The 55775-nt window shown below is 72.3% G+C and carries 51 protein-coding genes and 1 pseudogene (1 of these 52 running past the window's edge); 25 read left to right on the forward strand and 27 right to left on the reverse strand.

From position 1 onward, the window contains the following. Positions 1–136 precede the first annotated feature (136 nt). The 5 genes and pseudogenes from ACWFR1_RS28870 to ACWFR1_RS28890 form a co-directional block, all read right to left on the reverse strand. On the reverse strand, positions 137–790 hold the full coding sequence (locus tag ACWFR1_RS28870) for a peptidoglycan-binding domain-containing protein (protein ID WP_453556299.1): 654 nt from the start codon (positions 788–790) through the stop codon (positions 137–139). Further along, a pseudogene (locus ACWFR1_RS28875) lies at positions 785–1114 on the reverse strand (peptidoglycan-binding domain-containing protein); the annotation flags it as partial. The pseudogene ACWFR1_RS28875 and the gene ACWFR1_RS28870, both read right to left, overlap by 6 nt. Next, a complete protein-coding gene (locus tag ACWFR1_RS28880) occupies positions 1108–2097 on the reverse strand; it encodes a penicillin-insensitive murein endopeptidase (RefSeq protein WP_453556150.1) in 990 nt (329 codons plus the stop codon). The pseudogene ACWFR1_RS28875 and the gene ACWFR1_RS28880, both read right to left, overlap by 7 nt. Positions 2098–2233: 136 nt before the next feature. After that, complete coding sequence (locus ACWFR1_RS28885) at positions 2234–3322, reverse strand: peptidoglycan recognition protein family protein (protein WP_453556153.1); 1089 nt, start codon at positions 3320–3322, stop codon at positions 2234–2236. 345 nt (positions 3323–3667) lie between these two features. Further along, positions 3668–4720, reverse strand: a complete 1053-nt coding sequence (locus ACWFR1_RS28890) for a M4 family metallopeptidase (RefSeq protein WP_453556156.1) — start codon at positions 4718–4720, stop codon at positions 3668–3670. Between the two features lie 606 nt (positions 4721–5326). Between ACWFR1_RS28890 and ACWFR1_RS28895 the strand changes: the two genes are divergently transcribed. Beyond that, positions 5327–6475: an isopenicillin N synthase family dioxygenase gene (locus ACWFR1_RS28895; RefSeq protein WP_453556159.1), complete on the forward strand. Its 1149-nt coding sequence runs from the start codon at positions 5327–5329 to the stop codon at positions 6473–6475. A gap of 95 nt (positions 6476–6570) precedes the next feature. Here the strand turns inward: ACWFR1_RS28895 and ACWFR1_RS28900 are convergent, their stop codons facing one another. Then, entirely contained in the window at positions 6571–7671 is a 1101-nt protein-coding gene (locus ACWFR1_RS28900) for a citrate synthase 2 (protein ID WP_317598079.1), read from the reverse strand. Positions 7672–7868: 197 nt separating this feature from the next. Here ACWFR1_RS28900 and pdxH point away from each other — a divergent pair, with 197 nt between their 5' ends. Beyond that, positions 7869–8681 (forward strand): pyridoxamine 5'-phosphate oxidase, encoded by an 813-nt coding sequence (gene pdxH / locus ACWFR1_RS28905; RefSeq protein WP_453556163.1) that lies wholly within the window; start codon positions 7869–7871, stop codon positions 8679–8681. Positions 8682–8949: 268 nt separating this feature from the next. On the opposite strand, the gene iscB is transcribed toward pdxH, so the two are convergent. Further along, positions 8950–10266: an RNA-guided endonuclease IscB gene (iscB, locus tag ACWFR1_RS28910; protein WP_453556166.1), complete on the reverse strand. Its 1317-nt coding sequence runs from the start codon at positions 10264–10266 to the stop codon at positions 8950–8952. Between the two features lie 586 nt (positions 10267–10852). On the opposite strand from iscB, the gene ACWFR1_RS28915 reads away from it, so the two are divergent. After that, positions 10853–12190 (forward strand): PAS domain-containing protein, encoded by a 1338-nt coding sequence (locus ACWFR1_RS28915; protein ID WP_453556169.1) that lies wholly within the window; start codon positions 10853–10855, stop codon positions 12188–12190. Between the two features lie 74 nt (positions 12191–12264). On the opposite strand, the gene ACWFR1_RS28920 is transcribed toward ACWFR1_RS28915, so the two are convergent. Further along, positions 12265–13020 carry an SIS domain-containing protein gene (locus tag ACWFR1_RS28920; protein ID WP_453556172.1) on the reverse strand — a complete coding sequence of 252 codons (756 nt, stop codon included), beginning with the start codon at positions 13018–13020 and terminating at the stop codon, positions 12265–12267. A 150-nt stretch (positions 13021–13170) separates the two neighbouring features. On the opposite strand from ACWFR1_RS28920, the gene ACWFR1_RS28925 reads away from it, so the two are divergent. Next, positions 13171–13860 (forward strand): metal-dependent transcriptional regulator, encoded by a 690-nt coding sequence (locus tag ACWFR1_RS28925; RefSeq protein WP_024760001.1) that lies wholly within the window; start codon positions 13171–13173, stop codon positions 13858–13860. Between the two features lie 62 nt (positions 13861–13922). Here the strand turns inward: ACWFR1_RS28925 and ACWFR1_RS28930 are convergent, their stop codons facing one another. Beyond that, positions 13923–14678 carry a hypothetical protein gene (locus tag ACWFR1_RS28930; RefSeq protein ID WP_453556176.1) on the reverse strand — a complete coding sequence of 252 codons (756 nt, stop codon included), beginning with the start codon at positions 14676–14678 and terminating at the stop codon, positions 13923–13925. A gap of 464 nt (positions 14679–15142) precedes the next feature. Between ACWFR1_RS28930 and ACWFR1_RS28935 the strand changes: the two genes are divergently transcribed. Beyond that, positions 15143–16078: an alpha/beta fold hydrolase gene (locus ACWFR1_RS28935; protein WP_453556179.1), complete on the forward strand. Its 936-nt coding sequence runs from the start codon at positions 15143–15145 to the stop codon at positions 16076–16078. A 44-nt stretch (positions 16079–16122) separates the two neighbouring features. Here the strand turns inward: ACWFR1_RS28935 and ACWFR1_RS28940 are convergent, their stop codons facing one another. Continuing rightward, complete coding sequence (locus ACWFR1_RS28940) at positions 16123–17193, reverse strand: phosphotransferase (protein ID WP_453556182.1); 1071 nt, start codon at positions 17191–17193, stop codon at positions 16123–16125. A 120-nt stretch (positions 17194–17313) separates the two neighbouring features. Between ACWFR1_RS28940 and ACWFR1_RS28945 the strand changes: the two genes are divergently transcribed. Continuing rightward, complete coding sequence (locus ACWFR1_RS28945; protein ID WP_453556185.1) at positions 17314–18174, forward strand: hypothetical protein; 861 nt, start codon at positions 17314–17316, stop codon at positions 18172–18174. A gap of 82 nt (positions 18175–18256) precedes the next feature. Here ACWFR1_RS28945 and ACWFR1_RS28950 read toward each other — a convergent pair whose 3' ends face one another. Further along, positions 18257–18490, reverse strand: coding sequence for a DUF397 domain-containing protein (locus tag ACWFR1_RS28950; protein WP_453556188.1), 234 nt, complete (start codon positions 18488–18490; stop codon positions 18257–18259). Continuing rightward, complete coding sequence (locus ACWFR1_RS28955; RefSeq protein WP_453556191.1) at positions 18487–19305, reverse strand: helix-turn-helix domain-containing protein; 819 nt, start codon at positions 19303–19305, stop codon at positions 18487–18489. The genes ACWFR1_RS28950 and ACWFR1_RS28955 overlap by 4 nt, the downstream gene beginning before the upstream one ends. Before the next feature lie 81 nt (positions 19306–19386). Here ACWFR1_RS28955 and ACWFR1_RS28960 point away from each other — a divergent pair, with 81 nt between their 5' ends. The 3 genes from ACWFR1_RS28960 (at position 19387) to ACWFR1_RS28970 (ending at position 21984) form a co-directional block, all read left to right on the forward strand. After that, positions 19387–19797, forward strand: a complete 411-nt coding sequence (locus ACWFR1_RS28960; protein ID WP_453556194.1) for a hypothetical protein — start codon at positions 19387–19389, stop codon at positions 19795–19797. A gap of 166 nt (positions 19798–19963) precedes the next feature. Continuing rightward, complete coding sequence (locus ACWFR1_RS28965; protein ID WP_453556197.1) at positions 19964–21139, forward strand: hypothetical protein; 1176 nt, start codon at positions 19964–19966, stop codon at positions 21137–21139. Between the two features lie 101 nt (positions 21140–21240). Further along, the gene (locus ACWFR1_RS28970; protein ID WP_453556200.1) at positions 21241–21984 is read left to right on the forward strand and encodes a VOC family protein; all 744 of its coding nucleotides are present in this window, start codon (positions 21241–21243) and stop codon (positions 21982–21984) included. A 234-nt stretch (positions 21985–22218) separates the two neighbouring features. Here the strand turns inward: ACWFR1_RS28970 and ACWFR1_RS28975 are convergent, their stop codons facing one another. After that, entirely contained in the window at positions 22219–22668 is a 450-nt protein-coding gene (locus tag ACWFR1_RS28975) for a hypothetical protein (RefSeq protein WP_453556203.1), read from the reverse strand. A 308-nt stretch (positions 22669–22976) separates the two neighbouring features. Here ACWFR1_RS28975 and ACWFR1_RS28980 point away from each other — a divergent pair, with 308 nt between their 5' ends. Continuing rightward, positions 22977–23369, forward strand: coding sequence for a nuclear transport factor 2 family protein (locus tag ACWFR1_RS28980; RefSeq protein ID WP_453556206.1), 393 nt, complete (start codon positions 22977–22979; stop codon positions 23367–23369). A gap of 306 nt (positions 23370–23675) precedes the next feature. On the opposite strand, the gene ACWFR1_RS28985 is transcribed toward ACWFR1_RS28980, so the two are convergent. The 5 genes from ACWFR1_RS28985 to ACWFR1_RS29005 form a co-directional block, all read right to left on the reverse strand. After that, complete coding sequence (locus tag ACWFR1_RS28985; protein ID WP_453556209.1) at positions 23676–23870, reverse strand: hypothetical protein; 195 nt, start codon at positions 23868–23870, stop codon at positions 23676–23678. Beyond that, positions 23870–24112, reverse strand: a complete 243-nt coding sequence (locus ACWFR1_RS28990; protein ID WP_453556212.1) for a hypothetical protein — start codon at positions 24110–24112, stop codon at positions 23870–23872. The genes ACWFR1_RS28985 and ACWFR1_RS28990 overlap by 1 nt, the downstream gene beginning before the upstream one ends. A gap of 500 nt (positions 24113–24612) precedes the next feature. Continuing rightward, the gene (locus ACWFR1_RS28995) at positions 24613–26247 is read right to left on the reverse strand and encodes a transporter (RefSeq protein ID WP_453556215.1); all 1635 of its coding nucleotides are present in this window, start codon (positions 26245–26247) and stop codon (positions 24613–24615) included. Beyond that, positions 26247–27137 (reverse strand): ABC transporter ATP-binding protein, encoded by an 891-nt coding sequence (locus ACWFR1_RS29000; protein WP_453556218.1) that lies wholly within the window; start codon positions 27135–27137, stop codon positions 26247–26249. Before ACWFR1_RS29000 ends, ACWFR1_RS28995 begins: the two co-directional genes overlap by 1 nt. A gap of 74 nt (positions 27138–27211) precedes the next feature. Then, on the reverse strand, positions 27212–27895 hold the full coding sequence (locus ACWFR1_RS29005; RefSeq protein ID WP_453556221.1) for a bifunctional DNA primase/polymerase: 684 nt from the start codon (positions 27893–27895) through the stop codon (positions 27212–27214). Positions 27896–28269: 374 nt separating this feature from the next. Between ACWFR1_RS29005 and ACWFR1_RS29010 the strand changes: the two genes are divergently transcribed. Both ACWFR1_RS29010 and ACWFR1_RS29015 read left to right on the forward strand, forming a co-directional pair. Beyond that, positions 28270–29652, forward strand: a complete 1383-nt coding sequence (locus tag ACWFR1_RS29010) for a transcriptional regulator (protein ID WP_453556224.1) — start codon at positions 28270–28272, stop codon at positions 29650–29652. 186 nt (positions 29653–29838) lie between these two features. Next, positions 29839–31275, forward strand: coding sequence for a hypothetical protein (locus tag ACWFR1_RS29015; protein ID WP_453556227.1), 1437 nt, complete (start codon positions 29839–29841; stop codon positions 31273–31275). Positions 31276–31284: 9 nt separating this feature from the next. On the opposite strand, the gene ACWFR1_RS29020 is transcribed toward ACWFR1_RS29015, so the two are convergent. Next, positions 31285–32562, reverse strand: a complete 1278-nt coding sequence (locus tag ACWFR1_RS29020; RefSeq protein ID WP_453556230.1) for an ABC transporter substrate-binding protein — start codon at positions 32560–32562, stop codon at positions 31285–31287. Between the two features lie 203 nt (positions 32563–32765). Between ACWFR1_RS29020 and ACWFR1_RS29025 the strand changes: the two genes are divergently transcribed. Continuing rightward, positions 32766–33209: an SCO4402 family protein gene (locus tag ACWFR1_RS29025; protein ID WP_453556232.1), complete on the forward strand. Its 444-nt coding sequence runs from the start codon at positions 32766–32768 to the stop codon at positions 33207–33209. A 60-nt stretch (positions 33210–33269) separates the two neighbouring features. Next, positions 33270–34121 carry a formyltetrahydrofolate deformylase gene (gene purU, locus ACWFR1_RS29030; protein WP_453556235.1) on the forward strand — a complete coding sequence of 284 codons (852 nt, stop codon included), beginning with the start codon at positions 33270–33272 and terminating at the stop codon, positions 34119–34121. Between the two features lie 75 nt (positions 34122–34196). Here purU and ACWFR1_RS29035 read toward each other — a convergent pair whose 3' ends face one another. Both ACWFR1_RS29035 and ACWFR1_RS29040 read right to left on the reverse strand, forming a co-directional pair. Beyond that, on the reverse strand, positions 34197–35564 hold the full coding sequence (locus ACWFR1_RS29035; RefSeq protein WP_453556238.1) for a maleylpyruvate isomerase N-terminal domain-containing protein: 1368 nt from the start codon (positions 35562–35564) through the stop codon (positions 34197–34199). Next, positions 35561–36142 (reverse strand): sigma-70 family RNA polymerase sigma factor, encoded by a 582-nt coding sequence (locus ACWFR1_RS29040; RefSeq protein ID WP_453556240.1) that lies wholly within the window; start codon positions 36140–36142, stop codon positions 35561–35563. Before ACWFR1_RS29040 ends, ACWFR1_RS29035 begins: the two co-directional genes overlap by 4 nt. Positions 36143–36325: 183 nt before the next feature. Between ACWFR1_RS29040 and ACWFR1_RS29045 the strand changes: the two genes are divergently transcribed. Next, positions 36326–36703 (forward strand): STAS domain-containing protein, encoded by a 378-nt coding sequence (locus tag ACWFR1_RS29045; protein WP_453556243.1) that lies wholly within the window; start codon positions 36326–36328, stop codon positions 36701–36703. Here ACWFR1_RS29045 and ACWFR1_RS29050 read toward each other — a convergent pair. Then, positions 36675–38237 carry a class I adenylate-forming enzyme family protein gene (locus tag ACWFR1_RS29050; RefSeq protein ID WP_453556246.1) on the reverse strand — a complete coding sequence of 521 codons (1563 nt, stop codon included), beginning with the start codon at positions 38235–38237 and terminating at the stop codon, positions 36675–36677. The genes ACWFR1_RS29045 and ACWFR1_RS29050 overlap by 29 nt on opposite strands. Before the next feature lie 164 nt (positions 38238–38401). On the opposite strand from ACWFR1_RS29050, the gene ACWFR1_RS29055 reads away from it, so the two are divergent. The 4 genes from ACWFR1_RS29055 to ACWFR1_RS29070 all read left to right on the forward strand — a co-directional run bounded on the left by ACWFR1_RS29055 (position 38402) and on the right by ACWFR1_RS29070 (position 42459). After that, positions 38402–39649, forward strand: a complete 1248-nt coding sequence (locus tag ACWFR1_RS29055; RefSeq protein ID WP_453556249.1) for an amidohydrolase family protein — start codon at positions 38402–38404, stop codon at positions 39647–39649. After that, positions 39649–40782: an acyl-CoA dehydrogenase family protein gene (locus tag ACWFR1_RS29060; protein ID WP_453556252.1), complete on the forward strand. Its 1134-nt coding sequence runs from the start codon at positions 39649–39651 to the stop codon at positions 40780–40782. The genes ACWFR1_RS29055 and ACWFR1_RS29060 overlap by 1 nt, the downstream gene beginning before the upstream one ends. Positions 40783–40790: 8 nt before the next feature. Further along, positions 40791–41663: an acyl-CoA dehydrogenase family protein gene (locus tag ACWFR1_RS29065; protein ID WP_453556254.1), complete on the forward strand. Its 873-nt coding sequence runs from the start codon at positions 40791–40793 to the stop codon at positions 41661–41663. Positions 41664–42015: 352 nt separating this feature from the next. Further along, positions 42016–42459 carry an ATP-binding protein gene (locus ACWFR1_RS29070; RefSeq protein ID WP_453556257.1) on the forward strand — a complete coding sequence of 148 codons (444 nt, stop codon included), beginning with the start codon at positions 42016–42018 and terminating at the stop codon, positions 42457–42459. A gap of 165 nt (positions 42460–42624) precedes the next feature. Here the strand turns inward: ACWFR1_RS29070 and ACWFR1_RS29075 are convergent, their stop codons facing one another. Continuing rightward, positions 42625–43551, reverse strand: coding sequence for a cyclase family protein (locus ACWFR1_RS29075; RefSeq protein ID WP_453556260.1), 927 nt, complete (start codon positions 43549–43551; stop codon positions 42625–42627). Positions 43552–43651: 100 nt separating this feature from the next. Between ACWFR1_RS29075 and ACWFR1_RS29080 the strand changes: the two genes are divergently transcribed. The 3 genes from ACWFR1_RS29080 to ACWFR1_RS29090 all read left to right on the forward strand — a co-directional run bounded on the left by ACWFR1_RS29080 (position 43652) and on the right by ACWFR1_RS29090 (position 47062). Further along, entirely contained in the window at positions 43652–44566 is a 915-nt protein-coding gene (locus tag ACWFR1_RS29080; protein ID WP_453556262.1) for an SDR family oxidoreductase, read from the forward strand. A gap of 65 nt (positions 44567–44631) precedes the next feature. Continuing rightward, positions 44632–45687 (forward strand): Zn-dependent alcohol dehydrogenase, encoded by a 1056-nt coding sequence (locus tag ACWFR1_RS29085; protein ID WP_453556264.1) that lies wholly within the window; start codon positions 44632–44634, stop codon positions 45685–45687. A 130-nt stretch (positions 45688–45817) separates the two neighbouring features. Then, complete coding sequence (locus tag ACWFR1_RS29090) at positions 45818–47062, forward strand: MFS transporter (RefSeq protein WP_453556301.1); 1245 nt, start codon at positions 45818–45820, stop codon at positions 47060–47062. On the opposite strand, the gene ACWFR1_RS29095 is transcribed toward ACWFR1_RS29090, so the two are convergent. Further along, positions 47014–48051, reverse strand: a complete 1038-nt coding sequence (locus ACWFR1_RS29095; protein WP_453556267.1) for a GlxA family transcriptional regulator — start codon at positions 48049–48051, stop codon at positions 47014–47016. The two genes, ACWFR1_RS29090 and ACWFR1_RS29095, sit on opposite strands and share 49 nt — an antisense overlap. A 57-nt stretch (positions 48052–48108) precedes the next feature. Here ACWFR1_RS29095 and ACWFR1_RS29100 point away from each other — a divergent pair, with 57 nt between their 5' ends. The 3 genes from ACWFR1_RS29100 to ACWFR1_RS29110 all read left to right on the forward strand — a co-directional run bounded on the left by ACWFR1_RS29100 (position 48109) and on the right by ACWFR1_RS29110 (position 51305). Continuing rightward, positions 48109–49362, forward strand: a complete 1254-nt coding sequence (locus ACWFR1_RS29100) for an MFS transporter (RefSeq protein ID WP_453556269.1) — start codon at positions 48109–48111, stop codon at positions 49360–49362. A gap of 111 nt (positions 49363–49473) precedes the next feature. Beyond that, the gene (locus ACWFR1_RS29105) at positions 49474–50781 is read left to right on the forward strand and encodes an MFS transporter (protein WP_453556272.1); all 1308 of its coding nucleotides are present in this window, start codon (positions 49474–49476) and stop codon (positions 50779–50781) included. 23 nt (positions 50782–50804) lie between these two features. Beyond that, positions 50805–51305 (forward strand): hypothetical protein, encoded by a 501-nt coding sequence (locus tag ACWFR1_RS29110; protein WP_453556275.1) that lies wholly within the window; start codon positions 50805–50807, stop codon positions 51303–51305. 9 nt (positions 51306–51314) lie between these two features. Here the strand turns inward: ACWFR1_RS29110 and ACWFR1_RS29115 are convergent, their stop codons facing one another. The 3 genes from ACWFR1_RS29115 to ACWFR1_RS29125 form a co-directional block, all read right to left on the reverse strand. After that, entirely contained in the window at positions 51315–51899 is a 585-nt protein-coding gene (locus tag ACWFR1_RS29115) for a flavin reductase family protein (RefSeq protein ID WP_453556303.1), read from the reverse strand. 131 nt (positions 51900–52030) lie between these two features. Continuing rightward, a complete protein-coding gene (locus tag ACWFR1_RS29120; protein ID WP_453556277.1) occupies positions 52031–55624 on the reverse strand; it encodes a hypothetical protein in 3594 nt (1197 codons plus the stop codon). Positions 55625–55697: 73 nt separating this feature from the next. Further along, positions 55698–55775 carry the end of an enoyl-CoA hydratase/isomerase family protein gene (locus tag ACWFR1_RS29125; protein WP_453556280.1) on the reverse strand. The gene runs 720 nt beyond the window's last position, so only the last 78 of its 798 coding nucleotides appear in the window; its start codon lies off the right edge, out of view; it ends in the stop codon at positions 55698–55700.

Raw genomic sequence — 55775 nt, forward strand, 5'->3', positions numbered from 1 at the left:
GCCTGCTGTAGGCCGTCCACACACCCGCCAGGCGTACTCGGCGGACGGTCACGCTACGTTCCCGGCCGCCAGCGGCGTGCTCGTCAGCGCGCGCCCTTTCGCTCCACGCCCACAGGCGGGGGTCAGCAGTCAGTGGTCAGCCCAGGAACGCGACGTCCCAGTGGTTGATCTCCAGGGCGTAGATGTTGCCGGACGCCGACTTGTACTGCGGGGCGCCGTCGGCGCGGTTGCCGATGAACGGGAACGTGGCCTTAACGTAGTTGGTCAGGCAGCTGCTCAACGCGAAGTCGATCTTGTAGCCGTTCCAGTGGCTGTACGTCCCGCTCACGTGGCCGGTCTCCGTACCGCCGGTGATGGTCAGCGAGCAGTGGCTCGCCCGCTGGAGCGCGATGGCGCCGTCGGCGGAGGCGCGGCGCAGGCCGTCGAAGGAGGTGCAGGTGCTGTTGTTGCGGTCCGAGCAGTTCCCGGACGACGTCCAGGTGATGCCGCCCGCGCTGCGGAACAGCTCGGACGCCTGGGCGTGGGTGAGCAGCGTGCCGCCGTCCCCGCCGCCGGAGCCGCCGCCGGATCCGGAGACCAGCGCCTGCCAGGTCGCCGGGCCGACGATGCCGTCGACCGGGCTGAGGTTCTTGGACTGCTGGAAGGCCCGCACCTTGGCGTCGGTGCCGGGGCCGAACGCTCCGTCGACGGTCAGGCCGCTGCCGTACCGGTTGAGCTGGACCTGGACCGCCTTGACGGCGGAGCCGCTGTCACCGTTGCGTACCGTGACGATGAGCTTGGACCAGGTCATCGCGCCGACGATGCCGTCGACCGGCGACAGGCCCTTGGCGCTCTGGAAGCTCTTGACCTTGCTCTCGGTCCCGGAGCCGAAGGCGCCGTCGGCGGTGGTCGCCTGACCGTGCGCGGTCAACAGGTGCTGCACGGTGGTCACCTGGGCGCCGGAGTCACCGATGCGGACCAGGGGCCAGTCGGCCGCCTGGGCGGCGGGGGCGGTCAGCAGACCGCCGAGGACCGCGGCCAGGAGGACGGCGAACACCGTTCCCGCGGTGCTCAGGATCCGCCGGGCGGCGACCGTCGCGGTCGGCGCGGTCGGCGCGGTCGAAGTGGTCAGCATGCGTAGCTCCCGTTGGGGTGGACCTGCTCGCAGTACCGGATGTGCAGGTGGTTGTCATGGTTCGGGTACTGGACGGTCAGGCCTTCGGCGATGAGCTGGGGGTCGTTGAAGTAGATGAACTTGACGTGCCCGGGGGCGGCGGCACGGAGGGCCTTGACCAGCTCGCGGGTCGCGTTCCGGTCGTAGGCGCCGGACTGCCAGGTGATGCGGGAGCCGGTGCACTGGGCGGAGTCGGTGCGCACGGGCCAGATGTCGGCGTCGAGGCCGACCTGGTGGCTGGCGTGGCCGCTGATGGTGCCGCCGTGCTCGAAGCTGATGTCACCGACCGGCACCTTGCCGTTGCCGGTGGCGGTGAAGGAGCGGGCGGCCGCCTCCAGTTGGGCGACGGCCGCGGCGGTTCCCCAGTTGGCGGACGCGTTGCCGTCGGGGTTCTGGTCGCAGAGGCTGCCGGCGTTGAAGTCGGCGTACTCGTAGTGCCAGAGGAGGTTGGTCCAGGTCAGCGGCCCGACGACGCCGTCGGCGCCGAGGCCGGCGTGGCTCTGGAAGGTGCGTACGGCACTGGCGGTGCCCGGCCCGAACGCGCCGTCGACCGTGAGGCCCGCGCCGCGCTTGGCGTTGAGCAGGGACTGGACGGCCTTCACGGCGTTGCCGCTGTTGCCCTCGCGGACGGTGACGAAGAGCGCGTTCCAGGTGTTCGGGCCGACGATGCCGTCGCTGCCGAGGTTCTTCGCGGTCTGGAACTCGCGGATCGCGGTGTCGGTGCCGGAGCCGAGGACGCCGTCGGCGGTGAGGTTCTTGCCGTGCGCGTTGAGGAGGTACTGGAGGGCGACGACGTCGGTGCCGCGGTTGCCCTTGCTCTGGGTGGGGACGAAGGCGCCGCCGAACGCCTGGGCGGGTGCGCCCAGGCCGAGTACCAGGGACACGATCGTGGCGAAGAGCAGCCCGAGCCGGGCGAGGTGGGTGCCGGTGAGGGATGGCGTCACTCGGTTGGTCTCCTTGCGGTGAAAGGCGGAAAGGGAAGGCGGAAAGGGAAGGCGGGAAGGGAAGGCGGAAAGGGAAGGCGGGAAGGGAAGGCGGGAAGACAGGCCGGGCCGGCGGGCCTTACGCGAGGAGCGGGCCCTACGCGAGGAGCCGGGCCCAGGTGCGGGCGTCGGCCACCCCGTCGGCCGGCAGCCCGCGGGCGTTCTGGAAGTTCGTCACGGCGGACGCGGTGCCGGGGCCGAACAGACCGTCCACGGTGGCGGGGAACGAGGCGGCGTTGAGCAGGGTCTGGACGCCCTTCACCGCCTCGCCCGCGTCGCCCTGCCGGACGGGCAGGACCAGCTGGTGCCAGGTCTGGTTGCCCGCGACGCCGTCGATGGTCGCGTGGGCGACGGTCTGGAGCTCCCGTACGGCGGCCTCCGTCGCCGGGCCGAAGGAGCCGTCGACGGTGAGGGCGGTGCTGTCGCGCCGGAGCAGCAGGTGCTGGAGCGCGCGGACCCGTACGCCGCTGTCACCCCGGCGGACGGTCGTCCATACGGGTGCGACCGGGTCGCCGCCGACCTTGGCGGCCACGTCGCGGCGCAGCTGCGGCAGCAGCGCGTACAGGCGGTCGCCCGGGCACGCGGTGGCGTTGAAGTCCCGGTGTCCGTAGATCTGGTAGGAGCGGAGACCGTACTGGCGGCAGATGTGCGCGCAGAGTTCGACGAGCGCCGCGTACTGGACGCTGCGGGGCTCGACGGTGGAGTAGGTGCCCTCGTTCTCGATGCCGATGGCGACCGTGTTCTGCTCGAAGGTGTGCGCCGACTCGACCTGCTGCGTGCCGGCCTGGAGGGCGGCCAGGCTGTTGTGGCGGCCTTCGAGGATGTGGGCGCCGCGGCTGATGGTGAAGTGCTGGCCGGTGTCGATCCAGCCGCGCTGGTCCATCTGGTCGTTCTGGATGGCGCGGGCCAGCGAGTACGCCTGGGCGGTGGAGTAGTCGGTGGTGTTCGGTGTGGCGGTGTGATGGACGATGATCTTGTGCGGCGGGGTGGCGAGAGTCTTGACAGGGCTGCTGGGCGGTCGCGCGGCCCAGGCCGCGCAGTCCGCGATCACCGGCCCCGCCACAGCCGCCCGTGCCGTCCCGGCTGCCGGCCCGAACGGCAGCAGGACTCCGGCGGTGACGGCGAACGCGCCGGTGAGGACCGAGCGGCGGCCCGGTCCGGTGGACGGCAATCCGAGGGATGTCATGGGGGCTCCTTCTCCTGGCGGCGAGTCACCGGTGATTCGGGGCGATGTCTGCCCCGGCTCAACAGCCCAGAACCTAGGACCGGTTGGCGGGCCTTCGGCCCGTCCCGGCGTCCCGGACGCGTCCCAGGTCGTCCTGCCGGGACGGAAGGAGGCGTCTCAGGGACGCGACGTCCTGCGCGCGACGTCCTCGGCGTGACGTCCTCCGCGCGACGTCCTCCGCGAGACGTCCTGCGCGCGACCGGTTTCCGCGCGGCCGGTTTCCGCGACCGGCGGTCGCGCACATACGGGAAAGGGGCTGCCCGGCTCATCGCCGGACAGCCCCGCACCGTGAGTTTCAGGGACCTTCTAGACGCCCGGGATCTCCCGCGCGCGGAAGGCGTCCCGTACCGCGTCCGCCGCGGCCTTGCCGTACATCCGCTCCGCCGTCGCGACCGTCGTCAGGGCCGCGTCCTGGAAGCTGGTGTCGGGCGCGAAGCCGAACTGCGCGTTGACGATGATCCGGTCGGCCGTGCGGACGCCGAGCGAGGTGCGGATGTCGAGGAGCGCCCGGGACCAGATCTCGCCGTCGGCGTGGACCTCGCCCTCGCGGTCCGCGTACGTCTTCGTGCCGTCGATCCGGCGGAGGCAGTGCGGGGCCTCGCTGTAGCCGGTGGCGTCCCAGTCGGCCACGCAGGCCGCGTCGGCCTTCAGCGGCCAGTTGTACTTGGTGGCGGCGTTGACGCCGACCGTGACGGCGAGGTAGTCGCCGAAGGCCTCGCCGATCGCGCCGGACTCGGCGTTCGTGCCGAAGCCGGGGACCTGGGCGTCGTGCACGGCGTGGCCGTACTCGTGGACGATGACGTCCGCGTCCTCGGCGTCGTCGACGCCGCCCTTGCCGAGGCGGATCTCGCCCTTCTTGTCGGTGAAGTAGGAGTTGTCGGCGCCCCACTGGTTGAGCCGGACCGGCTGCACGCGGTCGTTCGCGCCGGGCAGCTCGGTGCCGAAGCCGAGGCCCTGGAGGTACTCCTGCGCCTCGTTGATCCAGAAGTACGCCATGACCTGCTCGAACTGGTCCTGGGAGCGGTCGTACGAGGCGGCGTCGGCGACGGCGGCGGGCTTGCCGGTCTCGGAGCGGACGCTCGCCCACTTGCCGTTCAGGCCGCCGCTCGCGTCGAGGTTCCGCAGCGTGACGAGGGCGTAGGCGGAGGCGGGCACGTCGCTCGCCGCGTCCTTGTGGTCGGCGAGGGACTGGTCGCCGGAGGACTGCACGGGGTTCACCATGAAGACCCGGGCCTGCGGCAGTGCGGCCGCGGCGGCCCCCGGGGACGGGAACAGGACGGCGGCGGCCGAGCCGGCGACGGCGACCGCGGTGACCAGGCCGCGAGCGGTGCGGCGGGTGCGGCGGGGGCGGGGAGTCATGGACATCCTCCTGCGGTGGGATGCTGCGACGGGAAGCTTGGCATGCGCGTGACACGCGTGGCGGTGATCTTCGCGCACACCCACGGTTTTGACCAGAGCCAGGAGCTCGGGGGCCGGAGCCCGCACCGCACCCGACCCGGGACCCGCCCCACGACCCGACCCACGACCCGATCCACGACCCGCCCCGGCACCCGCCCCACGACCCGATCCACGACCCGACCCGGGACCCGCCCCACGACCCGACCCACGACCCGCCCCGGCACCCGACCCACGACCCGACCCGGGACCCGCCCCACGACCCGACCCACGACCCGACCCGGCACCCGACCCACGACTCGACCCGGGACGTGACGCGGGCCACACCGCGTCGCGGCCCGCCGCAGTACGCTGTTCGCATGCCTTCGCTCGTACGCCGTCGCCACGTGGACTTCGTCCGCGTCACGAGCATGAGCTGTCGCCGCTCCGCCTGACCCAGAGGCACCGGCGCCCACACCGCGCCCCCGCCGCCCGGGTCCCTCGCTCAGAGCCCAAGCCGACCGGCACCCGTGGCCCCCGCCCCACCCCTGGCGGCCGCCCCGGGCACCCGTAGACCCCGCGGACGCACACATGACTCCCAGCTCGTCCTCCCTCCAGCAGCCGACCCGTGGCGCGCAGACGCCCACCGCGCGGCCGACCCGCGGCGCGCGGTCGCACGAGCCGGTCCCCGGCTCGCGGATCCGGCCCTCCTACGCCTCACAGCTCCCGATCGTCGACCTCTCCGCCGCCGACCGCGGCCCCCAGGCCCGCCGCCTGCTCCACGCCCAGCTGCACTCCGCCGCCCACGACGTCGGCTTCTTCCAGCTCGTAGGGCACGGCGTGACCGAGGCCGAGACGCGCGCCCTCACCTCCGCCACGCGCGCCTTCTTCGCGCTGCCCGAGGCCGACCGGCTCGCCCTCGACAACATCAACTCACCGCACTTCCGCGGCTACACCCGCGTCGGCGACGAGCGCACGCAGGGCGCCCGCGACTGGCGCGACCAGCTCGACATCGGCGCCGAGCGCCCCGCGCGCACGCTCGCGCCCTGGGAAGCCCCGTACTGGTGGCTCGAAGGCCCCAACCAGTGGCCGGCCGCGCTCCCCGAGCTGCGGACCGCCGCCCTGCACTGGATCGACCGCCTCAGCGGCGTCGCCGAGCGACTGCTCCACGAACTCCTGACGTCCATCGGCGCGCCCGCGGACTTCTACGACGACATCTTCGGCCCGCGCGCCCACCCGCACCTCAAGCTGGTGCGCTACCCGGGCAGCAGCGGCGAGGGCGACGACCAGGGCGTCGGCGCGCACAAGGACTACGGCTTCCTCACACTGCTGCTCCAGGACCAGGTCGGCGGACTCCAGGTCCAGCGCGAGGACGGGGAGTTCCACGACGTGCCGCCGCTGCCGGGCGCCTTCGTCGTCAACCTCGGCGAGCTGCTCGAAGTGGCCACGAACGGCTACCTGCTCGCGACGAACCACCGCGTGGTCTCGCCGTCCGGGGCGACGGAGCGCTACTCCGTCCCGTTCTTCTACAACCCGCGCCTGGACGCCCGGATCGCGCCGCTGACCTTCCCGTACGCCTCCAGGGCCCCGGGCGTCACGGCCGACCCGGCGAACCCGCTGTTCGCCGAGTACGGCCGGAACGAACTGAAGGGCAAGCTCCGGGCCCACCCGCTGGTGGCGGCCCGCCACCACGCGGACCTGCTGCTGCACCCGGAGGCGTACCCGGCCATGGCGTCCTGAGCGCCTGCCCGGCGGGTCGGAGCACCGGCGGGCGGGTCACGGCCGGGAGCCGCCCCTGATCCGCCCGCCGGGCCGCCGGACAGGCCCTACGAGCCCTAGCCCGCGATGTCGGCGTAACCCTCGATCTCGCGCGGGTCCCGCTGGCCGGGACCCGTGTAGCGGGCCGACGGGCGCACGAGCCGGCCGGTGCGCTTCTGCTCCAGGATGTGCGCCGACCAGCCGGCCGTACGGGCGCAGCTGAACATCGACGTGAACATGTGCGCCGGGACCTCGGCGAAGTCGAGGACGATGGCCGCCCAGAACTCCACGTTCGTCGCCAGGATCCGGTCCGGGCGGCGGTTGTGCAGCTCGTCGAGGGCGGCCTTCTCCAGGGCGGCGGCCACCTCGTAGCGCGGCGCGTCCAGCTCCTTGGCGGTACGGCGCAGGACGCGGGCGCGCGGGTCCTCGGCGCGGTAGACGCGGTGGCCGAAGCCCATGAGCCGCTCGCCCTTGTCGAGGGCCTGCTTCACGTACGCGGTGGCGTCGCCGGTCCGCTCGATCTCCTCGATCATGCCGAGGACGCGGGAGGGCGCGCCGCCGTGCAGCGGACCGGACATGGCACCCACGGCGCCGGAGAGCGCGGCGGCGACGTCCGCGCCGGTGGAGGCGATGACGCGCGCGGTGAACGTCGACGCGTTCATGCCGTGCTCGGCGGCGGAGGTCCAGTACGCGTCGACGGCCTTGACGTGCTTCGGGTCCGGCTCGCCGCGCCAGCGGATCATGAACCGCTCGACGACGGACTGCGCCTTGTCGATCTCGCTCTGCGGGACCATCGGCATGCCCTGGCCGCGCGCGGACTGGGCGACGTACGAGAGGGCCATGACGGCCGCGCGGGCGAGGTCGTCGCGGGCCTCCTCGACGGAGATGTCGAGGAGCGGCTTGAGGCCCCACACGGGCGCGAGCATCGCGAGCGCGGACTGGACGTCGACCCGGATGTCACCGGAGTGCACGGGGATCGGGAACGGCTCGGCCGCCGGCAGGCCCGGGTTGAAGGCGCCGTCGACGAGCAGGCCCCAGACGTTGCCGAACGAGACGTGGCCGACGAGGTCCTCGATGTCGACGCCTCGGTAGCGGAGGGCGCCGCCCTCCTTGTCGGGTTCGGCGATCTCCGTCTCGAACGCGACGACTCCCTCGAGCCCGGGTACGAAGTCGGACATCAGGCGGCTCCTCTATCGATGATCGATCAACCGTGCGGTGGTCGATGGTGGGGAATCAACAGTCATCCAGCGGAAGAGTCTGTACGGTTCCGATGATGCGGGGAAGCGTGACATCCGGCACACTGCGCCGATCCGGCGAGAGAGGATTAAGGCCGGGCGGTGCCGGGCAGACTGAAGTGCTGCGGCAGGATGACCCCGTGACCGATCCCGTGACGAACGCCGATCCTGATCCCGATCCTGTGTCGAGTGCCGATCCCGATCCCGCGAGCGACGATGTGACCGACCCGGTGGCCGGCGCCCTGGATCCCGCGGACATGCGCGAGCAGTACCGCACGACGGAGCTGTCCGTGTCCGACCTCGCGCCCGAGCCGATCGCGCAGTTCTCCCGCTGGTTCAAGGAGACCGCGGAGAACCCGGCGATCCACGAGCCGAACGCGATGATCGTCGCCACCGCGACCCCCGACGGCCGCCCGTCCTCCCGGACGGTCCTGCTGAAGCACTACGACGCGGCCGGCTTCGTCTTCTTCACCAATTACGGCTCCCGCAAGGGCGAGGAGCTCGCGGCCAACCCGTACGTCTCGCTGCTCTTCCCGTGGCACCCGCTGGCCCGCCAGGTCATCGTCACGGGCCGCGCGGTCCGCACCGGCCGCGACGAGACCGTCGCCTACTTCCGCACCCGCCCGCACGGCTCCCAGCTCGGCGCCTGGGCGAGCCACCAGTCCTCGGTGATCGCCTCCCGCGAGGAGCTGCTCGCCCGCTACGAGGAGCTGGAGACCCGCTACCCCGAGGGCGAACAGGTCCCGGTCCCGCCGGAATGGGGCGGCATCCGGGTCGTCCCGGACACGGTGGAATTCTGGCAGGGCCACGAGAACCGCCTCCACGACCGCCTGCGCTACGTCCGGGAGCCGGAGACCGGCGTGACGAGGACCGGCGTGACGAGGGCCGGCGTGACCGAGAACGCCGAGCCCGAGAACGGCGTGACCTGGCGCGTGGAACGACTGGCGCCCTGACCGGGGGGCAGTCCCCGGAAAACGCAGACGACCGTGAGTCTGGTCCCGTCCGCCTAGGTTCGGACGGGAGCCGGCCGGACATACCGGCGACTCACGGTCGGGTGACTGCGTTGTTCTTCGGCAGTTCGGCCTGCCGAGGTGCACAGAGTGCGACGTGCAGGCCTTAGCCCGCAGCCACCTCGCTGGTCCGGTAAGAAATCACTTCCGGATCACCTCCTTTCGGGCGTGGCTCACACGTTACGAACTCCGCTCAGCGGGCTCAACCGATTTATTCGACGAGTTCGGCTTCACTGCGCCAGGCGTAGGCGAACCCGTCGGCCCGCTGGAGCAGACGCAGGTTCTCGTGGGACGCGTTGAACCGCCCGAGGGGTGTGGCGACGCTGTGCCGACCGGTACTCCGGACCGAGACCCGACCGGTCCGGACTCCGGTCCAACGGCCCTTCAGGACGGTGGCCTGTACGAGATCGCCGCTCGCGAAACCCTGGTGCCGCTTCCGGCGTGGGCGCACCAGCCGAGGAAAGCCGAAGCGGTCCGGGGTGGTGCGGGCGTAGGACCCGCGACCCGTGGACGTGAAGACGTGCACGGGGGTGGGTATGCGGACGATGGTGTCTCCGGCGTCGGAATCCAGAGGTCCCACGCAGAGCGCGTCGAGCGTGTGGGACTTCGCCAGTCCCCGGGTCATGCGATTCGCCGAGGTCAGGGACGCGGGCCAGCAGCGCACCGGCAGGCCCGTCTCCGTGAGCAGCTGGAGGAGCTGCGCCTTCGTCGCGTTCATGGCGGCCGAGTCGGCGAGGGGTGATCGCCGTCGCCTCAGGACGGCGGCCAGGCGCTCGGGCTGATGGGCCAGGAACTCCTCGACGGGACGGGCCGCCTTGGCCTGGTTGCAGGGCACGCACGCGAGGAGGAGGTTGGCGGGGCGGTCGGTGCCACCGCGGGCGCGGGCCCGGATGTGGTCGACGTCGAGCGGGACGCCGGACGCTCCGCAGTAGGCGCAGCTCATTCCCGACCGGACGCGTGGCCGTGCGTGGCCGCCGAGTGCCCCCTTTCCCTCCGCCGCGCTGAGGGCCGGGATGTCGAAGGAGTTCTCCTCGATGTGGATCCCGACGACGGGGGCGTACCGGCGAAGACGGGTGACGACCGAGCGGATCGAGTCGACCCGGTGTCGCAGCGACGGTGCGAGCCAGTCCGGTCGACGGACCCGGTTGGCGAACCGGGGAGGCCGGTAGCGGAGCCGCGTCGACCGTCGTCTGCGCCGGTACCCGGCGCGGCGCACCATCGCCTGATGGATCTGGGGCCCACGGTGCCGCAGCTCGATCGCCACCAGTCCGCGGCGGACCGTGACGGTGCTGCCGTCCGCGGAGGTCTGGGTCCGCGTCTCGGTGAGCGCGAGGCCCGTACCGCGAGAACCGGGGTCGATCCGCAACTCGACGCCTGAGACCTCGGCGTCGACTCGTCTGCGGTCCTTCAGCCGGATGGTGAACGGCGTGTGGCGTGCCACCGCGGCTCGCCCACGAGTCAACAGGGCGCGTGCGCGTGCCGGGTGACACGGCATGAGGGGCAGCCCGTCCCGCGAGAGGACGAACACCCGATGGCTGTGTTTTCCGGTCCCTGCCTGCGGGGCGTCACCGCCCCTGTTCTCTGCCTGTCCGGCGTGACGCCGACGAGCCCGGGTGCCGCGCCCATCGGTCTCCCCTCGCCCATGTCCCCGACCGGTGCCCCGCGCGGGCGCGAGGTGTCCGCGAGCCGTTTCGTCCCTGCTCCCAGGGGTGTCTGCGCTCGCGGATTCCAGAGCAGGCTGCTGAGGAAGCACAGCCTGGTGGGTCTTCCGGCCTGCCGGGAACGTAGCCATCGAAGGCACCCGCTTCCGATCCGACGATCACGATGACTGGGGCTGGTCACTCCGAACCCCCGCAAGGGGATTCCGGCTTGCGCCGAGGAGCGAGTGACCTCACGAGTCCGTTCCCGAAGCCTAGGGAGGATCACCGGACGGCCCGCCCCCGCGAAGCAGGGGTGTGATCTGAGTCACACGTATATGGAGTGGGTGGGGTGGAGGGGGTGAATCATGCCCAGTCGGCCCGCTGCCGCCTCCCGCAGGCGCAATGTTTTCGGGCGAAGACGATGTGCTCTGCGTCACGTTCCAGTTGAATGGGCGCAGCATGGGGGGTACCGGGATGAGTGCTTTCACGGGGGCCGCGAGTGACACCGCCTCCGTTCCGGGGGCCGGGGCCGATCTGTTGGCCGCGTTGCTCGACGGGATGGACGCGGCGCTCTGCGCCCTGGACGCCGACGGGACGATCACACACTGGAACCGCGAGGCCGAGCGGATCCTCGGCTGGTCCGCCGAGGAGGCCGTCGGGCGGCGCGGGTTCGGGGGGTGGGCGGCGCGCGGTGCGGACGCCGAGGAGACCCTCGGGCGGCTGATGGGGGCCATGAAGGGCCCCGGCCGGCAGGTCCACGAGCTGGCGTTGCTGCGCAAGGACGGCGGGCGGGTGCTCGTGCGGAGCCAGGCCGCCGGGGTGCGGGGCGCCGACGGCAGCCCCGCGGGCGTCTACTGCGCCTTCAGCGAGGTCCACGTACAGCTCGATCTGGAGCGTTCGGTCGCCCTGAGCGAGGCCCTCTTCGAGGACGCCTCCTGGGGCGTCGTCCTCGTCGACGCCGACCTGCGCCCCGCCGTCGTCAACGGCCACGCGGCCCGCGCCTTCGGGACGGGGCGTACGGCCCTGCTCGGGCGGCCCCTCGGCGACGTCGTCGTGCACGGCGCCGAGGAGCTGGAGGGCGCGCTCCAGCACGTCCTGGCGGAGGGTACGCCGCCGTCGCCCGCCGAGGTGTGGGTGACGCTGCGGACGTCGGAGGGCGAGCGGCGCCGGTGCTGGCGCAGCGGTTTCCTGCGGTTGTCCTCGCCGATGGCGGAGGAGCCGGTGCCGCTGGGTGTGGCCTGGCTGTTCCAGGACGTGACGGAGGAGCGGCTCGCGCGGCGCGAGGCGGACCGGCTGCGGTTCCGGTGGAGCCAGCTGCACCGGGCGGGTGCGGCGGCCGCCGAGTGCGAGGACCCGGAGGAGGCGGCGACGGTCCTGCTGGACTTCGCGCTCGCGGGCTTCGCGGACCACGCGTTGGTGGACCGGGTGGTCGGGGAGCGCCGTCTCACCCGCGCCCTGGCCACGCCGCCCGGGGCCCCGGGCCCGTCGTCGCCGGTCGTGGGCGGCGGCATCCCGCTTCGGTACGGGCCGAGGCATCCGGCGTTCCAGGCGTGGGACCGGGCGGGCTCGGTGCGGGCGAGCGCGGGCCGGACCGCCGAGGTGTGGGCGGAGGCGCACCAGTGGCCGGGGGACGCGGCGCACGCCCTGTGCGTGGTCCTGCGGACCCGGGGCCGGACGCTGGGCGTCCTGACGTTCCTGCGGGCCGCCTGCCGCCCGGGCTTCGAGCGGGAGGACGTGGCGTACGCGGAGACGGTGGCGTCCAGGATCGCGGCGGAGCTGGGAACGGGGCCCGACACGCCACCGGAGGTGTGACCGCACCCGCCAGGCGGCCCCGTCACGGGCCCCGTCACGCGGCCCCGTCACGGGCCCCGTCACGCGGCCCCCGCTCAGTGGCGGAAGAAGATGCGGTCCCCGTACTCCGTCATCACGCGGCCGTTCCACTCGTGCCCGCCGTCCACGTTCCCGGAGCGCAGCAGCGGCGGCTCGATGCCCCGGCGTACGAGCTCCTCGGCGGCGGCGGCCATCGTGGCCTGCATGAGCGCGCTGGTCACGACGGTCGACGCGGGCGCGAACGGCGCCTCGATGCCCTCGTGGGTGAGCTCCGCGTCCCCGACGGCGATCTTGGAGTCGAGGACGATGTCGCAGTGGTCCCTGAGGTACGACCCCGAGACGTGCCGCGACTTCGTCTCCGTCGCGTAGGCCACCGAGGTGACGCCGATGACGGTGAGGCCGAGGGCGCGGGCGTTCATGGCCATCTCGACGGGCAGGGCGTTGCGCCCGGAGAGGGAGATGATGATCAGGACGTCCCCGGCCTTGGCGGGGGAGGAGTCGAGGACCGCCCCGGCGAGGCCGTCGACGCGCTCCAGGGCGGAGCCGAGCGTGGCGGGCATGACGTCGACGCCGACGACGCCGGGGACGGCGAGCAGGTTCATCAGGGCGAGACCGCCGGCCCGGTAGACGACGTCCTGCGCGGCGAGCGAGGAGTGGCCCGCGCCGAAGGCGAAGAGGCGGTTGCCGTTCGCGACGGCTTCGGCGATCGCGGCGCCGGCGGCGGCGATCTCTTCGGAGTCCCCGTCGCGGACCTGCTGGAGCAGGCCGATCGCGGCGTCGAAGAACTGTCCGGCCAGCTTGCTCTCGCCCATGGCGGCGGCTCCTTCTCGTCGTGGTCGCGGATCACGGTGCGGTCTGGACCATTGCTCTGTCAATACCACCTCACCCCTGTGCGGCCCGGTTGTCGGCGCGATGCGTCAGAATTGGGGCAGGGCCAGCGCACGACTCATCGAGGGGCACGTATGTCCGGACTGATCGACACAACGGAGATGTATCTCCGCACCATCCTCGAGCTTGAGGAGGAAGGTGTGGTCCCCATGCGTGCCCGGATCGCCGAGCGGCTCGACCAGAGCGGTCCAACGGTGAGCCAGACGGTGGCCCGGATGGAGCGTGACGGCCTGGTGGCCGTGGCGAGTGACCGCCATCTGGAGCTGACGGACGAGGGCCGCCGCCTCGCCACCCGCGTCATGCGCAAGCACCGCCTCGCGGAGTGTCTGCTCGTCGACGTGATCGGCCTGGAGTGGGAGCAGGTCCACGCGGAGGCGTGCCGCTGGGAGCACGTGATGAGCGAGGCCGTGGAGCGGCGGGTGCTGGAGCTGCTGCGTCACCCGACGGAGTCGCCGTACGGGAACCCGATCCCGGGCCTGGAGGAGCTGGGCGAGAAGGCGGAGGCCGAGGCCTTCCTCGACGACTCGATGGTCTCCCTCGCGGACCTGGACGCGAGCGGCGGCAAGACGGTGGTCGTGCGCCGCATCGGCGAGCCGATCCAGACGGACGCCCAGCTGATGTACACGCTGCGGAGGGCGGGCGTGCAGCCCGGTTCCGTGGTGTCGGTGACGGAGTCCCCGGGCGGTGTCCTGGTGGGCAGCAGCGGCGAGGCCGCCGAGCTGGACGCGGACGTCGCGGCGCACGTGTTCGTCGCGAAGCGCTGACGCGTTCGCGTCCGCGTCCGTACGTCCCTGGGGGCTGAGCCCTCGGGGACGTACGGCGTCCGTCAGAGGTAGGGGACCGCGATGCCCAGGACGCCGAGTACGAGGATCCCGAGCGGGACGACCAGGCCGAAGGTGTACTTCACGAGCAGCCAGGCGAGCGGCTTCCGGATGACGTTGATGCTCGGGCGCTCCGGGACGTAGACGACATAGCCGTTCTGGTCGCTCGTTTTGTCGTTGCTGTGGTGCACGTTCCCGCTGGTGTCGGTGAAGGTGAAGTGCTCCCGCCATCCGTTGGGGTGGCGAGGCAGGGTGCAGAGGACAGTGATGCCGCGGCGGGCGCAGATGACCCGGTGGCGGATCTTGCCGACGACGCTGACGAGGCAGGCCAGGCCGAAGAGGGCGGCGAGAGTCGACGCGAAGGTGAGAAGGGCCATGTCGACGTAGTAGGCGACGCCGACCCAGACGGTGTAGCCGAGGAAGGCGAGCAGGGTGCTCCACAGCATCCAGGCCCCGCCGGTCTTCTTCTCCTTGGTGACGACCAACGCGCTTCCGGCCGGGTCCCGTTCCTCGGGAAGGGCCTTTTCCAGGGCGGTGAGGAACGCCTCGGTGGCGGTCGGGTTCCCGACGGGGATCCCGTAGGTCTCCTGATCGGTGAGGAGGACCCTGATCAGCGTCTCGCCGTCGGCCATGGCCACGCGTTTGATGGCCGCGTAGGGGATCTCGATCCGTACCCGGCCGCCTTCTTCGGTGAGCGCGAGGTGGTCGGGTCCGAGGGCGGCGGTCGACGAGCCCTGCACGAGTATTTGCTGGGAGGTCACGTCTGATCGACCCGCGCGGGACCTCGATGGTTGCAAGTGCCCCGGTCACGAATGGGTCGCGGGACGGCTGCGGTGTCGTCAACACGCCGTCGTCCGCCCCGGTTTACGGCGGAATCGCCACGCCCGCCCCCTTGTCGTGCCACGCTGAAAGCATGAACGTGGCCGGGCGCGGAAGGGGGGGGCGGGCCGATGGGACCCATGAACGACAGAGGGCCCCGGCGCCTTCCGGCGCCGGGGCCTGTCCTCCCCTGTTCCGACCTGGAGCCCCGAGCTCTCAAGGTCGTTCCCGTCGGACCACTTTTCCCCGAGAGGTCCGCCTCCCGTTCAAGATCTCCCCTCGGCGGCGCGAGTCAATCCTTGAGTCCTGTCACTCGAACGAGGGGTGTTGGGTGGCAGGAGCGCATTTTCGAATGCGAGTTCGATAGTCTGATGCGGTTCGACGGGAAAGAGGGGGTGCCAGGGACATGGCGCGACGACTCGACGTCACCGGGGCCGACGGCGTACGCCTTGCGGCCTGGGACTACACACCGCTGACCGGCGAAGGAGACCTGAAGGCCGTCCCGCGGCCGCCCGCCCCCCGGTCCGCCCCACGAGGCGGACCGACGCCCACCGCCCCGCAGGCCGCCGCCCACGGCTCCGGCGTCTTACTCCTCCACGGCCTCATGGGCCACGCCGCCCACTGGGCCCCCGCCGTGCGCCGCCTCACCGGCCGACACCGCATCGTCGCCCTCGACCAGCGCGGCCACGGCCACAGCCAGAAGCCGGCCGCCGGCCCCTTCACCCGCGAGGCGTACGTCGCGGACGCGGCCGCCGCCGTCGAGCAGCTGGGCCTCGGCCCGGTCACCCTCGTCGGCCACTCCATGGGCGCCCTCACCGCCTGGCAGCTCGCCGCCGAGCGCCCCGACCTGGTCCGCGCCCTCGTCATCTGCGACATGCGGGCCTCCGCCCTCGGCGCCGCCTCGCAGCGCGCCTGGCAGGACTGGTTCCGGGGCTGGCCCGCGCCCTTCCCCTCGCTGGACGCCGTCCGCCGCTGGTTCGGCGAGGACGACCCGTGGGTCGAGCGCCCGAACCCCGCCAGGGCCGCCTTCTTCGCCGAGGTGATGGCCGAGCACCCGGACGGCTGGCGCCCGGTCTTCGACCCGGCGCAGATGCTGACCTCCCGCGAGACATGGGTCCACGACGCCCACTGGGACTCGCTCGCCCAGGTCCGCTGCCCCACGCTCGTCGTCCGCGGCCTCGACGGCGAACTGGGCCGCGCCGAGGCCCAGGAGATGGTCAGGGTCCTGCCCCACGGGGCGTACGCGGAGATCCCCGACGCGGGCCATCTCCTCCACTACGAACACCCGGAGGCCTGGAGCGAAGCCGTGGAACCCTTCCTGAACGGCGTCCTCACCCCGTAAGAAGCACCCTTGGTGCGCCCTCAGTAGGCCCCTCAGTAGGCCCCTCAGTACCAAGGGCGGGTGTCAGGCGTGGGCAGCGGACGCAGCTGCGACCAGCGTTCGAGCAGGCGGTCGGCCAGGGCGGAACTGAGGCGGCCGAGGGCGTGCAGGTGATCGTGGTCGCGGGTCATGCCGGCGACCACGCCCAGGCGGTGGACGAGCCGCTCGCGGGCGGAGGCGTTGCCCCACTCGAAGTCCTCGGCGGGCACCCGGGCGAGCTGGTCGGCTGTCCCTCGGTGGGCCCTTTCGACGAGCGCGTCGCCCTGGATCAGCCAGCCCGCGCACGCGTCGGCGAGGTCACCCGGCACGTCCTTCCCGGTGAGGCCGCGCCAGGTGGTCCGGTAGACGTCCTCGACCTCCGCGAGCGGGGTCGCGGTGACCGACATGGCACACCAGCAGGTGGGGAAACCGATGCGGAAGTAGGCGAGTTCGACCAGACCGTTGCCGAGGGAGGCCCGCTCGAAGTCGACGAAGCGGACACCGTCGGCGGTGCGCAGATCATTGCCGGGGCAGGGGTCGCCGTGCAGCAGCGCATGGTGCGACGTGGGGTCCAACCGCTCAAGGAGCCCGGCGAGTTCATCGGGAACCGTGGACGGTACGGGCACGTCGAGCGCCCTGGCCAGGGCGAGGAACGACTCCGCGTCCGAGTCCGTGGGCCCCGAAGCGACCGGCAGCGCGCCGGCGTCGGCGGGTCCGGTCAGGGCGTGCAGCCGGGCGAGCGCCTCGGCGTACCCCGGCATCCAGTCGTCCGTCCTGCCGAGATCGGCCACGTGCTCAAGGACCATCACCCGCGAGGACGGGTCCGTGGCGAGCACGGCGGGGGCGACGGAGCGGGTCGCGGCGGGCCCGGAGGGCCGGCCCGCCAGGCGCAGCCCGGCGAGTTCACGCGCGAAGCGCGTGTCCGCGTCGGCGTCCGCGTCCCCCTCGTCGGTGATCTGCTTGACGATCACCAGCCGCTGGTCGGCCAGCCGCACCCGCCACACCCGTGACCGGGGACTGCTGTCCAGGAGTTCGACCTGCGCGGGGGTGCCCACGGTGGAGAGCAGATCCTCAGGGAACGGTAAACGTTTCAGCATGCCGAGGAGCGTAGCCGCAGCCCTGCCCTCGGCCGGGGGCTCGGTCAGCCACGCGATCAGCCGCGTGAACAGTCGCCCGATCAGTCGCCCGATCCCTCGCTCGCCCCTACGATCACGCCCATGTCTCTCAGCTCACCGATACCCGTCCTGCGCGGCTCCGGCGGAGCCGTACTCCAATCCGAAGGTGACGCCCTGGTGTTGAGCCGGGCGGCCGAGGAGGCGCGGATCCCGCTCCAGGCCGTCCGGCAGATCCGCGCGGAGGGCCGCGCCGTCGCCGTGGAGCTCACCGCCCCGGCCGGGAAGGCCCCGGCGGTGCACCGGGTCGAGGGTGTGAGCGAGGCGGCGGCGACGATGTTCGCCGACGCCGTGAACGCGACTCTGCCCGCGCACGCGGGGGAGGCCGGGGAGATCGACGGCGCGACCCTCGTCACCGTCCGCGCGCTGACGGAGTCCGACAAGGACGCGCGCAAGCGCAGGCTCAAGCGCTGGACGTGGGTGGCCGCCCTCGTGATCGTCGCGGTGACCGTGACCGTCGGGATCCTGGGCCCGGCGGTCCTCGCGATCGCGTTCCTGGTGACCGCCCCGGTGGGCGTGACTCTCGCCGGGTTCGGCGCCTTCGCGACGAAGATGGCGTACGACGAGTGGTACCTGCCCCGGTACGGCATCACCGTCGAGGCGGTGCGGTACGAGAACACGAGCGACCTGTTCGGCCGTTCGGGCAACTACATGTACACCGACCTGCACGGCGCGAACCGTCGCGTGTACGAAAAGGGCAGCGCAGCGACCGTCCAGGTCGCCTACCACCCGAAGAAGCCCGGCACCGTGACCGTCACGTACGCGCGGCTGAGCAAGACGTGGCACACCGCCTTCGCCCTGGGCCTCCTGCTCTTCGGCCTGGGGATCTGCGCCGGAGACATCGTCATGGCGATCGGCGCGGTCCAGGGGATGTACGACGAATACGCCATCACGCCGGGCGGCTGAGGGCGAGCAAGGCAAGCAAGACCGGCGACAGCGGGCCGAGGGTACGGCGCCTCGGCCCGCTACCGATCTGCTGATCTGTTGATCAGACGGCGTCGAGGAACGCGGACCAGGCACCGGGGGAGACGGAGAAGGAGGGAACAGCAAGATCCTTGGAGTCCCGAACGTGCACGGCATCCGCACAGGAGGCGACCTCGACGCAGTCGCCGCCCTGGGGGCCGCTGTAGGAGGACTTGGCCCAGGAGAGGGCAACCTCGACGCAGTTGCCGCCCTGGTCGCCGCTGTAGCTGCTCTTGAACCAGTTGAGGTCGGTGCTCATAGCTCTCGTGCCACCTGTTCGATGAGTTGTGCCGATTCCTCCGGTGTGAGGGCCTGTGCCCGCAGGGTGCCGTAGCGGGCGAAGCAGTCCCCCACGTCCGGCTGCTCGCTGAGAAAGTACCTGCCGCCCTGACCCTCGACGTAGACGAGTTGGCCTTGGCGGCGCTCGGTCTCAAGAAGGATGAACGGCCCGTTGAGCCCGGCGTGCGTCCTCCGGTCCTCCGGCATCACCTGGATGGTGACGTTCCGCAGGTCGGCGCACTCACGCACGTACAGCAGGTTCTTCCGGAGCACTTCCGGCCCGCCGAGCGGCTTGGTCAGCGCGGCCTTCTCGAGGACGAAGGTCACCAGCGGCGCGGGCCTGCGGGTGAAGAGCTCCTGGCGCTTGATCCGGGCCGCGACGCCGGCCTCTATCTCCTCGTCCTCCAGCGCCGGGACGGCGCAGTGGAAGACGGCCCGCGCGTACTCCGGTGTCTGGAGCGGCCCAGGGATCAGATGGTTCTCGTACATGTGGATGCCCGCCGCCTTGGCCTCCTCCTCCAGGTAGTCCTCGAACCAGGCGGCGATGCCGCTCGCAGTGACCTCCCCGGCCACGGCCCGAAGTGCACCTTGTGCACCCAGCAACTCCTCCGCGATGTCGACGAAGTTCCCCTTCGCCCGCCGCTCCCCGCGCTCGATCATGGCCACCTGGGACTTGGAATATCCGGTCGCCCGGCCCAGTGCCTCCTGTGAGATGCCTGCCCGCTCGCGGTAGAAGCGCAGGAGCGCACCGAAGGCCTTCGCGGCCCCCGGGCTCCCCTTCTTCTCGTTGTTCACACCCGACCTCCCGAGTGCACAGTCCTGCACAAACGGACTGTGTCGCTGGTCACAGCAGACCACGCCCTCCAAGCTGGCCGCATGAATCTGCGCAAGTCGCTTGACACCGAACCCTCTTGGGTTCCCGCGACCGGTCACGCTCTCCGTCACGCGGGCGTGCACTTCGACGCCGTACGGATCGGGGGCTTCCTCGGTGAGGACGTCGCGTACCGGACCATGTCGTTCACGGATTTCCAGGCGGGCCCGATCGTCCGCGAGGCCACGGGCGAGAAGAACCTGTACTTTCTGCTGCCGCCGCGCGCCGCAGGCGACTTCGCGTGGCCGGCGCCGACGAGGGCGCTGAGCGGGAGCGGCAGGAGTGAGGCGTACGTCGGGATTCCGGCGCTGCACGGGCTGACCTGGCCGTTGGACTGGCGGTCGCGGCCGACGCTCGAAGATCCGTTCGTAGAGGCGGAGTTGTTGCATTGGACCGTAAAGTCTGCGCTACGGTAGTCGTGTTATCACGCTCCGTAAATGGAGCGGTCCCCGGGGGTGCGCCAACACCATCCGAGGACCTTCACGCCCAGTGGAAAGCAGTCCACCAGAAATGCTTCGGCATGTTATCGCGCCTACGCGCGGCTATACGAAGTCTTCGAACAGCGTCATCCGTCACCGCCGGATGGACAGCGACGCGAAGATCCTGCTGCTCACGGTCCAGGAGCTCCCCGAGTCCGCCTGCGACGGGCCCCTCGGCAAGGTTGCCGAAGACGAGCTGGGGTGGAACTACCGAAAGTACCGCAAGGCCAAGAAGGACCTGGTCGAGAGCGGTTACCTGCACGAGTGGAAGTGGCAGGACGGGCGCGGGCGGTGGGTCACCGAGCAGCTCATGTCGAACGTCACCCTCACGCGTGACGAGGCGGGGGATGTCCGGGACGGGAATCCGCCGCCCGAGTCGCCGAGTGAGCAGGTCCCGACCGTCGGTTTTCCAAGGGGCCGGAAAGCCGGAAGTTACCTACCTGGAGACAAAGACCGGGATAAGACCTCTCCCCACCCACCCTCCAAAGCGCAGGCGCAGGCGCAACGCGAACCGGAGCAGGAGCAGGAGCAGGAGCAGGAGCAGGAGCTGGCGCCGGACCCGAACCCGGACCCGGAGCCGAACCCGGACCCGGACCCGGACCCCGAGCCGCCGACCGAGGTGGAGGCCCACCCTCCCGCCGATACGGAGGCCGAGCCGCCCCCCGAGGTCGCCGTCGAGACAGACCCCACCGCCCCACCCGCCGCCGAATCCGGCACCGACCCGGAACTCATCCTGGCTGAGCGGCTACTGCTCTCCCTCCGCCACTCCCACACAGACCTGCTGCTCGGCGTCCGGGAGGCGCGGGGGCTGGCCGATCAGGCGGCGGAATGGCTCCGTCGCGGCGTCCCGGCGGCCGATCTGCGCCGGGCCCTGACGGCGTACCTGCCGGGCAACGGCGTGCGGTCGGCGGTGGGCTTCCTCCGGCACCGCCTGACGGTGAAGATGCCGGTTCCGGACGCCCCTGAGGCCCCGACCCCCTTTGCCGCCCCGCCCCCCTTGGGCGCCCAGACCCCCTTGGGCGCCCCGACCCCCCCGGCCGCCCAGGAGGCCCCGCCCGGGCCGCCCTCCCGCCCGGCGCCGCTGATCGCCTGTGAGGGCCCGGGGAACCCGCACGTGTTCCGTCCGACGGCCGACGAGACCCACTGCCGCCCGTGCCGCCAGGAAGCGGCCTGGGAGGAGCACGAACGCCGCTACGCCCGGCCTCGGAGCCGCCCCGACAGCAGCCCCGTGGTCTGGCGGGACCACTTCGACAAGTACGCCCAGGGCCTGATCACCTGAGGGCCGCCGTCCGTCCCGGGGACGACCGGGCGGCCGGAACCGGGGCGAGCGCATGTCTGGTCGCGGCGCCCGGGGAGACGGCGACTTCTAGGATCTGCGGCATGACAACGAGACTCGTGCAGATCAACATGAAGGCCCACGACGACGCCGCGCTCGGCGGGTTCTGGGCGGAGGTACTCGGCTGGGGTGTCCACAGCGAGGGGCCCGGTGTGACGAACCTGGAACCCGTGGGTTTCTCGTACCCCGCCCCCGAGGCCGTCGTCATCGACATCATCGCCCGCCCGGAAGCCAAGACGGGGAAGAACCGGGTGCACCTTGATCTGGCCACCACGTCGACCGCGCATCAGGAGGAGCTGGTCGCGCGCTTGAAGGGGCTCGGCGCGACGCTCGCCGACGTGGGTCAGGGGGACGTCCCCTGGACGGTCATGGCGGATCCGGAGGGCAACGAGTTCTGTGTCCTGGAGCCCCGGGAGCTCTACCAGGACACCGGGCCGATCGCCGCCGTGGTGGTCGACTGTGCCGACCCGCGAGCGATGGCCCGGTTCTGGGACCAGGCGACGGACTGGAAGCTGCACGAGGTCGCCGACGACCACGCGACCATGCGCTCCGCCCAAGACGTCGGCCCCTACCTGGAGTTCGTCCGCACCCCTGACGCCAAGAACGGGTGGAACCGCGTACACCTCGACGTCCGCCCCTACGCCGACGGCGACGTGGAAGCGGAAGAGGCCCGACTGCGCGCCCTGGGCGCCACCGACCCGGCTATCGGCCTTGACCGGTCCGCGATCCACTGGACGGTTCTGGCCGACCCGGAGGGCAACGAGTTCTGCCTCCTCGCTGCCCGCTGACCTCGGCCGGCGGCTCCGGCCGGCGCCCTCGTAGGGGGCCGCCCGGAACGGGCACGCGGTGCGCCGGGGCGCTGGAGACACCAGCGGTGGCCATGGACGTGGCGAAGTCGATGGCGGCACTCTCCCGGCTCGTCCGGAGAAGCCGACCTTCGCCCACTGGATACGAGGACCACAGTCCCAGGACACTCAAATCAACGGGATGCTGACGTCCCAAGATGAGCCGTCGAACGCGGTCTACCAGGGTGAGCGGGTGTCGCGGCGTGCTTCTGGGGTCTGCTCGGGCAGAGCCGTGTTCTGGTCGGTGCGCAGCAGCATGCCCGGGTCGGGTTCGAAGTCCTCGTTGGGTGGTGCCGGCTGATGGAAACGCTCGGTGCGCGGAATGGTGACTTCCACCAGCCGGCCCTCCTGGAACATCCATAGCCCGAAGCAGTCGTCGTCCTGGTCGCGAAGCAGAACTTGCACCGTATGCGGATTCGGCCACGGCAGCGACTCCAGGTGCCTGAGCAGGCCCTGGCGGGCACCCATCTTCTCGAACTCCAGGGCCCACCCGAACTCGTAGCCCCAGTGCCCCGCTATCGGGACGAGGCGACCTCGCCACGTGCGTTCCGGGTCGTCCTGGGTCAACGGTTCCATCACTTCGTCCGACCAGCGGGCGAGCACGATGACCTCGGCGTCTCTACTCATGCCGGAGTATGGCCGCATCCGCCTGATCCGCCGCAACCACGTTTCTCAACCGGCCGACGCAGGCGCAGGTGGGCGGATCGGCGACGAGCTCTCAGTGCCGGCGAGCCCGACGACGGCGCCTTCGGAGAAGCTCATTTGCGCCTCTGTCACGGCCCTGATCAGCTCACACGACCCATTGGGCGGCACCAGGCCGGGTGTATCGACTGCGCCCTGCCCGACGCCAGTGCTGTGACCGGGATGGTTCACCGTGGTCGGGAGACGGCTCACGGGACGAGCGCGGTCCGCGAGGCGAGTGGTAGTACTGGTGCATGCAGGAAGAGACCGCGCGGTCCGCGATCGACACGTTCATCTCCGCGTTCAACGCCTCGGACGACAGCTATGTGACCGCGCTGCTCTCCCAGGCCCTCACCTCGGACGTGGTCTTCTGGGGACCGTTGGGCCGCAGTGAGGGGATCGAGGCGGTCGAGCGGTTCGTGCTGGACATCCGGCGCCACCCCGCGGGGACCGGCACGATGGTGCGCTGTTCGGCGGTGGACATGCCGGACGAGTGGGCCCGGTACCAGTGGGTCTTCACGACGCCGGACGGAGGACCCCGCCTGGCGGGAACGGACGTCGTCCATCTGCGGCGGAGCCTCATCGACCAGGTCATCGTGTTCGCGGGGGAGATCGAGCCGTTCGCTTGGCCACGAGCGGACCGATGAGGGGCCCCAGCGAACCTATGCGGTCACAGCACTAGCGGCGGCTCCTTCGAACGTCGCGCCGGAAGTGCCCCAAGCCGGCACGCAGATTGAGGTAGTCGAGGGCAAGCGCCGCACCCCGAGCAGCCCACGCCACTGCCCTCACCAGGACCTCGTCCACGACAGCCTTCTTTCGTCGAACGCATTTCCCCGTCAGACGCCCTTACAGCGCCCACAGTTGAGCCGTTGCGCCGCGGAACTGTCCGGCCTCCTTGGCGTGATCAGGTCGGTCCGCTCCGTGTCCACCCTCCACTTCTACGAGAACGAGTCCTAGTCGGTGAGCGCGGCACGGACCACGGAGACGACCCGTTCTCGCTGTAGTTCGGGGGTGGCCCGGGTGTCGGGGCGCAGGGTGTGGACGACCCGGCGGTTCGGGTCGTCGGGGGTTGCGAAGACGCCGGTCGTCCAGCCGCCGCTGGAGCCGGTCTTGCCCCAGACCCTGGTGCCGTCGAGATCGAGCCCCATCAGCCCGCCGGCGCTGAAGCAGGCCATGGCCGGGGGCAGCTGGTGTTCTCGGGGGCGCCCGGAACCGTCGGTATCTCGAAGAGGTGCCGCTGCTGGGCCGGAGGGAGTACCCGTCCGCCCAGCAGCGCGCGGAGGAATCTGTCCAGGTCGGGCGCGGTGGACCCCAGCCCGCCCTCCGCCCAGGACCAGGCGATCGCCGGTTCTTCGGAGAGCGCGGTGGGCCGCAGGGCCAGGGGGCGCACGATCCGCCGCTCCAGCTCGTGGGCGAAGGAGCGTCACGTCGTCGGGCAGACCGGCGAGCAACGCCTGTACCGATGCGGAGGAGTACGGCGTGACCGGCGTGGCCGTCGCCGTCGGGGCGGCGCCGAGACCGGCGGCGAGTGCCGCCGGCGCGGCGCCGGTGACGGCGAGACGACGCCGGGCACGGAGGCGGCGGGTGCGGAGGCGGCGGGTGCGGGTGTGGGCGGTCATCGGTGGCTCCTGGGGGGCGGTGCGGGCGGCTCGGCTCGGTTCTTCGCTGTCTCGCGTCTGAACCAACCTTCGCGCCCACACCGCCCGTTGCTCATCCGTGATCACCCGGAGCCGACCCTGACCTCACCCCGACACCCGCTCCGGGGCCCGTCCCTAGGGGCGAGATCCGGTGGCCGCACGCCGCGCAGAGGAGCTCCGGCGTCTCCGGCGGGAGTACGCGACCCGGACCACGGGAGTACGCGACCCGGACCACGGGGTTACGCGACCCCGGCTATCCCTTGCTGACCGCCGTCAGGATCTCCGGCAGGCGCCTCGCCGTGCGGGGGGCCGCCACCTTGAGGCCCGCCCAGACCAGCAGCGCGCCGTAGAGCGTGCCGACCGGGAGGAGGAGCCACAGCAGGGACTGACGGTCGGCGACGTGGAGGTAGACCGTCGCGCCGATGACCGGGGCGCACAGCAGCGCCGAGCCGACCATGCCGCCCAGGATCGACATCCAGGCGAGACCGCCCTGGCCCGGCACCACGTTCTTGTAGCCGCTGTCCTGCGGGATCGAGTACGGGAAGACCGCCGAGGCCACCGCGCCCGAACCCACCAGCGCGCCGAGCAGCGCGAACGAAAGGCCCAGCGCCTCCGGGAAGGCCGACCAGTCGCCGAGGACGGCGGCCGTCGACACCGTCACCAGAAGGGTGAAGGGGAAGGTGACGTACAGGAGGGCCAGGGCCCTGGCCCGGAGTTCGGCGTACGCGTCGGCCGGCGTGGAGATGGTCTGCGCGACCATCCAGAACGCCGAGGTGTCCTGACCGAACTGGTTGTACATCTGGACGCCGAGCATGCCCGAGGCGAAGCACGCCCAGTAGATCGTGCCCACGCCCTGAAGGGCGTTGAACAGCGGCACGATCAGACCCATGGCCAGCGAGGTCACCCACGCCGCCTTCGTCTTCGGGTCGCGCCAGATGTAGCGCAGGCTCCGCTCCATGACCGCGCCCGTGCGCCCGCCCGGCAGGAGCCGGCCGAGCCGCCCCGTACCGCCGGACTTCTCCCGTGCGTCCGCGCCGGAGGACGCGCCGATCGTCGAACCGTCCGGCTCGACCATCAGCCGCACCAGGCTTCGCTGCCACCAGTACACGAGCCCGGCCAGCGCCGCCGCCGTGATCAGCAGCCGGGCCGCCACCACCGCGTACTCGCCGTCACTCGCCGCGTCGACCGCGCCGATCGCGGCGGCCGGCGGCAGCCAGCCGACGACGGTCGCCGCAGGTTCCAGCGGTCCGAGGCCGCCGGCCTGGCCGAGGCGCTGGGCGCCGAAGTTGACCACCTGGATGCCGACCGCGATCACCAGGCCGCTGAGCAGCGCCAGGTCCCGGCCCTTGCGGGAGGTCAGCAGCCGGACGTTGGCGGCGGCCACCGCCCGGGACATCGCCACGCAGGTGATCGTGACGAGCGGCACCGCCAGGACGGCGACGACGGCGGCGGCCGCGCCGTGCGCGACCGACAGGGCCGCGCCGAACACCAGGACCAGGGTGATGACCGGCCCGACACCCACCAGGGACGCCACGAGCAGGGCCCGGACCAGCGGTCGGGGCCGCAGCGGCAGCATCACGAGCCGCGACGGGTCGAGGGTCTCGTCGCCGCTCGGCACGAACAGCGGCATCACCGTCCACGACAGCGCGAGGGACCCGGTGAGGAGGACCGCGACCGTGTCGGCGTCCGCGCTGCCCCGCAGGAGGACGAAGGACAGCACGATCACCGCGGCGAAGAGGACGCCGAAGACGATCGAGGCGATGTACGCGGCGGTCCGCCCGCCCGACTGTCGCAGCCCGTTCCTCAGCAGCGACAGCTTGAGCCGTACGAAGGTGGACGTGAGGGACGGTGCGGGGGCGGTGGGGACGGCGGTCGTGGTCGCGCTCATCACTGCGCCCCGCCGGAAGCGCCGGGCCCGCCCGAGGCGCCCGCCCCGCCGCCCAGCCAGTCCAGGGAGTCCCCGGCCGTCTCGCGGCCGTTCGCGCCGACCAGCTCCAGGAACGCCGCCTGGAGCGAGGGCCGGTCGCCGCGGACCTCCGCGAGCGGGCCCTGCGCGCGGATGCGGCCCGCCGCCATCACGGCGACCCAGTCGCAGAGCGACTCGACCAGCTCCATGACGTGGCTGGAGAAGACGACGGTCGCGCCGGACCGGGTGTACCGCTCCAGGACCCCGCGGATGGTCTGCGCCGAGACCGGGTCGACGCCCTCGAACGGCTCGTCCAGGAAGAGCACCTCGGGATTGTGGAGCAGCGCGGCCGCCAGACCGATCTTCTTGCGCATACCGGTCGAGTAGTCGACGACCAGCTTGTTCTGCGAGCCGGTCAGGTCGAGGACGTCGAGGAGCTGCGTGGCCCGCTTGTCGACCTCGGCACCCGGCAGCCCCCGCAGCCGGCCGCTGTACAGGAGGAGTTCACGGCCGGAGAGCCGCTCGAAGAGCCGCAGGCCCTCCGGCAGGATCCCGATCCGCGCCTTCACCTCGGCGACCGAGTCCGGGTTCGCCCAGACGTCGTGCCCGGCGACCAGGATCCGTCCCTGGTCGGGCCGGAGCAGGCCGGTGATCATGGAGAGGGTGGTGGTCTTGCCGGCCCCGTTGGGCCCGACGAGCCCGATGAACTTCCCCGCGGGCAGGACGAGATCGATCCCGTTCACCGCGATCTGCTGGCCGAAACGCTTCCACAGCCCCTCGACACGCACCGCGGGCACCGCACCGTCACCCGGTGCGGTGCCCGCTGCGGCGCCCGCCTTTTCGAATACTCTGTCAAATGCCTGGTCAGGCATGGTCTGTCAACCCTTCGGTTGTCCCCGTACATACGGGCACCACCATACGGGTGAGGCCTGGACCGGCCCAGGGATCACTGCGCCCGGCTGCGGGCCTCCGCCGCTTCCCGGCCACACGCGTACGCGAGAGCGCTGATCAGCTCCTCCGCGTCCGGCAGCCAGCGGTTCGCCGGGGTGGGGCGCCGCGCCCACTGCACCGCGCCGACGCCGCCGATCCGGGTGGGCGGGGCCGCGACGTAGTGACCCTCGCCGCGCGTGACGAGGTCGATCGAGGCCGGCACCCAGCCCAGCTTGCGGACGAGGTCGGGCACCTTGACGGCGGCGCCCGGCAGGACGAAGAAGAACATCCGGCGGTCCGGCGTGCAGGTCACGGGGCCGAGCGTCAGCTCCATGCGCTCCATCCGGGCGAGCGCGAGGAAACCGGCCGACTCCGGCACCTCGATCGCGTCGAACGTCCGGCCCGTCGGCAGCAGGATCGACGCCTTCGGCGTCTTCGACCACATGCGCCGAGCCCCGACGCCGCTCCCCGTGGCCTGGGTCGACCAGTCGGGCTTGACGGCGTGCGCGCCGGGGACGGCGCACTCCGCACCGCAGGAGCAGCGCTCCCTGCCCTCGACGGCCTCAAGCCAGGTCCCGGGGAACACGTCCCAGTGCCGCTCTTCCGCGTACCGCACGGCGCTGTCCAGCAGCTGCTCGCCTCGCTGCTGGGGGATCTGTGCGGCTTCCGTGACTCCGATGGTCTCTTCCACGGTGAACACAACTGCCCCCGCCACCTGGGGTTACGGGCGCGGGGGAGAGCGGTGTGACGCATCGATCCTGCACATGGGGCGCACGGGTGCACCGACGGGGGCGCGCGGGGGGCCGGGGAGCGGGGGGTGGGTACGCACCAGTGGGGGGCGCCGGCGGCAGCGTCGCGGCCGACGTGTCCGGTGTCGTCGTGTGCCCGGCTACCGGACTGTCCGCGTACCAGGCTGTCTTGGCCCAGGCTGTCGGGCTCGGTCCAGAATGCCGGGGTACCAGGCTGTCCGGTTTCGCGTGTTCACATCGGCATTGACCGGATATCCACCGGGCAGTGATCACTTCTCGTTGATCACTGCATCCGTGATCACCGCTCGGCCTCAGGGGGTAACTCATGGCAGCCAGGCCACTCGTCGCGCGTCAACCCAACGAACGGCTCCAGGCGCTCATCCAGGAGGCGGCCTGCTCGCACGCCGGCCTCGCCCGCAGAGTCAACATGGTCGGCGCGGAGCGCGGCCTCGACCTGCGGTACGACAAGACGTCGGTGGCGCGGTGGCTGCGCGGGCAGCAGCCGCGCGGCCGGGCGCCGGGCATCATCGCGGAGGCGCTGGGCCGCAAGCTCGGGCGGACGGTCACGATCGACGAGGTCGGGATGGCGAACGGCCGGAACCTCGCCGCCGGTGTGGGCCTGCAGTTCGCGCCGACCGTCCTCGGGGCGATCGAGCAGGTCTGCGAGCTGTGGCGCAGCGACGTGGGCCGCCGGGACTTCCTCACGGGTTCCACGGTCGCGGCCTCCGCGCTCGTCGAGCCCAGCAGGGACTGGCTGATCACCGGGCCGGACGCGCACGTGGCACGGCTCGCGGGCGCGCGCGTCGGGGTCGCGGACGTCGCGGCGGTACGGGAGATGACGAGCGCGCTGGTCGACCTCGACCGGCGGTTCGGCAGCGGCCATGTGCGGCCGGTGGTGGTCCACTACCTCAACAGCGTGGTGTCGGGGATGCTCTCGGGCTCGTACCGGGAGGCCGTGGGCCGGCAGCTGTTCGCGGCGGCCGCGCGGCTGACCGAACTCGCCGGGTACATGGCGGTGGACACGGGCGAACCGGGGCTCGCGCAGCGGTACTACATCCAGGCGCTGCGGCTCGCGCAGGCGGCGGGGGACCGGGGCTACGGCGGCTACGTCCTCGCCGCGTCGATGAGCCACCTCGCCGCGCAGCTCGGGAACCCCCGGGAGATCGCCCAGTTGGCGCGGGCGGCGCAGGAGGGGGCGCGGGGGAAGGTGCCGCCGCGGGCGGAGGCGATGTTCCTCGCGGCCGAGGCGCGCGGGCACGCGCTGATGGGGGACCACAGTTCCTTCGAGACGGCGGCGGGCCGTGCCGTACGGGCCCTTGAGCAGGCCGATCCGGAGGCCGGTGACGACCCGGTGTGGATCGCGCACTTCGACCACGCCTATCTCGCGGACGAACTGGCGCACTGCTATCGGGACCTGGGGCAGGCGGAGGAGGCGGCGCGGGCGGCGCGGGAGTCGATCACGGGGCACCCGGAGACGCGGGCGCGGCGCCGGGCGATCGGTCTGGCCCTGCTGGCCTCGGCGCAGGTGCAGCAGCGGGAGGTGGAGCAGGCCTGCCGGACGGGGACGCGGGCGCTCGAACTCCTGGGCACGCTGCGGTCGTCGCGGGGTGCGGAGTATCTGGAGGACCTGAGGGAGAGCCTGGAGCCGTACGCGGGGGAGGCGGTGGTACGGGAGTTCAGCGCGCGGATGGACCTGTCGGCGGCGTAGGGCACCCTCGGCCCGTCGGCGTGTACGTCGCCGTGCCCGTCACCGTCCGGGTCGCGTCGTGCCCGTCGTCGTGCGAGGTCGCTGTGCAAGGAGGTTGTGTAACCGGGCTCACACGTGTGTGCGGAGCGCCGGGCGCACCCGGTAGCGTGAGCCGACGATTCCGTAGGTCCATCAGTAGGAGTCCCGGTGACGCAGAACGGACAGGGTCCGGAGCCGCAGTACCCGGCGGTGCCCCCCGCGCACGACGGTGCCCATGGGGGAGCTCAGCCGTGGGGCGGCGCCTGGGGTCCCGCCGGTGGTCAGCCGGGCGGGCAGCCGCTGCCGCCCGCGCAGCCGCTGCCCCCGGAGGCGACGCCGGGCGCCGCCGACATGCAGTCCACGCAGTACCTGCCGCCGATCCCGCCGCAGCAGGCCGCGCCCCAGGCGCCGCCGATACCGCAGCAGGCCGCGCCCCAGCCCGGGTACGGCTACCCGGGGCCCGGTGGCCCGGCCGCCGGCGACATGCAGGCGACCCAGCACATCGCACCGGTCCCGGGCGCGATGCCGCCGGTGCAGGCGCAGCAGCCGGGGTACGGCTACCCGCCGCCGGCCGCGCAGTCCGCCGGGGACATGCAGGCGACGCAGCACATCTCCGCCGTCCCGCCACGGCCCGGCGCGGGCTCCGAGCCCCAGTTCCTGGGGACGGGCCCGCTCGCGCACCAGGGGCCCGGGCAGCCGGGCGCGGGCGCCTCGGACGCGACCCAGTACATCGCCCCCGTACCGCCTCAGGGGCACGGGTCCGGTGAGCGGCAGCCGCCCGCGGAGTTCGACAGCCTCTTCCGTACGGAGGCGCCGCGGGCCCCGCAGCAGCAGGGCTACCAGCAGCCCGGCCCGCCGGCGTACCAGCAGCACCAGGGGCCGCAGCAGGGCTACCAGCCGCCGCAGCCGCCCCAGCAGTACGCCTACGAGGACGCCTACTACGACGACGACCCCGAGCCGCCGCGCCGCAAGTCGCCGGTCGCGCTGATCGCGGCCGTCGTCGTCGGCTGCGCGGTCGTCGGCCTCGGCGCCGGGATGCTGCTCAGCGGCGAGGACGAGAAGGACCCCAAGGCGCCCGGGCAGAACGTCGCGGCGAGCTCCGCCGCGCCCTCCGCCACCACCGAGCCGTCCGCGGAGAAGCCGGCCGACCCGGCGGAGCCGCAGGCCAAGGAGCTGGACAAGCTCCTCGCGACCAGCAACAGCAGCCGTGACACGGTGATCAGTTCGGTCGCGAAGATCCAGCAGTGCAAGGACCTCGACAAGGCGGCGAAGGACCTGCGGGGCGCCGCCGACCAGCGCCGGGGCCTGGTGACCCAGCTCAAGTCGCTCTCGGTGGACAAGATCCCGAACAGCCCCGCGCTGACGGCCGCGCTGACCAAGGCCTGGCAGGCCTCGGCCTCGGCGGACGACCACTACGCGGCCTGGGCGATCCAGATGAAGGCCAAGAAGGCCTGCAAGGACGGCAGGGCCAGGAGCACCGGCCATCTGGTGGAGGCCGAGAAGAAGAGCGGCGAGGCCACCACGGCCAAGCGTCAGGCGGCCGGGCTGTGGAACCCGACCGCCACGAAGTACGGACTGGACAAGCGGACGCCCACCCAGCTGTAGCCGGAGCCGTTACGGGACGCTGAGCACCGTTTCGCCGACGTCGACGAAGCCGGGCTTCTGCGCGACGAGCCGCCCCTGGCGGACGACCTGGAACGTCACCTCGTGGTTGACGACCCGGGTGAGGCCGGGTGCGCCGAGGAGGTCCTCGTACTTCCAGCGCAGGGCGGGGGTCAGGCCGCCGGTGTCGATGCGCGCGCCCCGGTCGAGGGCGTGGGTGATCTGTTCGGCGCTGATCCGGTCGCTGTCGAGGGACTCGACGACCGACCTGAGGACCGTGTAGGCGATCCAGGTGGTCTGGACGCCGGCGTCGGCCGGGTCGACGCGGTTGTCGGCGAAGGCGTGTTCCTGGATGACCTTGCGCATCGGCGCCCAGCTCTTGTCGGAGGCCTCCGGGTACCAGCCGGTGACGTACGCGCCCTCGAAGGGGCTGCGGGCGCCGCCGGTGCGGTCGATGACGGGCTGGGCGACGCTGCCCAGCACCGAGGAGATACGGACGGTGTCGCTCTTCTTGGCGGAGCCGCCGTTCTTCTCGTCCTTCGGCAGGCGCCGGAAGGAGTCGAAGAAGGTCTGGGTGCGCTCGCCCAGGACGGCGGCGACGCAGCCGTCCTCGGCGCCCGCCCTGTCGCGGGCCCGGCCGGCCTGCTCGGCGTACTGGGCGGCGTCCTCGACGGCCGGGATGTCGATCGCGCCGCTGTGACTGGCCTTGCGGAGGCCGGAGTTGAGGAGGTCGGGGAGCCGGTCGCCGGCGACGGTGTCGGGCCGGACGAGGGAGACCCGGCGGCAGGACTCGGCCAGCTGCATGCCGTGGCCGGCGATGAGGGAGGCCTGCCCGCCGTTGACGGGGTAGGAGAGCGAGCTGGTGAACTCGTCCTCCGAGATGCCGTAGCCGCCGATGTACGGGACGCCCGCGGCTTCGAGGGGCGCCATGAACGCGCTGCCGTTCTGGCTGTACGAGCCGACGACCGCGACCGCGTTCTCGCGGACGGCCCGGCGGGCGCAGGCGGCGGCGCCGGCGCTGGTGTTCTGTTCGTTGCAGGTGAGTACGCGGAGTTCGTGGCCGTCGATGCCGCCCTGGGAGTTCACCCATCGGGCGTATGCCTGCGCCATCGCGGGCATTCCGGGCATATTGGTCGCCTGGGTCTGGTCGGGAGCCCAGGTCATCACCGTGACGGGCTCCCTGGAGCCCCCCGTGGCTCCAGGGAGCACGCCACACCCGGTGAGCAGCGACGCTCCGGCCGCCGCGGTCGTGACGTACGCGAGGAGTGAGGTCAGTCGCCTACCGGTCATGGGCATGCACATTTCCGCCTCACGGGTAACGCGGGAGTGAGCGCGGTTCAACGGAGGGTGACGTGAAGGTGAATTACCGGGGCCGGAGGGCTATGAGGAGGGGGTGAGTCCGCTTATGTCGCAAGGGAACGTACGATCGAAACGTGTCCAGTCCAGTCTCCGGTTCGGTTAACTCTTCCCGTCGCGGCCGTCGCTCCTCCACCATGGGCGGCATGCCGCTCAACGACATGCCCTGGTGGCGCTGGCGCATCAACGTGCGTTCCGCGCTGCACATGCTTTCCGACCCCGTGTTCCACGAGACGACCTGGCTGCCCGGTCAGGAGGGGTACGGCGACGTCACCGACGCCGTCTACCGCCTCGTCGAGGACACCTGGCTCGACAACTGGTCCGCGGAGAAGTACGTGGGCGCGGTCTTCCGCGACACCGGCGAGGCAGCCCTCGTCGACGTCGCCGTGCTCCGCGTGCTGCGCATCATGCATCAGGTGGGCCCGGACGCGCCCGTCTCCGCCTACCTGGAGCACCAGGGCTGGCCCGAGGCCGTACGGGCCGCCCGCGAGGCACACGTACGGATGGCGCAGGCCGACGGGGAGGACCCCGACACGCCCCCGCGCTCCCTGGACGTGCTCCGTATCATGACCCGGTCCTGAGGTGTTCCGTCTGGCGGACGGTGGCCCTGGTCGGCCTGCCCGGTGTGGCAGGCTGACGGGATGACCGACCAGTACGTCCTCACCCTCTCGTGCCCGGACAAAAAGGGCATCGTGCACGCCGTGTCGAGCTATCTGTTCATCACGGGATGCAACATCGAGGACAGCCAGCAGTTCGGGGACCGCGACACCGGTCTCTTCTTCATGCGGGTCCACTTCTCGGCCGAGGCCCCGGTGAACGTGGAGAAGCTCCGGGCGAGCTTCACGGCGGTCGGGGACTCCTTCGGGATGGACTGGCAGATCCACCTCTCCGACGAGCGCATGAGGGTCGTCCTCATGGTCTCCAGGTTCGGGCACTGCCTGAACGACCTGCTGTTCCGCTCGCGGATCGGCGCGCTGCCGGTGGAGATCGTCGCGGTCGTCTCCAACCACACGGACTTCGCGGAGCTCGTCGGCTCGTACGGGATCCCGTTCCGGCACATTCCGGTGACGAAGGACAACAAGGCGGAGGCCGAGGCGGAACTCCTCGCCCTGGTCCGCGAGGAGAACGTCGAGCTGGTCGTCCTCGCCCGCTACATGCAGGTGCTCTCCGACGACCTGTGCAAGCAGCTCTCCGGCCGCATCATCAACATCCACCACTCCTTCCTGCCGAGCTTCAAGGGCGCCAAGCCCTACCACCAGGCGCACACGCGCGGTGTGAAGCTGATCGGCGCGACCGCGCACTACGTGACGGCGGACCTCGACGAGGGCCCGATCATCGAGCAGGAGGTCGAGCGGGTGGGCCACCAGGTGACCCCGGACCAGCTGGTCGCGGTGGGCCGCGACGTGGAGTGCCAGGCACTGGCCCGCGCGGTGAAGTGGCACGCGGAGCGCCGGATCCTGCTCAACGGCCGCCGCACGGTCGTCTTCGCCTGACCCGGCGACCCCCGGCGGTCACAGCCGGCGGGCGGACCCGGTGGCCCCGGCGGCCTGACCCGGTGGCCCCGGCGGTCACAGCCGGCTGAGGGACGCCGCGGCCGAGAGGACGTCGCGGATGGCCTCGCGGTCGCCGTCCTGGCCGGCCGCCGCTTCCTCCGGGGAGATGTGGCCCGCCACCAGCTGGCAGAACTCCACCCCGTCCATCGCGACCTGCGCCACCGCGCGGTCCGGCGAGCCGATCGCCGCGGGGGAGTCCAGGGCGATGTACCAGTGACCGCCGCCCGCCCCCTCGACCTCCAGATGGAGCGAGCGGCCGGGCGCGCCCGCGGCGACGAGGTGCCGGGCCGGGGCGGCGAGGCCGCTGCGGCGGCGGTCGGCCAGGGTCGCGGGGAGCAGCCGGGCCGCCAGGTCGATCATGCCGTGCAGATGGGCGCCGCTCGGCGGGGCGTAAGGATACGCCACCGCGTTGGCGATGTCGTCCGCGTGCAGCCAGCACTCGAAGGCCCGCTCCAGGAGCGAGTCCCGCAGCGGCAGCGCGAAGTCCTTGTAGGTGACCGTGAGGTCGGCCACGCCGCGGCCCGCGAAGGAGACCGTGCGGATCAGGGCGTGCGTCTGGTCCCGCCAGGGCCCGCGGAGCTCCCGGTTCGGCGGCCGGTCGAGCGCCGCCCAGAAGGCCTCGGTCCGCTCCGTCGGGGACAGTTCGGGCACTGCCTCGCCCAGCGGGTCCTTGATGCCGAGCGCCGTGGTGACGAGGCCGTCGACCGCCAGGAGGTGGCCGATGACCCCGGCGACGGTGGTCTTGCGGCGCATCACGTGCTCGTCCTCGTACCACTTGAGCCGCACCGGGGCGTGCCACTCCGACTCGCCGATGTCCCGCAGCAGCGCGTCCAGCCGGGCGGTCTCGGCGTCGTACGGCGTGGCCCACTCCGGCACCGGTACGCGGGCGGGGCGGCGGCCCAGGCAGTTCTCCAGGACGCGGGAGCGCAGCAGCGGGTCGAGGTCCAGGTCGCGGTCCTCGTGGAGCAGCGCGACGGCGTCCCGCAGCCGCAGGGCCTCGTCCGCGCACGGCGCGCACTCGGTGAGGTGGTCCTCGACGGCCTGCGTCTCCCCGGCGGAGCACGCCGAGAGCGCCCACGCCCCGAGGAGGGACTTGAGCACGCGGTGGGTCAGCTGCGGTACGTCAGGTACTTCCGGTACTTCCGGTACAGCGGGTACGTCCGGTTCCTCCGGCGCCTCCGCGCCCGCCGCAGCCTCGGCCGCCGTCACAGCGGCCGGCGCCGTCACGGCCTCAGGCGCCGACACGGCTTCCGGTTGCGTCACGGCCTCCGGGGCGCTCGGCGGGTCCGCCGTCAGGTCCGCGTGGTCGTCCGCCGACCGGCGCGGTCCCGGTATCCACGGGGCGCGTGCGACGTCGTCCGCGTCGCCGTTCGCCCCCGTCACAGCGTCCGCCCGTAGCCGGGCGGCGAGGAGCCCTCCAGGGGCCGGGTGTTGGCCGAGGACAGCAGCTGGAGGCCCAGCCGGAGCCGCCGGCGCGCCTCGTCCTCCGTGACCCCGAGGTCGGCGGCGGTCTGGCGGTAGTCCCGCCGCTGGAAGTAGGCCAGTTCGAGCGCGGCCCGCAGCGGGGCCGGCATGGAGGTCACGATGTAGTCCGCGCGGGCCGCGACGGAGGCCCGCCGCACCTTCTGCTCCAGCTCCTCGACGGAGCCCTGCCCGGTCTCCGCGTAGGCCGTGGCCTCGACCTGCCGCAGCCGGTGGACGGCCTGGCGCTGGGCCAGCCGGGCGACCCACGACCGCATGTTCCCCTGCTTGGGGTCGTAGTCGTCGGGGTTCTCCCAGACGTAGCCGAAGACCTCACGGGTGACCTGGTTGGCCGCGGCGTCGTCGTCGAGGACCCGGTGGGCGAGGCTGTGCACGAGCGAGGCGAACCGGTCGTAGAACTCGCCGAGCGCGGCGGCCTCTCCGGCGGCGAGCCGCTGCTGCATCTTGCGGTCCCAACGCGGTGGTGTCTCCATCGCCATGCGAATCCTCCGTCCCCTGCCGGCTGCCGGTCCCTGAGTCCTCGCCCTCCAAAGTAATGTGCCGTGCCGACGACGCACGCCTGTTTGCCGCAAGTGCGCCCTTGACGCGGGTCTGGATGGTAAGGAAAGCGCCATACCTCGGCGAGAGGGTTTCGGCCTGGTGTGCCGGGGCAGGCGGCGACCGTGACGACGATCGAGGTCGACGAGGACGAACAAGGCCCCTGGACGGTGCTCCGCATCCGGGGGGAGCTGGACCTGGTCACCTCCCCCCGGATACGCCGCCGCGTCCATGACGCCGTCGCGGGCGGCCGCCACGACCTGGTGCTCGACCTGTCGGCCGTGCGGTTCTGCGACTCCAGTGGCGTCGGCGTCCTCATCGCCGCCCGCCGCCTCCTCCGCTCCTGCGGCGGCCGCCTCCGCCTGATCCTGCCCGTCCCCGCCCTCGACGGCGGGGACGGTCATGTCGACCGGGTCCTCTCCGCCCTCGGCGTCCGGCGTCTCTTCGACGTGTACGGGGACGTTCCGGCGGCGGTCACAGGGACGGGCCGAACCGCTCCCTGAGCTGGTACTTCAGCACCTTGCGCAGGGTCTCGTTGCGGGGGAGCGCGTCCACGACCTCCAGTTGTTCCGGGAGCTTGTGGACGGAGAGGCCCGCCTCGCGGAGGAAGGCGGTGACCGTCGGGAGGCTCAGCGGGGCGGCGCCCGGGGGCTGCTCGACGACCGCGCAGACGCGTTCGCCGCGCTCGGCGTCCGGGAGGCCTATGACGGCGGCGTCCCCGACGTCGGGATGACCGTGGAGGAGGTCCTCGATCTCCTTGGCCGAGATGTTCTCTCCCTTCCGGATGATGATGTCCTTGATCCGGCCCGTGAGGACGAGGTGGCCGCTCGGGGTCAGGTGTCCCACGTCCCCGGTGATGAGGAAGCCGTCCTCGTCGAAGGCGGCCGCGGTCTGGGCCGGGTCCAGGTAGCCCTGGCAGACGGCCTCGCCGCGGAGCCGGACCTCCCCGTCCCCGGTGCCGGTTCCGCCGCCCGTGCCGAGGCCGTCGCCGATGATCCGGATCTCCATGCCGGCGGGCGGGCGGCCCTCGGTCGTGGCGAGGTTCTCCTCGGTGTCGTCGGGGTCGCCCATGGTGATCATCGGGACCTCGGTCATGCCGTACCCGTGGGTGAGCCGGCAGCCCAGCTCCTTGCGTACCGCGTGGTAGATCTCCGGCGGCTTCGGCGCCCCGCCGCCCGCGAGCAGCCGCAGGGTCGGGATGACCGGCTCGTCCGGCCGCTTGCGCTGCTCGGCGAGGAACATCGCGTAGAAGGCGGTGGAGCCGCCGGCGACGGTCACGCCGTGCGCGCGGTACTCGTCGAGCGCCTCGGGCAGCGCGAACTGTTCGAACATGACGGCGGGGAATCCGTACAGCAGGAGCATCACCGTGTAGTCGGGCCCGGCGATGTGCGCGTACGGGAAGGCCATCGAGCCGACGTCCTCGGCGGTCAGGCGCAGGGCGTGGGCGAGGCAGGAGCCGCCCGCGAGGAGCGAGCGGTCGGTGTGCAGGACGCCCTTGGGGTCGGAGGTCGTGCCCGAGGTCCAGTAGATCCAGCGGACGTCCGTCCCCGAGGAGGGCGGCGGCGGCAGGATGCCCGGGTCGCCGTCCGGGAGGGAGTCGGGGCCGTACGCCTCGAAGATGCCGCGCGCGCCGAGCCGCCGGGCCATCTCCGTGTGGTCGAAGCCGCGCCACACGCCGGGGACGGCGAAGTACTCGGCCTTGGACTCGCGCAGCGCGAAGCCGACCTCCTTGTCCCGGTAGAAGGGGATCACCGGCGTCTGTACGGCTCCGATGCGGGCGAGCGCGAAGGAGAGCACCGCGGTCTCGATGCGGGTGGGCAGCTGCCAGGCGACGACCGTGCCCGGCCGCACCCCCATCCCGTGGAGACCGGCGGCGCAGCGCTCGGCGCGCTCGCGCAGGCCGCCGAAGGTGAGGACGCGGTCGCCCTGGAGCAGGACGGGCCGGTCGGGGGTGAGGGCGGCGCGGCGCTCGACGAGCTCCCAGAGCGTGCGGGACTCGCCCAGGGTGTGCGCGGTCTGGTCCAGGGCCGTATCCATGACCGTACTCCTCTTGGCTGACGTTCCGTCAGATAGTGCGGCGAGCGTAGAGGTCCGGCGCTTGTCGGTCCAGAGGGGTGGGGCTAGCCTGATCCCGTCAGATCTGACGGGTCATCAGAAACGGGCCATCGGAAACGGCCCATCGAGTTCGGGAGAGGGTCCCCATGAGCTCCAGCGCGGAACTGCCCCGCATCATCAGCGTCGACGACCACGTGATCGAGCCGGCCCACCTCTTCGAGACCTGGCTCCCGAAGAAGTACCGCGACCGCGGGCCCAAGGCCCTCACGGCCGGGATCGGCGAGCTCGCCTACGTCGCCGGCAAGTACCAGATCACGATGGACCCCGAAGGGCCTCCCACCGACTGGTGGATCTACGAGGACCTCAAGTTCCCGTACAAGCGCAACATCGCCGCCGTCGGCTTCGACCGCGACGACATGACCCTGGAGGGCATCACCCGGGAGGAGATGCGCCGAGGCTGCTGGGACCCCAAGGCACGCCTCGCCGACATGGACCTCAACCACGTCGAGGCCTCCCTCTGCTTCCCCACCTTCCCGCGCTTCTGCGGCCAGACCTTCGCCGAGGCCCACGACAAGGAGGTCGCCCTCGCCTGCGTCCGCGCCTACAACGACTGGATGGTCGAGGAATGGTGCGGCGACAGCGGCGGCCGGCTGATCCCGCTCTGCATCATCCCGCTCTGGGACATCGACCTCGCCGTCGCCGAGATCCGGCGCAACGCCGCCCGCGGCGTCAAGGCCGTCACCTTCTCCGAGATCCCCACCCACCTCGGACTCCCCTCCATCCACTCCGGCTACTGGGACCCCTTCTTCGCCGTCTGCCAGGAGACGGGCACGGTGGTCAACATGCACATCGGGTCGAGCAGCCAGATGCCCGCCGCCTCCCCGGACGCGCCCCCCGCCGTGCAGGCCTCCCTCAGCTTCAACAACGCCATGGCCTCGATGATGGACTTCCTCTTCAGCGGCGTGCTGGTGAAGTTCCCCCGGCTCAAGCTCGCCTACAGCGAGGGCCAGATGGGCTGGATCCCGTACGCCCTCGAACGCGCCGACGACGTCTGGGAGGAGCACCGCGCCTGGGGCGGCGTCCGCGACCTCGTCCCCGAGCCGCCGTCCACGTACTACTACCGGCAGATCTTCTGCTGCTTCTTCCGCGACAAGCACGGGATCGCCTCGCTGGACGTGGTGGGGCGGGACAACGCCACCTTCGAGACCGACTACCCGCACGTCGACTCGACCTTCCCGCACACCAAGGAGGTCGCCCTCGACCACGTCCAGGGCCTCGACGACGAGACGATCTACAAGCTCATGCGCGGCAACGCCATCCGCATGCTCGACCTCGACTTCGACCGGGGCCTCGACCTGGGCTTCGGCCGGGCCGCCGACAGGGGCCTCGTCTGATGGACCTCGCGTACAGCGAAGAGGAGGAGGAGTTCCGCGTCCGGCTGCGGGAGTGGCTGACCGCCACCCTGCCCACCCTCCCGCCCAGACCCGACCCGCTCGACTGGCCGGGCCGGCGGGCCTACGACTGCGGCTGGCAGCGTCGGCTCCACGACGCGGGATACGCGGACGTCCACTGGGACGCGTCCCCCACCCAGCGGCTGATCTTCCTGGAGGAGACCGAGCTCGCCGGCGCGCCCTACGTCGGCGCCAACTTCGTCGGGCTGCTGCACGCCGGGCCGACGATCGCCGCCGAGGGCACGCCGGAGCAGCGGGAGCGCTGGCTGCCGCCGGTCCTGCGCGGCGACGAGGTCTGGTGCCAGGGCTTCAGCGAACCGGACGCGGGGTCCGACCTCGCGTCCCTGCGGACGAAGGCCGTCCGGGACGGGGACGCGTACGTCGTCAGCGGGCAGAAGATCTGGACCTCGCACGCCGAGGTCGCCGACTGGTGCGAACTCCTCGTGCGGACGGACCCCGGTGCCGCCAAGCACCGGGGCATCAGCTGGCTCGCCCTGCCCATGGACGCGCCCGGCGTCACCGTACGGCCGCTGCGGACCCTCGCGGGCTCGACGGAGTTCGCGGAGGTCTTCCTCGACGAGGTCCGCGTGCCCGTCGAGAACCGGGTCGGGGAGGAGAACGACGGCTGGCGCGTCACCATGGTGACCCTGTCGTTCGAACGCGGCACCGCGTTCGTCGGCGAGGTCGTCGCCTGCCGCCGCCTCCTCGGCGAACTCGCCCGTACGGCCCGGGAGAACGGCACCTGGGACGACCCCGTCCTGCGGCGGCGGCTCGGCAGGCTCTCCGCCGAGTTCCAGGCCCTGTGGCGGCTCACCCAGGCGAACGTCAGCGAGGCACAGGCGACGGGCGGGGTGCCGGGGGCCGGCGGCTCCGTCTTCAAGCTGCACTACTCGCACGCCCGCCAGGAGCTGTACGAGGCGGCCGCGGCGGTGCTGGGCCCGGGCGCGCTCGACCTCGGCCACGACTGGAACCACGACCGGCTGTCCTCGCTCTCGTACACGATCGCCGCCGGCACCTCCCAGATCCAGCGCAACATCGTCGCCGAGCGCATCCTCGGCCTCCCGAAAGGACGGTGACCCCCGCCATGGACTTCCGACTCACCGAGGACCAGCGGGCGCTGCGGAAGGGCGTACGGGAGCTGCTCGACCGCCGCTTCGGACGGGAGGCGCTGCGCGCGGCCGTGGACTCGGGGCGGCTGGACCGGGAGCTGTGGCGGGAGCTCGGCGCGGCCGGTTTCTTCGCGCTGCGACTGCCGGAGGAGGACGGCGGGGTGGGGCTCGGGCTGCCGGAGGCGGTCCTCGTCTTCGAGGAGGCGGGGCGGGCGCTGCTGCCGGGGCCGCTGGTGGCCACGCATCTGGCGGCGGGGGTCGTGCCGGGGGCCGCGGAGGGGGCTGCCGTGGTGACCGATGCCTCGGAGGGACTGGTCCCTTGGCTGGACGAGGCCGACGTGGTGCTGGGGGACGTGGAGGGCGCCGTCCCGATGCGGTCGGTCGATCCGCTGACGCCCCTGCACAGGGTGCCGGGGCTCGTGGGCACCGGGAGCGAGGGCGACGGGCTCGTCGCCGTCCTGCTCACCGCTGCCGAGCAGGTGGGCAGTGCGGGGGCGGCCACCGAGGCGGCCGTCTCCTACGCTCGGCAGCGGGAGCAGTTCGGGCAGGTCATCGGGGGGTTCCAGGCCGTCAAGCACCTCTGCGCCGGGATGCTCGTGCGCGTCGAGCTCGCCCGGGCCGCCGTGCGGGCCGCCTCCGTGACCGTCGACCCCGTCGAGATCGCCGGGGCCAAGCTCCTCGCCGACGAGGCCGCCGTCGGGAACGCCCGGGACTGCCTCCAGGTGTACGGCGGCATGGGCTTCACCTGGGAGGCGGACGTGCACCTGCACCTCAAGCGGGCCTGGGTGCGGGCGGAGCTGCGGCTGCCCGCCGCGCGGGCCGAGGAGGTGGTGGCGGCGCGCTTGTAGCGCTCCGCGTTCGCCGGGTCACGGAATGTTGATATCGGGTTGTGTCCTTCGGCGGGGCCGTCACGGCCCGGAGTCGGTCTTCGGCTCCGGTACTCTCCGTGGGATGCGCGTGCTCGTTGGCCCGGATCGTCCCGGTGTCGCCCCTATGGTGACTCCGGGCCCGGGAATGCCCGCCGCGCGCGCCCGGCGTTCGACTACCCGCAGAGTGCGTCGCACAGTATGGGCCATGCGTACTCCTTCGCGCTGGAATATGCCCGAAGCGCTTGTTGCGGTGACTGTACGTCAACCATGCTGTCCCATAAGGGAATCACGTTCCGTGAAGGTGTGTCCGCCGGTTCGGATGGTGTGAGCGGTGCAGGTGCTTCAGGTGCAGTTGGAGGTCGGGCCCGACCCGGCGGAAGTGGGTCGAGCCCGGAGGTGGGCGCGGTCGCGGCTCGCCGGTTCGGGCATAGGGGACGACGAGCCGCTGGCGGAGACGCTGGTGCTGCTCATCTCCGAGCTCGTGACCAACGCCGTGGTGCACACCGGCTGCCCGGCCGTGCTCCGGATGCTGTTCGCGGCGGAGGGCGGGGTGCGCGTCGAGGTGGCGGACGCGAGCGACCGCCCGCCGCAGCCCCGGCACGCGGAGGGCGAGGACACCAACGGGCGCGGCCTGGAGCTGGTGGACGGCCTCGCGGACCGGTGGGGCTGGCAGCGCGAGGGCGCCGGCAAGAGCATCTGGTGCGAGGTCGACCGGGCGCCGGTGGCTCCGGAGCGCGCTCAGGGCGCGGTGTCGCCCGGCCGGGTGCGCTGTTGACGGTTCGTTCCGTTTTGCCCACTCTGGTGTGAGCGATTCGTGGCGAGGGGAGCCGAGGGCGGGCCGTTTCCGGCCCTCGGCGTGTGCGGGTCGTGGCCGGGTGGCGGCGCGGCCGTGCCGTGCTCGGGGCGCGTGCGAGCGCGCCGCCGCCCGTGAGCCGGTGACCTACAGGATCGCTATCGGGGCAACCGGCGTGCCCGTGCCGCCGACGAAGGGCTCCGGCATCGCGGAGAGCAGGAAGGCGTAGCGCCGCTCCTGTGCACAGGCTGTGGACAGGCCTTCGAGGTTCCAGTTCTGGCCTTGGAGCATGCCCATCTCGACCAGGTCGAGGGCGTGGACGGGCAGCCACAGGTCGTCGATCTCCGGCGGGAAGATCTCGAAGGTCAGCGTGTCGTTGGCGACGGCCGCGACGTCCCGGGCGTGGAACCACTCCGGCGTACGGACCGAGAGCCCCGGCGACGGGAACGCGTACCCGTGCTTGTCCCCGGCCAGGTACACCTGCATCTGCCCCGTCCGTACGAGGACGATGTCCCCGGGCCGGACCGTGACCCCGCCGAACTCGGCCGCCTCGTCGAGGTCTTCGGGAGTGACGGCGTGGCCGCCGGGCAGCCGGTCGAGGCCCTTGGCGGCGGCCACGTCGAGCAGGACGCCCCGCGAGACGACCTGGCGGGCGGTGTGGATGCCGCTGAACTCGGCGCGGCCGTGCGGGGTGATGGTGTCGGCGGGGCGGCCGTTGTAGATCCGCCCCGAGTGCGAGGCGTGCGTCAGGGCGTCCCAGTGGGTGCCGGCCTGGAGGCCCAGGGTCACGGCGTCGTCGCTGGTGGCGACCGTGCCGGGGCCGAAGAGCTCCTGATTGACCTGGACCATGACGTGGAGCGGGTTGACGCGGCCGGGGATCATGCCGGTCTGGACGCCGTCCTGCTTGAGGTCGACGGCGAGCGGGACGCGGCGGCCGGTACGGACGGTGGCGACGGCCTCGCGTACGACCTCGTCGGTGACGAGGTTGAGCGTGCCGATCTCGTCGTCCTGGCCCCAACGGCCCCAGTTGTTGACGCGTTTGGCGATCTCGTGAAATGCGGCGGGCAGAGACATCGGGGCCTCCGGGGTCTTGTTATCCGGTATCTGACGGACCGTAGAATCCTGACGACGAATGAATCTAACGGACCGTCAGAAACTGTGGGAGGGGCCGGGCATGGGGAACTTCTTGGCTGGCAAGGTCGTGGCCGTCACGGGCGCGGGGCGGGGCATCGGCCGCGCGGTCGCCCTCGCGTGCGCGGCGGAGGGCGCGAAGGTCGTCGTGAACGACTACGGGGTGTCGATCGAGGGCGGCGAACCGACCTCGGAGATCGCCCTCTCCGTCGTGAAGGAGATCGAGGCGGCCGGCGGCGCGGCCGTCGCCGTCGCCGACGACATCTCCACGATGGCCGGCGGGCAGCGGATCGTGGACGTCGCCCTCGCGGAGTACGGGCGGATCGACGGGGTCGTGTGCGTGGCCGGCATCCTGCGCGAGCGGATGCTGTTCAACATGTCCGAGGAGGAGTGGGACCCGGTCGTCGCCACCCACCTCAAGGGCACCTTCACCGTCTTCCGCGCCGCCTCGGCGGTGATGCGCAAGCAGGGCACGGGCACGCTGATCGGCTTCACCAGCGGCAACCACCAGGGCTCGGTGGCACAGGCCAACTACTCGGCGGCGAAGGGCGGGATCATCTCGCTCGTACGGAGTGCCGCGCTCGGCCTCCACAAGTACGGCGTCACCGCGAACGCCGTCGCGCCCGTGGCCAGGACCCGGATGTCCGCGAACGTCCCGATGGAGCTGAAGGAGATCGGGGAGCCGGAGGACGTGGCCGCGCTCGTCGTCTACCTGCTCTCGGAGCGGGCGCGCGCCGAGAAGATCACCGGCCAGGTGTACACGATCGCCGGCCCGAAGATCGCGGTGTGGGCCCAGCCGAGGGAGCTGCGCGCCGGGTACGCGGAGGGCGGCGCGTGGACGCCGGAGCGGATCGCGGACTTCCTGCCGGGGACGGTGGGGGTCGATCCGATGCCGATGCTGGAACGACTGGAGGAGATGGCCCGGGCGGCGGCGCAGGGCACCCGTCCGAACGCGTGACACCAGCGTGCGGCGCGTAGCCCCGCGCGCACCTACCGATCCGCCCCGAGACGAGGAGTCAGCTCATGCGTGGTGTCGTGTTCGACGGGAAGTCCGTGCAGGTCGTCGACGATCTGGAGGTACGGGACCCCGGGCCGGGGGAGGTGCTCGTCGGGATCGCCGCCGCCGGGCTGTGCCACAGCGACCTGTCCGTCGTCGACGGGACCATCCCCTTCCCGCCGCCCGTCGTCCTCGGCCACGAGGGCGCCGGCGTCGTCGAGGCCGTCGGCCCGGGCGTCACCCATGTCGTCCCCGGCGACCACGTCGCCCTCTCCACCCTCGCGAACTGCGGTGCCTGCGCCGACTGCGACCGGGGCCGGCCCACCATGTGCCGCAAGGCGATCGGGATGCCGGGACAGCCGTTCTCCCGGGCGTCGACCGGGCAGGCGCTGTTCCAGTTCGCGTCCAACTCCTCCTTCGCCGAGCGGACCGTCGTCAAGGCCGTCCAGGCCGTGAAGATCCCGAAGGACATCCCGCTCACCTCCGCCGCCCTCATGGGCTGCGGTGTCCTCACCGGCGTCGGAGCCGTACTGAACCGCGCGAAGGTCGACCGGGGCGAGACCGTCGTCGTCATCGGCACGGGCGGCATCGGCCTCAACGTCATCCAGGGCGCCCGGATCGCCGGCGCGCCGACCATCGTGGCCGTCGACACCAACCCGGAGAAGGAGGCCGTGGCCCGGCGGTTCGGCGCCACGCACTTCCTCGCCTCCACCGACGGCGTACGGGACATCCTGCCCACCGGCGCCGACCACGTCTTCGAGTGCGTCGGCCACACCGGCCTCGTCCGTACCGCGGTCGAGCTCCTCGACCGGCACGGCCAGGCGATCCTCCTCGGCATGACCGCCCCGACGGCGGAGGCGAGCTTCCCGCCCGCCGCGATGTTCCTGGACAAGTCGATCCTGGGCTGCCGCTACGGCTCCTCCCGCCCCCAGAAGGACATCGCCCTCTACGCCGAGCTGTACCGCTCCGGCAGCCTCCTCCTCGACGAGCTGGTGACCCGGACGTACCCCGTGGAGGACTTCGCCCGGGCCGTCGAGGACGCGGAACGGGGGAAGGTGGCCCGGGGGGTGCTCACTTTCTGAGCCGTGGGGGTGAAGAGGAACGGCAGCAGCGCGGCGGCCCCCAGGCCGAAGGCGACGAGCGAGGGGAGGTGGACGAGCCGCCCGCGAAATTCCCCTGGGACAGGACCACCTGACCGTTACGGTCATGGCCATGTCCTACCGCGAGCTCGCCACCCGCCCCGTCCTCGCCTGGTGCGCCGTCACCGCCGCAGGGCGGCTGCCCGTCGCCATGGCGCCGCTCGCGCTCGTCTTCCTCGTGCGCGAGCGGCCCGGCGGGTACTCGCTCGGGGCCGTGCTCGCCGCCGTGTACGTCATCGGGGAGATCGTCGCCGCACCCGTCCTCGGCCTGCGGATGAACGCCGAGCGCGCGCGGCCGCAGCTCGTCGCCGGACTCGCCGTCGGCTCCGTCGGTTTCGCCGGGCTCGGGCTCGCGCCCGACGCGCATCCCGTCGTCCTCGCCGTCCTCGGGCTGATCGCGGGCGCCGGACCCGCGGCCGTCGCGGGCGGGCTGCGCGCGCTCCTGACGAGCATGGTCCCCGAGCGGGCCGTCACCCAGGCCATGAGCATGGAGTCGATGCTGGTCTTCGGCGTCTGGGCGGCCGCGCCCGCGCTCGCCACCGGCCTGGCGCTCGGCGTCGGACCCGCCGTACCGCTGGTCCTCATGGCCGTCCTGATGGCGGTCTCGGTGGCCGGGATGTGGCTGCTGCCGGCCGGCTGGGCGGCCGCGGCACCGGAGAAGGGGACCTCCGCGGGGCGGGCGCTGCTGCGGGCCTGGCCCGTGTACGTCCTCGGGGCCGCCGGGCTCTCGCTGCTCGCGCTCGCCGAACTGGTCCTGCCCGCCCTGCTCGAACAGCGCGGGATCGCCATCGGCTGGGCCGGTCCGCTGCTCGCCGGGTTCTCGATCGGCTCGGCGGTCGGCGCCTTCGTCTACGGCCTGCGGGGACACTGGCCGGGCCCGCTGCTCGTGCAGTCCGTCGTCCTGGTCCTCGCGGTGACGGCGGGCGTCGCCCTCGTCGCGCTCCTGCCCTGGACCGCCGCCATCGGCGCCGTCCTGATCGCCGCCGGGCTCCTCCAGGCCCCCGCCGGACTCACCCGCAACCTCGCCCTGCGCCGACTCCTCCCGCCGTCCGCGCTCGCCGCCGGGTACTCGGTGATGTACGCGGCCGTCGGCGCCGGTTACGCGGCGAGCGGCGCCCTCGCGGGCGGCCTGCTCAAGGTCGTGGCCCCGTCGACCGCGATCCTCTACGGCGTCGCCCTGACCGTGCTGCTCGTGGTGATCGGCACGGTGGGAGAGCGCCGGCTGACCCGCCGTACCGAGTCCGGGGAGTCCGGAGAGTCCGAGGGATCTCAGGAGGCGGGCGCGCCCGGGGCGGTGGAGCGGAAGGTGCGCCGGTAGGCGGTCGGGGTCACCCCGATCGCGCTCATCAGGTGCACGCGCAGCGACTGGGACGTGCCGAAGCCGGCGTCCTGCGCGATCCGGTCGACGGGCAGCCCGGTGGACTCCAGGAGGTGCCGGGCGCGCTCGACGCGCTGCTGCGTGAGCCACTGTCCGGGGCTGATCCCGACCTCGTCCCGGAAGCGGCGGGTGAACGTCCGTACGCTCATCGCCTCCCTCTCGGCGAGGTCGCGCAGCTGGATCGGCTCGTGGAGGTGGGCGAGCGCCCACGCCCGGGCCGTGGTCGTGGTGTGGGTGCCCGCCTCGGGTATCGGCCGCTGGATGTACTGGGCCTGGCCGCCGTCCCGGTGCGGCGGGACGACGGTCCTGCGGGCGACGTCGTTGGCGACGGCCGTGCCGTGGTCGCGGCGCACGATGTGCAGGCACAGGTCGATCCCGGCGGCCACGCCCGCCGACGTCAGGACGTCGCCGTCGTCGACGAAGAGGACGTCGGCGTCGACCCGCACGCTCGGGAAGAGCCGCTGGAAGTGCGCGGCGGAGGACCAGTGGGTGGTGGCCGGGCGTCCGTCGAGGAAGCCGGCGGCGGCGAGCACGTACCCGCCGGTGCAGATGGAGACGAGCCGGGTGCCGGGCCGGATGTGCGCGAGGGCGGCGGCGAGCTCCTCGGTGAGCCTGCCCTCGGCGTAGACCGGGCCGAGCTCGTACGAGGCGGGGACGACGACCGTGTCGGCGGTGGCGAGGATCTCGGGGCCGTGCTCCACGTGTACGGAGAAGTCGGCGTCGGTGGGGACGGGGCCCGCGACCGGGGCGCAGGTGACGATCTCATACAGCAGCGTGCCCTCGGTGTCCCGGGCGCGGCCGAAGATCCGGTGCGGGATGCCCAGTTCGAAGGGGAGCAGCCCGGGCAGGGCGAGGACGGCGACGCGGTGGGGCGGGGTCGACGCGGGCGGGGTCGGCACCGGTGGTGGCGACGCGGGCGGGGTCGGCACGGGCGGTGCTCCTTCCGAAATTCGGTGGTGGTCCAGACCAGTTGCTGATAGCTCTTCGTGTCCGTGACGGACAACACGTACAAGTCTGAGGCCGCCGAACGGATTCCCGTCCCGGCCGAGCCGCCCGCATTGTGGAACCGTAACTTCCGGCTCTTCTTCGTCGCCCGCGCGGTCGCCGTCTTCGGCGAGGGCATGATCCCGGTCGCCTACGCCGCCGGACTCCTCGGAGCCGGCCACCCCGGCTCCACCGTCGGCTACGCCCTCGGCGGCTGGACCGCCGCCTTCGCGCTCTTCGTGCTCTTCGGCGGCGTCCTCGCCGACCGGTTCACCGCCCGCCGCATGATGATCCTCGCGGACCTGCTGCGACTGCCCGCGTCCGCCGTCCTCGCCGTCTCCTTCACCCTCGGCAGCCCGCCGCTCTGGGCCGTCTACGGCCTCTCCGTCCTCAGCGGCATGGGCGCCGCCCTCTTCCAGCCCGGGGTCGCCTCCACCATCCCGCGCATCGCCCCGGACGTGCAGCGCGCGAACGCCGTCCTCCGGGTCGCCGAGGCCCTCATGGTCATGGCGGGACCGGCCGCCGCCGGCCTGCTCGTCGCCGTGTGGAACGCCGGCGCCGCCTTCGCCGTCATCGGCGCGACCTTCGCCGTCAGCGCCCTCTGCCTCACCCTCGTACGGCTCGTCCCGATCCCGTCCGACACGGCCCACCGCGACTCCCTCGGTGCCGAACTCGCAGGCGGCTGGCGGGAGTTCCGCTCCCGTAGCTGGCTGTGGGGGGTCATCTCCATCTGGACGGTGTACGGGCTGACCGTCGCGGGACCGATGGTGCCGCTCACCGCGAGCCTGGTCACCGGGGAGCACGGCTCCGCCACGTACGGCGTGCTCATGGCGGTCAACGGCGCGGGCAGCGCGGTCGGCGGCCTGCTCGCCCTCCGGCTGCGCCCCCGCCGCCCCCTCGCGGCGGGCGCGGTGGCCCTCCTCGGCCTCCCCGTGAACCTCTTCCTGCTCGGGACGGGCGCGCCCGTGGGGCTGCTCGGCGCGGGCCAGTTCATCGGCGGCGCGGCCTTCGCCTTCTGGCTCGTCATGTGGTCCACCGCCGTCCAGACCCACGTCCCACAGGAGGCCCTCAACCGGATGCACGCCTACGACGTGGCCGGCTCGCTCCTGATGATGGGCGTCGGGCGCACCCTGTCGGGCCCGGTGGCGACGGCGGTCGGGACGGAGGAGGTGCTGCTCACGGGGGCGGGTATCGCGGTGTTCGTGGTGGCGGCGCTGCTCGTCGTACGGCCGATCAGGACGCTGCCACGGGTGTAGGGCCGCCTTGGTTGTCGGCCGGTGTCCCGATCCTTCGATGTCCTGATCCTTTGGAAACATGTCGTTCAGGCCAGTGGTGGGAGGCGGCGGCGGACCGCGAAGCTCTATGGCATGGCCCAGACAATCGAGACCCGCGCCTCAGCGTCCCCGCCCCCGCCGGCCCGCACCTCCCGCGTCCACCGCGCCTGGTTCGTCGCGGCGGTCACCTTCGTCACGATCATCGGCGCGGCCGCCTTCGCCTCCCTGCCGGGCCTGCTGATCGAGCCGTTGCATGAGGAGTTCGACTGGTCGCGCGGCACGATCGGCTTCGCCGTCTCGGTGAACCTCGCCCTCTACGGCCTCACGGCCCCCTTCGCCGCCGCGCTCATGGACCGCTTCGGCATCCGCCGGGTCGTCGCCGTCGCGCTGACGATCATCTCCGCCGGCTCGGTCCTCACCGTGTGGATGACGGCCGCCTGGCAGCTCGTCCTCTTCTGGGGCGTGCTCGTCGGCCTCGGTAGCGGCTCCATGGCCCTGGCCTTCGCCGCGACCGTCACCAACCGCTGGTTCACCGCCCGACGGGGTCTGGTCACCGGCATCCTCACCGCCGCCGGCGCCTCCGGCCAGCTCGTCTTCCTCCCCCTCCTGTCCTGGCTGGTCGAGCACCACGGCTGGCGGCCCGCCGCCGTCACCGTCTCGCTCGCCGCCCTCGCGGTCGTCCCCTTCGTGTGGCTGCTGCTCCGCGACCACCCGGCGGACGTCGGCCTCGCCCCGTACGGCGGCGAGTACGCCGAGAAGCCCGCCCCCGTCACGGGCGCCGCGCGCCGGGCCGTCACCGTCCTCCTCAAGGCGGCCCGCACGGGCCCCTTCTGGCTGCTCGCCGGCACCTTCGCGATCTGTGGCGCCTCGACGAACGGCCTGGTCAAGACCCACTTCGTGCCCGCCGCCCACGACCACGGGATGCCCGTCACGGCGGCGGCCGGACTGCTTGCGGTCATCGGCGTCTTCGACGTCGTCGGCACGATCGCCTCCGGCTGGTTCACCGACCGCTTCGCGGCCCGCCGCCTCCTGGCGGTCTACTACGCCCTCCGGGGCGTCTCGCTCCTCTTCCTCCCGATGCTGCTCGCACCGTCCGTGCACCCGCCGATGCTGTTCTTCATCGTCTTCTACGGCCTCGACTGGGTGGCCACGGTCCCGCCGACGATCGCCCTCTGCCGCGAGCACTACGGCGAGGACTCGGCGATCGTCTTCGGCTGGGTCCTCGCCTCCCACCAGGTCGGCGCGGCCGTCGTCGCCTTCGGCGGCGGCGTCGCCCGGGACGTCTTCGGCTCGTACGACGTCGTCTGGTACGCCTCCGGCGCGCTCTGCGCGGCGGCGGCCCTGATGTCCCTGGTCATCCGCCGCCCCCGGCCGGAGCCGGTGTCCCTGGCGGGAGCATGATGACTGCCAGGGGGTGATCGCCGATGAGCGGTCCTGACATGGGGCGTACGGACGCCCGGATGCTGCGGGTCTCGACGCTGGCGCTGTGTCTGGAGGCCGGGGTGGGGGTGGCGGTGCTGATGACGGTCGGCAGCCTGGCCACGGAACCGGAGCCCGGGGAAGACACCATGGGAAGTCTCGTGTTCCTGTTGCCCCCGTTCCTCGCGGTGTTCGGCGTCCTGGCGGCGTTCGCGGTCTCCGCCGTGCTCGTCCTGCCCGTGGTGTTCCTGGGCGAGGACCTGGGGCGCACGTTCGGTGGCCGCCCGGTCTGGTGGCAGCTGGGCCTCTCGTCCCTTGCCGGAGCCCTCCTCGCGCCGCTCGCGGGCGTGTGGGGGTGGCTCGTGGGCTGGGCGGTCCTGGCCGTGGCGGCGGTGCTCACCCGGCCGGCGAGGCAGGGCTACTTCGTCTCCCTGCTGGTGTGGGGCTCGCTCGCCGTGGTGAGCGCCTTCATGGCGGGCGGGAGCGTGCTGTACGCGGCGGACTGACGTCCGTCGCTAAGAGCTGAACCGCCCGAACCGCCCCCGGTGGAAGAGCAGGGGGTCGCCGCCCTCCTCCGTCGCGCCCAGGGAGTCGACCCGTCCGACCACGATCAGATGGTCGCCACCGGTGTGGACGGTGGTGATCGTGCAGTCGATCCAGGCGGGGGAGCCCGGCAGGAGCGGGGAGCCGCTCGTCGGGGCCGGGTCCCAGTCGACGCCGGCGAACTTGTCCGCGCCGCTCACCGCGAACGAGCGGCACAGCGCGCCCTGTTCGGCGCCGAGAATGTTGACGCAGAAGGTCCCGGCCGCCGCGATCCGGGGCCAGGTCGTCGACGTACGGGCGACCATGAAGGCGACCAGGGGCGGGTCGAGGGAGAGCGAGGCGAAGGACTGGCAGGCGAAGCCCGTCGGACCGTCGTCGTCGAGGGCCGTCACGATCGTGACCCCGCTCGCGAAGTGACCGAGGACGCGGCGGAATTCGGCCGGGTCGACGGGCGGTCGCTCGTCCTCCCGTACCGCGCGCAGTACCGGCCGTGGCAGTGGTTCGACGGCCGTCGGCGAACCGGCCGCTCTCAGGTGTCGGACGGCGGTGGCCGCCATCCCGGCGTGTCCCATCACACCGCTCATTGAAGCTGACGGTTCGTCAGATAGGAAGCCCCGGGAACGGGGAAGCCCCCGGGGCGACGACCGTCCGCCGCCCGGGGGCCTCCTCTCTCTGCTCTGCGCCAGGATCAGCCGGCGACCGCTGAGGTCCCCCGCGTCCACCCGACACCGGCGTAGTGACCGGTCCGGTAGGCCGTCACCCGCACGATGATCGACTTCCCGCGCTGCGCCGACGTCAGCGTGAACCAGGACTTGGTCGCACCGCTGATCGCCTGCCCGTTCGCGTACCACTGGTAGGCGTACGCGGTCGGCGTCGGCGTCCACGTCCCCCGGTTCACGGCGAGCGTGCGCCCGACCCTGACGGTGCCCGTGACGTACGGAGCGGCGGTCACCTTCGGCGCGAGGCCGGTGGCGACGGCGTACCCGGCGGTCGTCCAGGCCCCGCTCAGGTGCCCGGTCCGGTGGGCCGTGACGGTCACGGTCAGCTTCTTCCAGACGACGGACGCGACGGGCACGTACGTCGAGGCCGTGGCCCCGGAGATCGCCACGCCGTTGGCCCGCCACTGGTAGGTGTACGAGGTCGGCGCGGGCGACCAGGCACCGACGACGGCCGTCAGCTTGGACCCGACGCGGGTGGTGCCGGTGTAGTAGGGGGCCTTGGTGGGCTTGGGGGCGATGCCCTTCACGATCACGGAGCCGCTGACCGCCGTGACGGCCGGATGCCCGGCCTTGCGGGCGGTCACCGCCAGGGACAGCTGCGTGCCGAAGAGCGTCGACGGCAGCGTGTAGGTGGAAGCGGTGGCCCCGGCGATGGCGACGCCGTTGGCCCGCCACTGGTACGCGTACGAGTCGGCCGTCGGCGACCAGGTCCCGGCCTTCGCCGTGACCGTGCCGCCGATGACGGCGGTGCCGGCGATGCCGGGGGCGGCGGTGGCGCGGATCGGCGCGACGACGGTGACGGTGCCGCGTGCGAACTTCACGCCGTCGTGCGTGATCACGCTCAGGCTCAGCGCGGTCCGCGGAGCGCTCGTCAGGTCCAGGGAGACGTCCATGCTCCGCCGGTCGGGCGCGACCGAGACCGTCGTCGACCGGGCGCGGTAGGAGCCGCTCGAGACCTCGACGACGTCCTTCTCGTGCAGCGCGGCGCCGGTGACCTTCATCGTGATCCTGCCGGCGCCGACGGTGCCGGGGGTGACGGCGGTGACAGCGCGCGTCACGGTGCCGCAGCCGTACTGGCAGTAGCCGGTGGCGCGGACCTCGGTGGGTGCCTGCGGGGGAACCGACGGCAGGCCGATCACGAGGGTGGCCGGGCGGGACACGCGCTCGTACGTGTCCTCGCTCGGCACTTCGCAGGAGTAGTACTGGCTGCTGCTTACCTTGGAGCAGTAGTTCAGGCGTGTCGGCCCGTCGTACAGCCAGGGCGTCGGCGACTTCGAGAACTCCGCCGCGGGCGCGAACGACAGCCTGAGCCAGTCGTTGGACGCCATCGGGAGCACCGCGCACAGCGAGGCCTTCTGCTCGCTCAGCGTGCCGACGAGCGGCCCGAAGCCGTACGTGACGTCCGGGACCTTCACGCACTCCGGCGCGGGCCCGGCGGCGGTGCCGATGCGGAGCGCGTCGAGGCGGTAGGCGGGGGCGACGGGGTCGCCGTCCCAGACGTAGACGATCGCCTGGTAGGCGGTGGAGCCGGTGACGGCGCAGCCCGAGGGGAGGTCCTCACACGCGGCTTCGCCGTTCGCGTCGTACACCCCGTGACCGCCCGCGCTCCTGCCCGCCGTGTTCCGGGCGTTCAGGTGCAGGGTGTCGCGCGCGTCCGGCGTGGTCACCCGATGGCACACGAGCGTGTCGTGGCCGGTCGGGACGCCGGCGAGGGACGGGGTGCCGGCCTTCGTGGCCGGGGTCTCGACACAGCCGCGCGCGGTGGCGGTGACGTCCCGGCGGACGAGGGTGGCCTCGGTCCCCCAGCCGGCGGGCACGAGGACCGTGTACGAGAGGCCGGGAGTCAGGGCGCAGTCCTCGCGGGACTCCCCCCATTCGTCGCGGCAGACGGTCTCGCCGTTCTCGTCGAGGACGGTGAACTCGGTGTGGAGGGAGCCCGGGCCGAGGGTGATCAGCTCCCGCGGGGAGTGGTCGTCCGCCGGGATCGTCAGGCAGTCGCCGAACATGCCGGCCCGCACGGTAGCCGTGGCCGGATTCGCGCTGAAGTCACCGGCCGGGAGGATCCGGCAGTCGCTCGCCACGTCCGTGCGGCGGACGAGGAGACCGTATTCGCCGGTTTCCGTCTCCACGATCGCGCGGTAGGGGGCGGTGCCGCTGAGGAGGCAGGTGCCCGCTGCCAACCCCGACTCGCCCCAGCAGATCGTGGCGCCGGTCGCGTCGAGAACCGTGAGGTCAGGTCGCTGGCCACTGGCGGCCGGTCCGGCCATGATGGCGATCCGCGCGCCCGCCGGAACCGGCAGGTTCACGCAGTCGACCTCGCCGGGCAGGGTGAGCGCGCCCATGTGCGGCTGCGCGAGGGAGACGTCCGCGCAGCCCTCGGCGGAGCGTCGGTCGAGAATCCGTACGGCGTCGCCGGTGATCAGGGTGTAGGTGACGCCCGCGGTGAGCGTGCAGGCCTCGACGTACTCGCAGATCCGTCCGCTCGGAGAGTAGATCTGGACACCGCTCGGTGTGCCTGTGCCGGACGTCCGGATCGCCTGCACCTCGTATCCGCCGGTCGTGGCCGGCGTGAAGGTCCGGCATTCGGTCGGGGGCGAGTTCTCGACCGGCGCGGAACCGTAGGCCGTCACGCCCACGACCGAGCACCCCAAGGGGTGGGACACCTGCCGGACCCGCAGGGTGTACGGGACGGGGTACGTGCCGCCCGAGGGGCTGAGGTGCGCGAGGACGCGGTAGCCGCCGACCCCGGCGGGCAGCACGCAGTCGTAACCGACACTGCAGAGCCACTTGCCCGTGTCGTCGGTGATCCACGCGTTGACGTTGGCGGACACGCCGGGCCGGACGGACGTGTTGATCAGCTCCCCCGCCGCAGCGGTGAAGGGGTGGCAGACGATGCCGAGCTCGCCGGACGAGATACCGGTCGTCGGGTCCGTACCGAAGGCGGTGCCGGCGGGATCCGTGCAGCCGGGACCCGCCGCCAGCGGAACGACGGCGACCCGCACCTCACCGCCGATCAGGGCGGGGCGGGTGAGGCTGAGGGTGTACGTGCCAGCGGCCAGCTGGCAAGCGCTGTAACTCAGCTCGGGACAGGCGACCCGTGTCCCTCCGGAGGAGAACGTGAGGGCCGAGGCCCCGCCTTCCGTGACTACCCGGTGCAGGCCGGGCTCCTCCACGGTGACCGTGAAGCAGGCGCTGCCGTTCGGCTCGACCATGGCCTGCCCGACCGCGTCGCCCGGGCCGTTCAGCGGGGCGAGTGCGAGGGCCGGGCAGGGGGCGGCGGTGGGCTCCGTCGGGTTCGGCGTCGGCTCGACGGTCGGCGTCGGCGCGGGTGTCGGGTCCGTCGTGGGGGCCGGTGTCGGGTCCGTCGTCGCCGACGGCTCGGGTGCGGCCGGTTCCGGTTCCGGTGCGGGCGCCGCGCTCGCGGGCGGCGGTGGCGGCGTCGCCGCCAGGGCCGCGCCCGTCGGGAGCAGCGGCGCGACCAGGGCCGTCAGCAGGGCGGGGATCAGGAGGAGTGATCTTCCGGATCTTCGGGATCTTTTGCGCGAGCGCGCGGAGTTGGGCATGTCCGTTCCCCCCGGAGCGGCAGTGTGTGGCATATGCGCGACACACCATAGGGCCCCGGTACGACAGCCTCCGCTACCGCCCCTCGTACCGCGCCCCCCGCCGCTCCACGAAGCTCGCCACCCCCTCCTGTGCGTCCCGCGTCGTCATGTT

The organism is Streptomyces sp. NPDC055103 (assembly GCF_053607625.1).

Excerpts from the sequence above, each read along its gene's own strand:
- ACWFR1_RS28980 (WP_453556206.1), top strand. The coding sequence starts at position 22,977 with ATGCAGGAAGAGACCGCGCGGTCCGCGATCGACACGTTCATCTCCGCG.
- ACWFR1_RS29055 (WP_453556249.1), top strand. The coding sequence starts at position 38,402 with ATGAGCTCCAGCGCGGAACTGCCCCGCATCATCAGCGTCGACGACCAC.
- ACWFR1_RS29020 (WP_453556230.1), bottom strand. The coding sequence starts at position 32,562 with ATGACCGGTAGGCGACTGACCTCACTCCTCGCGTACGTCACGACCGCG.
- ACWFR1_RS29080 (WP_453556262.1), top strand. The coding sequence starts at position 43,652 with ATGGGGAACTTCTTGGCTGGCAAGGTCGTGGCCGTCACGGGCGCGGGG.
- ACWFR1_RS28945 (WP_453556185.1), top strand. The coding sequence starts at position 17,314 with ATGTCTCTCAGCTCACCGATACCCGTCCTGCGCGGCTCCGGCGGAGCC.
- ACWFR1_RS29075 (WP_453556260.1), bottom strand. The coding sequence starts at position 43,551 with ATGTCTCTGCCCGCCGCATTTCACGAGATCGCCAAACGCGTCAACAAC.
- purU (WP_453556235.1), top strand. The coding sequence starts at position 33,270 with ATGACCGACCAGTACGTCCTCACCCTCTCGTGCCCGGACAAAAAGGGC.
- ACWFR1_RS28960 (WP_453556194.1), top strand. The coding sequence starts at position 19,387 with ATGAATCTGCGCAAGTCGCTTGACACCGAACCCTCTTGGGTTCCCGCG.
- ACWFR1_RS29105 (WP_453556272.1), top strand. The coding sequence starts at position 49,474 with ATGGCCCAGACAATCGAGACCCGCGCCTCAGCGTCCCCGCCCCCGCCG.
- ACWFR1_RS28985 (WP_453556209.1), bottom strand. The coding sequence starts at position 23,870 with ATGGGGCTCGATCTCGACGGCACCAGGGTCTGGGGCAAGACCGGCTCC.
- ACWFR1_RS29110 (WP_453556275.1), top strand. The coding sequence starts at position 50,805 with ATGAGCGGTCCTGACATGGGGCGTACGGACGCCCGGATGCTGCGGGTC.
- ACWFR1_RS28950 (WP_453556188.1), bottom strand. The coding sequence starts at position 18,490 with ATGAGCACCGACCTCAACTGGTTCAAGAGCAGCTACAGCGGCGACCAG.
- ACWFR1_RS28975 (WP_453556203.1), bottom strand. The coding sequence starts at position 22,668 with ATGAGTAGAGACGCCGAGGTCATCGTGCTCGCCCGCTGGTCGGACGAA.
- ACWFR1_RS28940 (WP_453556182.1), bottom strand. The coding sequence starts at position 17,193 with ATGCTGAAACGTTTACCGTTCCCTGAGGATCTGCTCTCCACCGTGGGC.
- ACWFR1_RS28965 (WP_453556197.1), top strand. The coding sequence starts at position 19,964 with ATGGACAGCGACGCGAAGATCCTGCTGCTCACGGTCCAGGAGCTCCCC.
- ACWFR1_RS29050 (WP_453556246.1), bottom strand. The coding sequence starts at position 38,237 with ATGGATACGGCCCTGGACCAGACCGCGCACACCCTGGGCGAGTCCCGC.
- ACWFR1_RS28885 (WP_453556153.1), bottom strand. The coding sequence starts at position 3,322 with ATGACATCCCTCGGATTGCCGTCCACCGGACCGGGCCGCCGCTCGGTC.
- ACWFR1_RS28890 (WP_453556156.1), bottom strand. The coding sequence starts at position 4,720 with ATGACTCCCCGCCCCCGCCGCACCCGCCGCACCGCTCGCGGCCTGGTC.
- ACWFR1_RS29025 (WP_453556232.1), top strand. The coding sequence starts at position 32,766 with ATGGGCGGCATGCCGCTCAACGACATGCCCTGGTGGCGCTGGCGCATC.
- ACWFR1_RS29115 (WP_453556303.1), bottom strand. The coding sequence starts at position 51,899 with ATGGCGGCCACCGCCGTCCGACACCTGAGAGCGGCCGGTTCGCCGACG.
- ACWFR1_RS28920 (WP_453556172.1), bottom strand. The coding sequence starts at position 13,020 with ATGGGCGAGAGCAAGCTGGCCGGACAGTTCTTCGACGCCGCGATCGGC.
- ACWFR1_RS29090 (WP_453556301.1), top strand. The coding sequence starts at position 45,818 with ATGTCCTACCGCGAGCTCGCCACCCGCCCCGTCCTCGCCTGGTGCGCC.
- ACWFR1_RS29085 (WP_453556264.1), top strand. The coding sequence starts at position 44,632 with ATGCGTGGTGTCGTGTTCGACGGGAAGTCCGTGCAGGTCGTCGACGAT.
- ACWFR1_RS28925 (WP_024760001.1), top strand. The coding sequence starts at position 13,171 with ATGTCCGGACTGATCGACACAACGGAGATGTATCTCCGCACCATCCTC.
- ACWFR1_RS28895 (WP_453556159.1), top strand. The coding sequence starts at position 5,327 with ATGACTCCCAGCTCGTCCTCCCTCCAGCAGCCGACCCGTGGCGCGCAG.
- ACWFR1_RS28995 (WP_453556215.1), bottom strand. The coding sequence starts at position 26,247 with ATGAGCGCGACCACGACCGCCGTCCCCACCGCCCCCGCACCGTCCCTC.
- ACWFR1_RS29010 (WP_453556224.1), top strand. The coding sequence starts at position 28,270 with ATGGCAGCCAGGCCACTCGTCGCGCGTCAACCCAACGAACGGCTCCAG.
- ACWFR1_RS28870 (WP_453556299.1), bottom strand. The coding sequence starts at position 790 with ATGACCTGGTCCAAGCTCATCGTCACGGTACGCAACGGTGACAGCGGC.
- ACWFR1_RS29040 (WP_453556240.1), bottom strand. The coding sequence starts at position 36,142 with ATGGCGATGGAGACACCACCGCGTTGGGACCGCAAGATGCAGCAGCGG.
- ACWFR1_RS28970 (WP_453556200.1), top strand. The coding sequence starts at position 21,241 with ATGACAACGAGACTCGTGCAGATCAACATGAAGGCCCACGACGACGCC.
- ACWFR1_RS29000 (WP_453556218.1), bottom strand. The coding sequence starts at position 27,137 with ATGCCTGACCAGGCATTTGACAGAGTATTCGAAAAGGCGGGCGCCGCA.
- ACWFR1_RS29065 (WP_453556254.1), top strand. The coding sequence starts at position 40,791 with ATGGACTTCCGACTCACCGAGGACCAGCGGGCGCTGCGGAAGGGCGTA.
- ACWFR1_RS29120 (WP_453556277.1), bottom strand. The coding sequence starts at position 55,624 with ATGCCCAACTCCGCGCGCTCGCGCAAAAGATCCCGAAGATCCGGAAGA.
- ACWFR1_RS29060 (WP_453556252.1), top strand. The coding sequence starts at position 39,649 with ATGGACCTCGCGTACAGCGAAGAGGAGGAGGAGTTCCGCGTCCGGCTG.
- ACWFR1_RS28935 (WP_453556179.1), top strand. The coding sequence starts at position 15,143 with ATGGCGCGACGACTCGACGTCACCGGGGCCGACGGCGTACGCCTTGCG.
- ACWFR1_RS28900 (WP_317598079.1), bottom strand. The coding sequence starts at position 7,671 with ATGTCCGACTTCGTACCCGGGCTCGAGGGAGTCGTCGCGTTCGAGACG.
- ACWFR1_RS28915 (WP_453556169.1), top strand. The coding sequence starts at position 10,853 with ATGAGTGCTTTCACGGGGGCCGCGAGTGACACCGCCTCCGTTCCGGGG.